Origin of the sequence: Paenibacillus amylolyticus (assembly GCF_001570725.1) — a bacterium.
Lineage (GTDB): Bacteria > Bacillota > Bacilli > Paenibacillales > Paenibacillaceae > Paenibacillus > Paenibacillus amylolyticus_A.
The window spans coordinates 3,977,767-4,035,437 of the sequence record NZ_BCNV01000001.1 but is presented as its reverse complement, the minus strand read 5'-3'; the positions used below and the strand labels follow the sequence as shown (position 1 = coordinate 4,035,437).

Below are 57,671 nucleotides of genomic sequence, written 5' to 3'. Positions count from 1 at the left end.
CAGCATGCTTCCGATCGATGCATCATTATACAGAACAAGACACATCGGTTCGGCAAGCACATACATAAACACGGAAAACGGAGCGCCTGTCACAAGTGCCAAGCGTAATGCCTGATGCATTCTTTTGTGAATCAGTGCGCGATCTCCCTGAGCAGAAGCTTCGGATAGTGAAGGCACAAGTGATGTCGCGAGCGATGAGGTTAGTGCTCCTGGTAGCAGTAGTAAAGGGATAATCATTCCTTGTAGTGCACCATACTGCGCTGTGGCAAGTCCCTTAGATATACCTGCCAGAGCCAGACTCTGGGCGGTAACAATAGTCTCAGCAAGATAGGATAAGGAGCCAACCAGTCTACCTGCTGTAACCGGAACAGAAATCGCAAGCAAACGCCGAATTAATCCGGGCTGTGGGTTACCTGTATCTTTCATAGCTGGGGTAACTGTGGTTATAGGCTTGGCTGAAAGATTGGACATGTTTTGTTGCGTGGCTAGCGGTAATTCTTTCTTCTGTCTGCTATACTTCCACAATAAAACAAGCATACCGCCGAATTCTCCAACAAGTGCGCCCAGCATGGCACCAGCAGCAGCCTGAGCAATACCGTGGGGGAGAAGAAGCCAGGCAAACCAGATGACACAGACGATACGAATGATGGTTTCAACAATGGATGAAATGGCAGTAGGCATCATATTTTGCTTGCCTTGGAAGTACCCTCTGTAGACGGCAGATACGGCGATAATGGCAATCATGGGGCTCATACTAACGAACGTATGGTACACCCGTTCATCTGTGAGCACGTACTTGGTAACCCATGGTGCAAATATGATACATAAAAACATGAAAACTACACCCAGCGTCAGCGTGAAGCTTAAGCTTATTTGCAGGATGCGCTGGGGGGAATAACGATTGGCACCAGTGTCAGCTTCGGCTACGAGCTTGGCTACTGCAAGCGGAATACCACCCGTAATTAATGTCACCAGTACGATAAAAAAGGGATAGCTCAATTGGTAGATGCCAACACCTTCTGCACCAATGACTCGTGGCAGCGCAATGCGCGGGATGAAACCAAGTATTCGATTAATTATGCCTGCCGCGAGCAGGATCATGGCCCCTTGGATAAATGTCTGTTTCTTCAAGACTACCCCTCTTTCCCGGTTGAAAGTACAGGTCATCAACATAAACGGGACAAAGCCGTTGTTCTTCATCCTATGCCAGTCCTTTATCTTCTCATGACAACTTGGACACGATTAACAAAAAGAACCATAATCAGCAAGAAGGAATATGATCAGGCGAAGTCGAATGATGTAATATTGATGCCGCATAAAGGCTTGGATGTACGAAGGGAGGCTCCCCGTTGGAAGAAATGAATGATGTGGAGTTGGAACAGTCAATAGAGATGCTCTGCCGTAGCAAGGCGGAGGAATTAAGGCTTGTCGGTTACGAATATGTCACCAGCAAAGATGTCTGGAATTGCGTCAGTCATAAATATGAAAAACAGGGCATTCCACCGCTTCACCAGCTGGTGAACGACATTTTGTCACTGAAAGCAACAAGCTTTATGAACTTTATGACCGTGTCTGCATACCGGGGGTCCTCTTTCTAGACGAAAGGGATCTTTTTTGTTGAAAATTGACTGCTTTTTACGGCATCGCTATAATAGGAATATTGAGAACGAAAGGGGATCTAGGAACGGCATGAAAAGAATTATCAGTTTCATTCTGGTCGTGCTTGTCACCACAGGTGTAATGGTGGGAACAAGCCCGGAGCTGCTCAAAAATATACGCTTGGGCCTTGATTTAAAGGGAGGCTACGAGATCTTATATGAAGCAGAGCCGCTCGAAGCAGGTCAACAAGTCACCAAAGCATCTTTGGTGCAAACGGCCAAGAGTCTTGAAAGCCGCGCCAATGCGCTCGGAACAAGCGAACCGGAGGTAACTACTGAAGGAAGCAACCGGATTCGATTGAAGTTGGCAGGGGTTACGGACGAGGCTGAAGTTAGAGCCAAAATGAAAGAACCAGCAGTTTTGACCTTCCGTAGTAAAGCTGAGAATGACAAGGAAGGCGAATACACCAAAATCGAACTTCGCGGAAACGAATTTGTTGAGAATGCAGCCAAAGTTGTGTTCACTCAATTGAATGAGCCTATGATTGACATTCAAGTGAAAGACAAAGCCAAATTTTCCGAGATTACCAAACGTTTGATCGGACAACCTCTCGCGATTTATTTGGACGATGAGTTGCTCTCTGCTCCAACCGTTAGACAACAGTTGACAGATGGTTCCGCTCAGATTTCGGGCGCCTACACACGTGACGAAGCAAACCAGCTTCGTGACACCATTAACTTGGGTGCATTGCCACTGAAACTTACAGAGAAGTATTCACAAAGTGTTGGTGCAACACTCGGTAAGCTTTCTCTGGATCAGACCATTAAAGCGGGATTGATTGGTTCCGTTATTATTCTGGTGTTCATGATTGGGCTTTATCGCATTCCTGGTATTATTGCGAGTTTTGCCTTGATCACACATACGTGGCTGGTACTTGCCATCTTCTATATGGGAGAATTCGTACTTACCCTTCCAGGTATTGCGGCGTTTATCCTGGGTATAGGTATGGCGGTCGATGCCAATATCATCACGTACGAACGGATTAAAGAAGAAATGCGCAGTGGTAAGTCGATCTTGTCATCCGTTAAAGCGGGAAGCAAGCATTCCTTCCGGACTATCATCGACTCCAACATCACAACCATTATTGCTGCGGCTGTTATGTTCTTCTTGGGTACAGGTGCGGTTAAAGGGTTTGCACTCGTGCTGATTTTTGATATTGTCACAAGTATTATCACGAATATTTTCTTCTCCCGCTTCCTGTTGACCCTGCTTGTACGGGGTAACGTGTTGAAGAAGCCTAAGTACTTCGGAGTGAAGGAGAGTGAAATTCGTGCGCTTTAATTGGAATTTTGATTATATTAAAGGCAGCAAGGTTGCCTATATCTTCTCGATTATTCTGACGATTACGGGGATCATCAGCATTCTGGCTTTGGGTTTGAATTACGCGGTTGATTTCCGTGCTGGATCGAATGTGGATATCACCGTATCCAAAGCAATTACAACGGAGCAGATTAATCCGATCGTAAATGACCTTGGTGTTAATGAAGGTGATGTCCAGATTACGACTGGGGCGGACCGGGTTAACGTTCGTTTCTCGAATGAACTGGATGAAAATCAAGAAAGTAAATTTAAGCAAGAGTTCACCAAACTGGATCCATCAGCTTCCTATGAAGTAAATACCGTTGATCCGGAGATGGCCAAAGAATTGGAACGCAACGCGATTTACGCGGTACTCATTGCGAGTATCGGGATCATGATCTATGTTGCGATCCGATTCGAGTGGCGCTTTGGTTTGGCTGCGGTTATCGCACTCTTCCATGACGCATTTGTCGTAATAAGTGTGTTCTCCATCTTCCGATTGGAAGTGGATCTGACCTTTATTACCGCAGTATTGACCATTGTCGGGTTCTCGATTAACGATACGATCGTTATCTTTGACCGGATTCGTGAGAATCTGCGTTTTGCCAAAAAGACAACCAAAGCCGACTTGCGTGAGGTAGTCAATCGCAGTTTGGCTCAAACAATGACACGTTCTTTGAATACAACGTTCACCGTGTTTGCAGCTTCAATCTGCTTGTTCATATTCGGTGGAGAATCCATTCGCATGTTCTCGCTTGCGATGGTTATCGGAACACTGTTCGGTGCATATTCTTCAATCTATATCGCTGCTCCACTATGGCTGATGCTCAAAGGTAAACAAGTGGATAAGCCAAAAACAGTAGCTAAAGAATCTAACTAAACATCTTATTGTGAAGCCGCGTCTGCCAGGCGCGGTTTTGCAACTTTATGTACAGAATTAAGGGGGAATATTCATGACCAGAGAACATATCCCATCAGCTCAGGCCGCCGCCACATGGAGTGGTATTGCTGGTAATATGGGACTTGCGGTGATCAAAGCGGGAGTCGGTTATATGGCAAACAGCAAATCATTGCTCGCTGACGGCTTGTATTCTGCTTCTGAAGCTGGTTCTGCCCTGGCTGGTCTCTTTCCCTCCAAGTCTGTATGCCATAAGAGCAAGGCTCGCAGGGAACGGTTCAAAGAACATTCACGTGTTGCCAGGCCGGGAATTTCAGTATTGTTATCTGTTTTGATCCTTATGGGTGGATTGCAGCTTGCCATCTCTGCATTGGGTAGCCTCTCCGGGAGTGAACCGGAAGCACCTGGCAAGTCAGTACTTTTGGTGGCTGTTGCGGCTCTGGCTGTGAAGGAAGCAATTTTTCAATTTCAGTACAGATTTTTCCGTAAACGAAACCAGTCTCAGGCGCTGGCCTATGCACAGCAACATCGTCGTGCGCTCTATTGCTCTCTCACCGTGTTAATCGGCATTATCGGATCGATGGCTGGTGAAGAGACGGGTCTGAGCATGCTGCTCTACCTGGACCCCACGGCTGCATTGATTGCTTCCTGTTTTGTACTTCACAAGGGTTACCGAATGATTGTGGACACGGTATATGGTTCACTTGTTCAGGAACTGGAGCAAGAAGAAGCATCCGATTTTAAAGAGACTGTACAGCGGGTGTATGGCATCATTACCATTGAACATTTGGTTGCACGTGAACAGGAACATGACGTTACGATTGAGTTGGTTATTAGTGTGAATCCGAGGATCTCAATACTGGAAGCACAGGAGATTGCGAATCGGGCCAAGACACTATTGCTAACTCGGTTCAGTCATGTGAAAGAAGTACAGATTCAAGCGATACCTTATGATCCAGGTTATCCTTATAAATCCAATCATGAACTGCCCGATCACGAAGCGACATTAATTCAGTAGTGAAGCGCGGGTCCAGTAGATCAGGAAAGGAGCGTTATCATTGCTTTATTCGCAATACCGGTGGAATACACCGAATATCGATTTGGAGGCGGCTGCGGGACTCTCGCAGGCGCTTTCCGTTTCACCCCTTGTTGGACGTTTGCTTGTGAGTCGAGGAGTGCACAATGAGAAGGAGGCAGAACGTTTTTTGCATCCTGATCTGAATCAGATGCATGATCCCTATCTGCTACTCGGCATGAATGAAGCAGTGCCTCGAATCAAGCTGGCTTTGGAGCGGGAAGAACACATTTTAATCTACGGTGATTATGACGCTGATGGCGTATCCAGCACATCGCTGATGATCCATTTGATGCGTCACCTTGGTGCCTCGTACGATATATATATTCCTCATCGCTCGAATGAAGGGTATGGGCTACATAACCATGCGTTGGATTGGGCCCATCAACAAGGCGTTTCATTGATTATTACCGTGGACACCGGAATAAGTGCTGTTGAACAGATTGCTTATGCGGCAACACTAGGCATCGAAGTCATTGTGACAGACCACCACGAGCCGCCTGAAGTTTTGCCCGAAGCCTATACACTTATCAATCCAAAACTTCCGGGATGTCCATATCCTTTTAAAGGTTTGGCAGGAGCGGGAGTAGCCTTGAAGCTGGTTCAGGCATTGATTGGGGAAGTACCTGGTGAATGGATGGAGATAGCCGCTATCGGCACCGTTGCCGATCTGATGCCTTTGGAAGGGGAGAATCGGGTTATCGTCAGTTATGGAATTGAATCCATGCGCGGTTCACGTCTTCCCGGTGTAAGTGCATTGCTCGAAATCAGTGGTGTGGATCAGAGTCAGGTGACTTCAATTAATATTGCCTTTGCCATGGCACCGCGTATTAATGCCAGTGGACGTTTGGATCACGCCGGCAGAGCAGTATCACTTCTCACCACCGAGAATCTGGATGAAGCTCATACGCTTGCCGGCCAGCTGGATCTATTGAATCGGGAGCGTCAGCAAGTCGTAGAGGGCATATTACAAGAAGCAACAGCACAGTTGGAACAAAAGATACAGCTTCGTTCAGGATCCGTTCCCGATGTAATCGTGTTGGCTGGTGAGGGCTGGAATGTTGGCGTGGTTGGTATTGTGGCTTCCAAATTGCTGGACCGCTATTACCGACCTACACTTATTCTTGGGATCGATCCAGAGAGCGGTGTCTGTAAGGGCTCTGCGCGCTCCATTGAGGGCCTTGATATCTATGAGGCGCTCACAGTCAATAAACACAACCTGGACCATTACGGTGGACATCCTGCTGCAGCAGGTATGACCCTGCATCGGGATCAACTGGAAGAACTTGAGGCTGGCTTGAATGAGTTTGCTGCAACCGTGTTGACCGAAGAGGACTTTGTACCTCAGCGTCTTGCAGATGATGAATGCAGAATCAGTGATGTTCCGCTGAAAGTGATCCAGGAGATTGACAGATTGCAGCCTTTCGGGATGAGCAATCCTTCGCCACGGTTTGTATTGAGAAGTGTGACAGTGAAGGAAACCAGAACGATGGGACGAGAGAAACGCCATCTGAAACTGGTTCTGGAGCAAGATGGTCAGCAACTGGAAACTGTCGCTTTTGGTAAAGGAGCGTTAGCAGAGTTCCTTCTCCCAGGCTCCGTTATTGATGTGATGGGAGAATTGTCCATTAATGAATGGAATGGGATGAGAAAACCTCAATTGATGCTTCAGGACATTCATGTTCCTCAGGTCCAAGTATTTGATTTGCGCGGTAATGTCGAGCCATTGAATGCGATGAAACATTTCTTGAGCTCACTTGAGGTGCATCTGCGATACAAATCAGGTTCTGTGGGTGCCATTGTTCGTAAAGAAACAGACGTTTCCGAGGGAAATTCATTGTATGAACCTTGCCTTTGGGTATATGATAGAAAGGTCGGGTTATTTCCGTGTAATGCTGCTGCACAGCATTATGGACAGGAACAGGTCCGGACGTTATTTGTGTTTGATACGCCGGAAACCCCGGAACAACTTGATGCCATGCTGGCTTTGTTCAGTGGAGCTGAGAATATCATCCTTCTGCACGGATCAGGCAACCGCCGAGATCGCCTTCAGATGCCTTCCAGAGATCTCTTTAAGCGTATTTATATGCAGGTGTTGAAATGGAAAGCTGAACCCGTGGAGGAACAAGAGATTACTCCTGTGCTCAGTCGTCAGTGTGGATGTTCGCCGCGCATGATTACGATGATGTTGGATGTATTCGAAGAGTTGTCCTTCATTACCCGTGATAACGGCAAAATTGCGTTTGTGGATAATCCACCTAAGCGTGAACTAACCGCCTCACGTCACTATCAGGCGCTCGAAAACATGGCTGAGATAGAACAGGTGATGCTGGATGCAGCCACACCGCAACTGACACAATGGATGATATCCCGGATGAAGGGCGTATCTTAGATGGAAGTTTGTGTATTTATTTTAGGAGGAGATTATTTTGGATTTTAAAGATTATATTCGTGTCATCCCTGACTTTCCACAACCGGGAATCAGCTTTAAGGACATTACAACATTGTTGAAAGATGGAGAAATGTACCGCAAGGCGATCAATGAACTGAAAGTGATGGTTTCTGATCTCAAAATTGACGTCATTGCTGGACCTGAAGCACGTGGTTTCGTTGTGGGCGCCCCTCTGGCATACGCTTTAGGTGTCGGTTTTGCTCCGATTCGTAAAAGTGGAAAACTGCCTGGAGAGACGATTGAAGTTGGTTATGATCTCGAGTATGGCAAGGATACACTCGCGATGCATACAGATGCGATTGAAAAAGGTCAAAATGTCCTGATCGCAGATGATCTGCTCGCAACGGGTGGAACGATTGCAACTTCCATCAACTTGATTGAACAATTGGGTGGGAACGTTGTCGGTGCTGCATTCCTGATCGAGCTGTCTGATCTGAATGGTCGTGCTAAATTGCCAGAGAAAATCGATGTATTCACATTGATGAACTACTAAGTTTAAAATCTCCACTTGGAGTGTTGTGATTAAAACCTGAATTGCTTTTCCCTTTTCCCGGGAAATAATATACAGCATTAATGATTGTGAAAAAGCCTGTTCTCTCCATCCGTTAGGGTTGGAAAGAACAGGCTTTTGATGTTTAAACATTGGAATTAATGGGGCGTCTTTTCAGTGATAGGCTGTTTTTTTGAATCATCATTCAACCAACCCAGCACTTCAAACAGTTTGAACAACAAGCTCATCAGGATTCCGACGAGAGTTGCCAGTGCCATCCCTTTCAAATGAATGCCGTAGAAGGTAACTTCTGTACCACTCAGTCCAATGACCAATACAAGTGTAGTAAGCAGTAGATTGGTCGGTTTGGCAAAATCGACTTTCTGTTCAACCAGAATACGCAGACCGGATGCTGCAATAACCCCGAACAGGAGCAGGGATACACCACCCATAACTGGCACAGGAATGTTGGCTACAAGCGCCGAGAATGTTCCTGAGAAGGAGAGTACGATTGCAATGACTGCTGCGCCACCAATGACATATGTGGAGTATACGCGAGTCAGGGCCATAACACCAATGTTCTCGCCATAGGTTGTATTGGGAGTTGATCCTACAAACCCGGACAGAATGGTGGATACGCCGTTACCAAGCAGGGAACGATGGAGCCCAGGGTCTTTCGACAGATCCTTGCCTACGATGCTGCTCGTTACAAGCAAATGTCCAATATGTTCAACGATAACCACTAGTGCTACAGGTAAAATGGTGAAAATAACGGACCAGTCAAATGTAGGCGTTGTTACCGTAGGAAGAGAGATAAAATCAGCAGTTCTAATAGCCGCTTTATCAACCAGACCCATAGAATATCCAAGGATATAACCCACTACAATACCGATAAGAATATGAATGATTTTGGGGAATCCACGGAACGTTACGGCTCCAATAACAGTGATACCTAGCGTGGCCATGGATAAAATAATGGGTTTGGCCTGAGGAACCCAGTTGGGGTTAGCTACAGGATCAGAATTAATCAATCCGGCCATTTGCGCTGCAACAGGTACAAGCTCCAGACCGATCAGAGCAACGATGGCACCCATAACCGCTGGTGGGAATACAACGTTGATCCATCCGGTACCCGCAAATTTAATAATGAGGGCCACGAGACAGAAAACAAGTCCTGTTATGATAAAAGCTCCAAGTGCCATGGAGTAGCCATTCTCTGGATGTTGTTTTAAAACCATTGTGACAGGTGCAATAAAGGCAAAGCTTGATCCGAGATATGCTGGAATCTTACCTTTACACATGAGTATGTACAACAGTGTCCCAATTCCGTTCATCAGCAGGATCATGCTTGGATCGACACCAAACAGGTTCGGCACAAGCACCGTGCTGCCAAACATGGCGAACAAATGCTGAAGGCTAAGCAGTGAACCTGAGCCAAGTGGCATCTTTTGATTAACCTGAATTTCGCGTTGCAATGAATTTCATCTCCTTTTCCGAAACACAAACTTTCAATAGATTACAGAGTTTCTCTTAATTAAGCAATAACATTTTTGACGCAGAAGAGCGATGGAATTTATATTTTCATGAATTTTCCTTCTATTTCAGCAAATAACGGCAATAATACATAAGAATTAAGCAATATATGCAATCACCTGTGAGTGATGGGGAATCAGCTTATAGGTAATGCGGATTACCAATATAAAAATTGGATAAGCGCTCTTATTCGTCAGCAGTTGACGGGAAACGGGCGAAGCGTCATAATTATAGGAAATTACTTTTACGGGGAACCTGTGTTGCAGCAATGTCACGGGTTCCATTTGGTATAGAAAGGACACGGAACAGATCAGAATGGGCATAGAGCAATTACTCGAGAAGGCCGGGGCATATATCAAAGAACCCGATCTGGTGCGCATACGAGAAGCTTACGAATTTGCTGATCAGGCCCACCATGGACAGACGCGAAAATCGGGAGAACCGTATATTCTGCATCCGCTTGCGGTTGCCGACATTGTTGTGAACATGCAGATGGACACCATCTCCATAATAGCAGCGCTTCTTCATGATGTAGTAGAGGATACTACGGTCTCACTTGAAGAGATCCGCAATCATTTCGGCAATACGTGTGCCATGCTTGTTGACGGCTTGACGAAGCTGGAACGTATTCAGTTTCGCTCCAAGGAAGAACAGCAGAACGAGAACTACCGCAAAATGTTCATCGCCATGGCGCAGGACATCCGTGTCATCGTGATTAAATTGGCTGACCGTCTGCATAATATGCGGACACTCAAGTTTCAGTCGGAAGAAAGCCAGCGCCGGATCTCATATGAGACGCTGGAAATTTTCTGTCCGATTGCGAACCGTTTGGGTATCTCTGCGATCAAATGGGAAATGGAGGACATCGCCCTCCGTTATTTGAATCCGCAGCAGTATTATCGAATTGCAAACCTGATGCACAAAAAGCGTGCGGAACGTGAGCAATATATTGATACGGTTATGGATGGGATTACGAACAAACTCGATGAGATGGGAATTCAGGCAGACCTTTCGGGCCGCCCAAAACATATCTACAGCGTGTTCAAGAAAATGACCACCAAAAACAAGCAGTTTAATGAAATTTACGATCTGCTTGCCATTCGTATTATTGTGGATAATATCAAGGATTGTTATGCTACCCTGGGAATTATACACACGCTATGGAAACCGATGCCTGGACGCTTTAAGGACTACATTGCGATGCCAAAGGCGAATATGTATCAATCGCTGCATACAACGGTAGTCGGTCCCAATGGTGAACCAACAGAAGTACAGATTCGGACATGGGATATGCACCGGACTGCTGAATTTGGTATCGCTGCACACTGGGCCTACAAAGAAGGCGCTGCGAACGGAAATCATTTTGAAGATAAGATTACGTTTTTCCGTGAAATTCTTGAACTTCAAAACGAAGCACAGGATGCTTCGGAATTCGTAGAATCACTCAAAATGGATTTCTTCTCGGATCTGGTATTTGTATTCACGCCAAAAGGAGAAGTTATCGAACTGCCGATCGGCTCTGTTCCTTTGGATTTTGCTTATCGAATCCATACGGAGGTTGGTAATCGGACCATTGGTGCCAAAGTGAACGGTCGAATTGTTCCGCTCGATTACCACCTGAAGACAGGCGATATCATCGAAATTTTGACGTCCAAACATTCTTACGGACCGAGCCAGGACTGGATAAAAATTGCGAAATCATCTCATGCACGAGCGAAGATCAAGCAATGGTTCAAGAAGGAACGCCGTGAAGAAAACGTTGAAAAAGGTCGGGATAGCTGTGAGCGCGAACTGAAACGCATGGGGCTTGATCCTTCTGCGTGGATGACCGATGACAAGTTGATGGAAGCTGCCAAAAAATATGCGTTTAACGATATTGATGACATGCTTGCAGCTGTTGGCTTCGGTGGGATTACTGCTGCACAGATTGTAACCAAAGCAACCGAAAAACTGCGTAAAGAGCAGGAAGAATCCAGTTTGCTGGAATTAAATTCCGAGATGCGCGAACTGAAACCTGCACCTGAGCGTAGGAATCGACCAACCAACGGTATTCGTGTCAAAGGCATTGATAATCTGCTTGTCCGATTCGCACGATGCTGTAATCCTGTACCTGGTGATGACATTATCGGATACGTTACACGCGGACGCGGCGTTTCTGTACACCGTAGTGACTGTCCGAATATTCCGACAAGTGCAGACGGAGAAGAAGCAGCACGCGTGATTGAGGTCGAGTGGGAAGAGAATATTGAAGCGAGTTACAGTGTGGATATTGAGATTACAGGCCATGATCGGAATGGCTTGCTCAATGAGGTACTTCAGGCTGTATCCGAAAGTAAAACCAATATATCTGCCGTTACAGGACGGACAGATAAAAATAAATTAGCATTGGTGCACGTCACAATTCTGATTCGTAATACGGATCATTTGCAATCCGTTGTAGAACGGATTAAACGGGTGAAAGATGTCTATTCGGTGCATCGGATTATGCAGTAAGGAGCCTGTAAGATGAGGGTGCTTGTACAACGTTGTAAAGAGGCTCAGGTGACCGTGGGAGACGAGCTGACAGGTAAGATCGAATTTGGATTAATGCTGCTCGTGGGCATTACCCATGAGGACACCGAGAAGGATGCCCAGTATCTGGCTGATAAAGTTAGTGGTTTACGGATTTTTGAGGATGATCAGGAGAAGATGAATCTCAGCCTGCTGGATGTAGGTGGAGCTGTATTATCAGTTTCCCAGTTCACCCTGTACGGGGATTGTCGCAAAGGAAAGCGCCCGAGCTTTGCGGCTGCGGCTCGACCTGAAGCGGCAGAACTGTTGTATGAAACGTTTAATCAGCTACTACGCGATAAAGGCATTCACGTTGAAACGGGTCGTTTCGGAGCGATGATGGATGTAACATTTACCAACTGGGGACCGGTGACTTTGATGCTTGAAAGTCCAGTTCGTCAGGAACCACGTGCATAATTTCATAAACTTCAGGCCATAATGAGGGATAATTCGTTGATAACTATTTCATGATCAAAGGAGTATCCAACCCATTATGCGCCAATCTGCGAAAGAAACACGTACTCGTACGGAACCTTTGGTATTCCCTGGAAACTTGAATGAATCATTGCATCTTGCCCGTGCAGCTGCTGAATGTGTTGCAACGATCTGGGCACTTCAGGATTCGGACAAAGGGAAGCAAACTTATCTTCCGCGATCTTGAATGTCTGCACAGGTATAAAAACATCCGAAATTTGGATTATACAGATTCTGAAAAGTCCTGGTTCGTAGTTATCGAATCAGGACTTTTTGTTGTGTGCTGTTATAAATTGCTCTGGTGAGGGTAATAACAAAACGAGGCACAACGAAGTGCCAATGTACTACAAGTCCCGATCTCTAAAGAAAGTTCGAACACGGAAAGGAGAACATACGTTATGAGTAAAGTTGCTTTTTTATTGGCGAATGACTTTGAAGATTCGGAGATGCAGGTTCCGTATGACGAAGTAAAAAAAGCTGGACATGAAGTGGAAATTATCGGATTAAAAGCGGGTGAAACCCTTAAAGGTAAAGGAGGAAAGGCCTCCTATACGGCAGATAAAGCGATCTCCGATGCATCCGCTTCAGATTATGATGCAGTCGTAATTCCTGGTGGATCATCCCCTGAGAATTTGCGAAGTGATGCGCACATCTTGAAGTTCGTCACCGAGATCAACAGTGCGAAGAAACCGATTGCAGCAATCTGTCATGGTCCACAGATTTTGGCAAGTGCCGGTCTGTTGAAAGGTCGCACGATTACATCCTATCCGCCACTTAAGGATGACATGGTAAACGCAGGGGCAGAGTTCAAGGATCATGAGGCTGTTGTGGATGGAAACTATATTACATCCCGCACGCCTGAAGATGAGCCAGCGTTTGTACGTGAACTGCTAAAAGTCATTTAACTTCACCCAGTTCCACTGACATACATGGATGTATCTTAACTACGTTACATCGTGAGGCTTACAACTTCACGTTGCATTTCATTCCGAAAAAGGAGGGTTTGACATGACAAAACATATTCAGGCGTATTTTCGAACCGAAGACGAGGCAGAGGGAGCAAGAACTTCGCTTCAGACGTTTCGTACAGAGCATTTGGAAGTAGGTCAACTGGACAGTGCGGTAGGTAGAGATACGCGTGTTATGGTGCCACTGGTGCCCTATAATACAGCAGGTGGCGTAGGCACCAACGGAGCAATGGGTGTAGGTGCAGCCCCAGGTGTTCCTGCCAGCGAAAATGTGATCCCTGTGGTAGCGAATGTGGACCGTGATGCAGAACGGGATTCTCGTGACAGAGTGAATGAGGATGGAGACTTGCTGAATGCAGCGGACGTGTCTTCGGCCGATTATGATGATCTGCATTATGTTCTGTCTGCCAAAGTGAGAGATGAGGATTATGACGAAATTGTTCATAAGCTTCGTTCCAACCATGCCTATGTGGAAGATTTGAATTAACGTGTAGATACCTCTTGGCCCTTGCACTGCTCGACCCACACAGTCGAGTGATGTGCAAGGGCTTTTTAATCATGAGTTATTAAAAAAACAAAATTATAAAGCGCTATCATTTTTGTAATATTACTGTAATATTAGTTACATAAGCCTTTAACATAGTGGGCTTATAATAACACACATGACCCCCTTTTTTTATATATCCTTTGAGCCTGCACACCGTGTGCAGGCTATTTTTTTTGAGCTGAGAATGTGTATGTTTTGGGCAAAGCTTACCCCTTTATTCAATTTTTGCTAGAATAGAGAGATGGGTTTATATATTCTACAGCGAATTGTAGGAATTCATCGCCAGAGTGATACGTCATATTCCAGATGAACATATACTCGCTGAAACGGCCCCGCCCTATTTATATAAGTGCGAGGCAGCCGTTTCTGCCCGATCGATGGAAATTGAAAGTTATATAGAATGCCTCGTTTGAGAATTAACACCTACAATGCTAAAGCAACAGAGTTCTCATGCGAACGGCTAGAGACAGATTTAAGGGGGAATTAGTTTTGAGTAAGGTTGGAAGAAATGATTTATGCCCATGCGGAAGTGGGAAAAAATATAAGAAATGTTGTCTGAACAAGGAGTCCTCTGCAGTAGAATCCATACTGGGGATGATATCAACGGAGCAACCGGTTCGGGAAGCCTCCATTCAGCCTGAGAGCAAGCTGACCTTGACCAAGCTGAAAAAAATGGTGGCAAGCGATTTGAAATGGGAGCATCCGGCTCATGAACAGCTGGCCCTGGAGACTATTGAGAACATGAGGAAACAATACGAGCCAGAGGTAATTTTGGAAGCTCTGGTGTTATGGAACGGCTACTCCCGTCAGACCCGCCCTACTGTGAAGAAGACAGGCTCGTTCTCTGCTGCAATTGAGTATTTGCTGTCCGAGGAATACGGCTTCAATGTCTCAAAGGCTGAGCTGGCTGATAAATATGAAGTAACGACAGGCACGATCTCCCGGAAGGTTAAGGAGATGAATAGTTACATCGAAGAATATGGCATGGGCGGCGAAACGGACGAGTTATTGATGCTGAACGGTCCAGGCACATCGAAAGACAAAGCACAGGCTCTGCTGTCTAAGGCGATGGAAGTGAGCTCTTCCAAACGTAGAGTACATCTGGCGGAAACAGCGCTGGAGATGTATCCTGACAGCTCTGATGCGTATCTTATTCTGGCTGAGGAATCGGACAATGAGCATGATGCACGATCTTACCTCAAGGAAGGAATCGCTGCTGGCAAACGTGAACTGGGCGAACTTTTCTTTGAGGAGAACAAAGGGGACTTCTGGGGGCTTCATGAGTCTCGTCCCTATATTCGGATATGCAAAAGCTATGCCGAATCCTGCTGGTTTGGTGGAGATGCCAAAGAAGCGTCACAAATCCTGGAGCATATTCTAGAGCTTAATACGGAAGATAATACCGGAGCACGTTACCTGCTCGCTGCTGTGTATTTGTACAGCAACCAATTGGAACAGGCAAAGCAATTGCTCGAGAAGTATGAAAAAGGTGACGCTGCAACTGCCTTTGCCTATGACAAGATTATTCTGGAGTATAAGAAAAACGGAATCACCTCCCAGCTCAAAATGCTGTACCGTGTAGCCCGGGGTGTGAACAAACATGTGCCTGATTACCTGTTGGGTTTGAAACGGCTGCCGCATAACCTCCCTGACTTTGTCCGAATGGGTGACTCCGACGAAGCGATTGAATATGTCATTATGCATTCCCGTTTATGGGCGAGCGCGCCGGATCTGTTGAAGTGGATGTTACAACAATAGCGTTATGTAGCGATAGAAGTTGGAATTCATTGGACGAATCCAGCTTCTATTATCCGTGATTTTTCTGGACGTCCCATCCCGTGCAGCGTGTGAGCAAAATTTTTTTAGAGCTATCTTTTCGTGTTAACCCTTGACTTTAGCACTGCGGTTCATTACAATCAGAAAATAATACGTTGACTATAGTCAATTTAGGTCGTTTCTTGAACTATATTATTGATTTGATGACGGGACCAAGTACTCCGTGCCCACATGACCAGAGAGGAATCCCCAGGCTGTAAGGATTCTCTTGATGAGCGGACGAATGACTTCCCCGAGAACAGACGGCGAACACAGCAGACATGATCTGTTGACCAGTAGCCGGCCTGCGCAGGACGTGCGTTACACGTAGAGCGGAATATCTGCTTGATCAGAATGCCTTGGGCAAACCTGAATCATCAGAGATCACCTGAACGGCTAAAGTGTCAGGTTTCCGGAATGTGGGTGGTACCACGGGTGAATGTATATTACACAATCTCTCGTCCCTTTGTTTGCTGTATAAACAGCGACAGGGCGAGGGATTTTTTTGTTATATAAGTTGATTTAAAAGAAATACACGAAAACGGAGAGGGCAGAAAAAACCTGTAAAAGCGAAGCGTTCGCCTTTATCACCGGATTTCAACATTATAAAATTAATTAAAAAAATCTGGGGATAACAGCGATTGTAAGGTTGTTCTGCCCGCGCAGTGATCACGTGTAGAATTTTTTTACTTTTAGAGAAAAAAATCAATGCTGGAGGGATCAAGATGGCTTTTCAAAAACCGACTGGAACGCAGGACTTACTGCCTGGAGTTGTCGAGAAATGGCAGTACGTAGAAGAAAAAGCACGAGATCTGTGTCGACGGTTTAATTACCGCGAGATTCGTACGCCGATCTTCGAACAGACTTCTTTATTTGTACGCGGTGTAGGAGAGACTACCGATATCGTTGAGAAAGAAATGTATACCTTTGATGACAAAGGCAATCGCAGCATGACTCTTCGTCCGGAGGGAACAGCGGGTGTTGTCCGTGCGTATGTAGAGAACAAAATCTATGGCGAACCGGATGTGAGCAAGCTCTATTATATCGGTCCGATGTTCCGGTATGAGCGTCCGCAGGCAGGGCGTCAGCGTCAGTTTCACCAGTTTGGTGTAGAAGCCATCGGTGCGCTGGACCCAGCAATTGATGCGGAAGTAATCGCACTGGGATACCAGTTGTGTGTAGAACTTGGCTTAAAGGATGTCAAAGTGGAGATCAACTCCGTTGGTAACTCGACCAGCCGCGCAGAATACCGCGAGACGTTACTTGGGTTCCTCAGACCGATGAAAGACAGCTTGTGCAAGGACTGTCAGTCCCGCATGGAGCGTAATCCGCTGCGTGTACTTGACTGCAAAGTCGATCAGGACAAATTCGTCGGGGCACCGTCCATACTGGATAGCCTGGATGAAGAGTCTTTGAATCACTTCGCCAAGTTGCAGGCATACCTGGATGATTTCGGTGTGGATTATGCTGTGAACAATCGTCTGGTGCGGGGCTTGGATTATTACACGCTGACTGCTTTTGAATTAAAAGCCCAAGGGATTGGAGCGATTGATACGGTTGGCGGCGGTGGTCGATACAATGGTCTCGTTGGAGATATCGGCGGACCTGATCAACCGGGTATTGGCTTCGGTATTGGTCTGGAGCGCATCCAACTGATACTGGAGCACCAAAATATTGAGGTTACTACGCTGGCTCCACTGGATGTGTACTTTGTTGCTCTGGGAGAGGCAGCTGATCGTGAAGTGAACCGTCTGTTGTTCAAACTTCGTCAGTCTGGACTGTCTGGGGAACGTGATTATCTGGGCCGCAAGATGAAAGCACAGATGAAATCAGCTGACCGTTTCAAATCCCGCTATACTGCCATCCTTGGTGATGACGAGCTGGAGCGTGGTGAGATCGCCCTCAAGTCGATGGATACGGGTGAGCAGCAAACTGTGAAGCTCGATGACCTGGTAGCGGCAATTCGGGAAGGTAAATAAGCACAAAGTGTTACATTAAGTCTTAAACATTCAAGTAAAACAATTGATCCGGCAAAATTACTGAGGTTCACCGACGATTCCAATTAACCGGAAGTTGGCGAGCCAGAGGTAATATGCCTTTTCGAATACATGGTCTACACGTAACCGGACTGTTGAAGAGCAGGCACTAACTGCCCATACAGAACGGAAATTCACATAATGAGGAGTTTGGTTATGAAAAGAAGTCATCATTGCGGCGCATTAACACCCGCACACATCGGTGAAACAGTAACATTGAACGGTTGGGTTCAGACCCGCCGTGACTTGGGAGGCGTACTCTTCATCGACCTGCGTGATCGCAGCGGGATTGTACAAGTTGTCTTTAACCCGGCTTACTCCGGTGAAGCTCTGCAAATCGCAGATCGCGTACGTAGCGAGTATGTTATCGCTGTAACGGGTAAAGTGGTTAAACGTGATGCAGAAACAGTTAACAAAAACCTGCCTACAGGCGAAATTGAAGTTCAAATCACAGAAATCGAAGTGCTCAATGCAGCAAAAACACCTCCATTCTTCATTGAAGATGGTGTCGAAGTTGATGAATCCCTTCGTTTGAAATATCGTTACCTGGACCTGCGTCGTCCGGAAATGTTCGAAACATTGAAACTGCGTTCCAAAGCATCCAAAGTGTTCCGTGACTACCTGGACGGAGAAGAGTTCGTTGAAGTGGAAACACCGATCCTGACCAAGAGCTCCCCGGAAGGTGCGCGTGATTATCTCGTACCAAGCCGTGTGCATGAAGGTGAATTCTTCGCCTTGCCACAATCCCCACAAATCTACAAACAATTGCTGATGGTGGGTGGCGTTGAGCGTTATTATCAGATTGCTCGCTGTTTCCGGGATGAGGATCTGCGTGCAGACCGTCAACCTGAATTCACTCAAGTCGACATCGAGACTTCCTTCCTGCAACAGGATGACCTGCTGCCAATGATGGAAGAACTGATGGCCAAATTGCTGCGTGAAACGAAAGGGATTGAGCTGGAACTGCCTTTCCAACGCATTACGTATGCAGATGCAATGGGTAAATACGGTTCAGACAAACCAGATCTGCGCTTTGGTATGGAACTGGTTGAAATGAACGATATCGTAGCGAACAGTGGTGTGAAAGTATTTGCTTCTGTCATCGAAAAAGGTGGAGAAGTGAAAGTGCTGAACGCTAAAGGCTGTGGCACATGGAGCCGTAAAGAGATCGATGATCTTGGACCATTTGCTGCACGTTACGGTGCGAAAGGTCTGGCTTGGATTCAAGTGAAAGACGGCGAGTTCAAAGGGCCAATCGTGAAGTTCTTCACGCCTGAAGAAATCGAAGCTGTCAAAGAACGTACAGGTGCTGAAGATGGCGACTTGCTGCTCTTCTCCGCAGACACCAAAAAAGTGGTTGCTGACGTTCTTGGCGCATTGCGTCTGAAAATCGGCCGTCAACTCGGACTGATCGATGACAGCAAATTCAAATTTGCTTGGGTTGTGGACTTCCCACTCCTCGGATATGATGAAGATGCAAAACGTTATGTGGCAGAACACCATCCGTTCACACGTCCAAAAGACGAAGATGTACATCTGTTCGACACTGATCCGGGTGCAATCCGTGCTCAAGCCTATGACCTTGTTCTCAATGGTTATGAAGTAGGTGGCGGTTCGATGCGTATCTACAAACGTGATGTTCAGGAGAAAATGTTTGCTGCCCTTGGACTCTCTACAGAAGTAGCGAATGAGAAATTCGGCTATCTGTTGGAAGCATTCGAATACGGAACTCCACCACATGGTGGTATTGCCTTTGGTCTGGACCGTCTCGTTATGTTGCTGGCAGGCCGCACGAATCTGCGTGAAACGATTGCCTTCCCGAAAACGGCAAGTGCAACGGATCTGCTCATGAATGCACCTTCCGAAGTGGATGACTCACAATTGGAACAACTTCACATCCGTGTAGCCCGTAAACCGGTAGCGGAAAAGAAATAAAGGAGGCATCGATTCTCAATGCTCCATCAATTTTCAAGAACAGAACTTGCGATCGGACCGGAAGGTCTGGACACATTGAAGAATAGTACAGTCGCTGTGCTCGGTATTGGCGGCGTAGGTGGAATTGCTGTAGAAGCTCTTGCCCGTAGCGGCGTTGGGCGCATCATTCTGATTGATAAAGACGTCGTGGATATCACCAACATTAACCGCCAGATTCATGCGCTGACCACAACAGTGGGACAGAAAAAAGCGGACCTGATGGTGGAACGTGTGAAGCTGATCAATCCGGAATGTGATGCGATTGCATTGAATATGTTTTACACGGAAGAAACGTACGAGGAATTGTTCAAATATGAACTGGATTATGTGTTGGATGCATCCGACACGATTATCTATAAAATCCATCTCATTAAAGAGTGCCTGAAACGTAAAATTCCGATGATCTCCAGCATGGGTGCGGCGAATAAAATGGACCCGACGAAATTCCAGGTTGCGGATATTTCGAAAACGACCATGGACCCGATTGCCCGTGTTGTGCGGACCACACTTCGTAAAGACGGCATTAAAAAAGGCGTGAAGGTAGTCTTCTCGACTGAAAAGCCGATGAAACCACGCGAAGACGTAACACAGAAAATCGTTCCCGAGAATGCTCCGGAAATTCGCAAGGCCAAACAGCCACCTGCGAGTAACGCATTCGTGCCTCCGGTAGCTGGACTGATTATGGTCAGTGTTGCGATTAAGGATTTGTTAGAGATTGCAGAGAACAAGCAGCAGTAACTTGCTACCAACTGAAGAAGCGTGGATGTCGATAAGACATCTGCGCTTTTTTGTGTAGATCATACGACCAAAGACGAAGCTACGGGACGTCAATCGTCTATGATAGCCGAACTGTATCTCTAGATAAATGTCAGAGTTACGTCATGTACTTCAAAGTCAAAACCGTGTATGATATTCACTGCTGCGCGAAATGATGATACATACATAATGAATTTGCGGCCATATAAGCTGAATAAGATTTACACAAGAACGAAGAGGACAGAAGAAACCTGAAGAAGCAGAGCGTTCGCCTTTATCACCAGATTCGTACATTTAAAAAATTTAAACAAAAAATCTGGGGATAACAGCGATCGGAAGGTTGTTCTGTCCGCGTAGTGGTAGAGTGTAAATACTCAGTTATTCAGCCTATATAGAGAGAGGGGAATAGAACGAAATGAAACACGGATGGATGACCAGAAGTCTTGGCATGGAGCCAGGAGACCAGTGGAAGAAGGAAGTTGTGGCGGGAGCCATTTCCTATTTTGCCGTGGTCTATATCGTTATGGTCAATGCTACAATTCTTTCCGATGCCGGAATGCCCTTGCAGGCAGCCATGGTTGGAACCCTGCTGACGTCCATTGCCGGCTGTCTGCTCATGGCATTTGGCGGAAAATCACCAATTATCGTTGTACCCGGAATGGGGATTAATGCATTTTTTACGTATACACTCGTACATTCCATGAAATTAAGCTGGCAAGAAGCGCTGGCTGTTGTTACCGTTACAGGTATACTGTTTGCCATTGTTGCGTTTACGTCACTATACAAAATGATCAGCGAAGCGATCCCGAAAAATCTGCAGCATGGCATTACGGTCGGGATTGGTTTGTTTCTGACATTTATCGGTTTGCAAAAAAGTGGAATTGTTATCGCACATCAAACTACGTTTGTCGCGATTGGGCATTTCAATGATCCGAATGTTATTACAGCCTGCGTTACGCTGGTGCTTGCCTTGATTTTATTTATACGAAATGTACAGGGTGGACTTCTCATCAGTATTCTGGTCGGCACAGGCCTTGCCTATGTACTTGGTGCAGTGAACCCGGGTGAATCCGTATCAGCGATGAATGCGCTGCGTCAATACGGCGGCTTGTTTGGCGAATTGTCTTTGATGAAGCTGGCTGATGTCGCGTTCTGGATCGCGGTATTTTTGCTACTGTTGATTGTGGTGTTCGAAAATATCGGATTAATTACGGCTCAGACACAGATGATTGGTCGTCCAGAGCGATTCAAAGGAAGTCTGCGTGCCCTATCTATTAGTACCGTGCTGGCAGGTGTATTCGGAAGCAGTCCTCCAGTTGCTGCAGCCGAGACTACAGCCGGAATTGCGGCAGGTGGACGCACAGGTTTGACTCCGCTCGTTACAGCCGTGTTATTCGGAGCTACGTTCTTTTTCATCCCGCTGCTCGGTTACATTCCGGACAGTGCGATTGCTCCCATTTTGATCATTATTGGTGGCCTGATGGTGCAAGGTGTGAAAGATATGGATTTTGGTGACTTCACAGAGGCATTCCCAGCATTTCTAATCATGGTCATGATTCCATTTACATATAGCATCGTGGACGGTATGGCGTTCGGATTTATTGCGTATCCTCTAGCGAAGCTGGCCGCAGGTCAAGGTAAACAGGTACCTGTAGTCATGTATGGCATCTCCATCCTCTTTTTAGCCAACTTTGTGTTGCATGGAGTTTTGTAATAACAAAAGGCAACGTCATGTAAGTTCATACGTATGATCTCTGGTGAGCAGATGGAGAACGGGAGGAACGGGAATGGAAGAGCAGCAACAAGCAGGGCAGAATGAACCGAAGGTAGGAAAAAAGGGATTTAAGGATTTCGTCAAGCTGATCGCTTCCACGAATCCGCCAAAGCTGATCCTGATTCTGGCCCTCATCTTAACCCTGATTCAAACAACAGCCGGACTGATCGTACCATTGATGACCAAAGGTCTGATTGATGGACTTACCACTTCGGCATTGAACAAATCTGTAATTTTATTGTTGCTGGGGGCATTTGTGATTCAGGCGATTGCCTCGGGCATTAGCATTTATATGTTAAATTACGCCGGACAACGCGTCGTAGCAACGCTTCGTACCAAGCTATGGAACAAGGTATTGTCGCTGCGAATGCCGTATTTCGATCGCAATCGGACAGGCGATACGATGAGTCGGATTACGAATGATACAAGCCAGATCATGACATTGATCGCAGATTATCTGGTTTCCTTTGTGTCGAACATCGTTGCCGTTGTGGGTGGCGTGGCATTACTATTTTATTTGGATTGGGTGATGTCGCTCATTATTCTGAGTCTGGTACCACTTACGCTGTTGATTCTATTGCCGGTAGGTAAGAAGATGTACAAGATATCCAAGAAGCAGCAGGATGAGATGGCAGGTCTTACGTCCGTACTTAGCCAGGTTATTGGCGAGATCCGCTTGGTCAAAGCCTACGGCACGGAGGAACAGGAAGTGGAAGCAGGGGATTCCCGGATTCGCAAAATGTTCGCTTTTGGCTTGCAGGAAGCACGCATCCTTGCTCTGATCGGTCCCTTGTTTACATTTGTCATGACTGCCGTGCTGGTCGTTATTCTGGGTGTGGGGGGGATGCGCGTAGCGTCTGGACTGTTGTCGCCTGGTGAACTGGTTGCGTTCATTTTGCTGTTGTTCCAGGTCATTATGCCTATGGGACAATTCACGACGTTATACTCCCGTTTGCAAAAAGTCGTAGGTGCAACAGAGCGCATACAAGCTATCCTTGCCGATGAGGAAGAGCCACATGACAGCACCAAGGTAGCTCCAAAAGGAAATGAGACGATTGAATTCCATGATGTACATTTTTCCTATGTTACAGGTGAAGAAGTGTTGCACGGTATCAATCTGACGGTACCTACACAAAAAGTGACAGCCATTGTCGGCCCAAGCGGTAGCGGGAAATCAACACTGTTTTCTTTGATGGAGCAGTTCTATATGCCCGATTCAGGCCACATTTCATATGGGGGACAAGCCATAACGGATTATTCGTTGGCCTCCTGGCGCAGCAAGATTGGGTATGTATCTCAGGAAAGTCCGCTTATGGCGGGCACGATCAAAGACAACATCACGTACGGATTGAACCGTGAGGTCACGATGGATGAGATAAGGCGAGCTGCTGAGATGGCCTATTCTGCCGATTTTATCGACAAGCTGCCACAGGGTTATGACACGGAAGTGGGTGAGAGGGGAATCAAGTTATCCGGGGGCCAACGTCAGCGGATTGCTATTGCTCGTGCCTTACTGCGCAGTCCGGATATTCTTATGTTGGATGAAGCGACATCCAGCCTGGACAGTACCTCGGAGTATGAAGTACAACAGGCTTTGTCCAACCTGATGGAAGGCAGAACCACGATCGTGATCGCGCACCGACTGTCCACAGTTGTGGATTCCGATCAAATTGTTGTACTGGAGCATGGACATGTTACCGGAACAGGAACCCATACAGAATTAATTAGCAATCATCAGGTATACCGTGAATTAGCGCAGAAGCAGTTTGTGGCACAGGAAGGACAAGATTGAAGTCAGAACCCAATTGATTACTATTTCAAAAGATAAGATTCAAATATAGTTCAACTTAAGACCGTTGTTCATTCGTTCAGTACGAGCGTGAGCAACGGTTTTCTTTTATGAGATCACCAGTTTGTTGTAGCTTTTTACACATCAATATGATATAGTGGGTATCCTTTTGCGTTGTAAGTGATTGGCGATGCAGAGCAAAACATATTCTTAGGAGGTAACTGAAACATGTCAGACAGCTTTCAAAGTGCCTATCAAGAAGAAGAGTACAGGTTAGAGCGAACGATGGAGGAAGTGGACAGTCAGCTGGAGCGACTGCAAAATATTCCGGTATACACCGGCCACGACTTCACAGAACAAGTGCTGGAAGTTGGACGCGAAGAGCGCCGCACCGCCTTGTCCAAGAGCGCGCAGCAACCCTATTTCGGACGCTTGGATTTCGAAGAACAGGGCAGTGGTGCACGGAAACCGCTGTATATTGGCAAAATCGGCGTAGACCGCGAAGAGGTGGGAGAGCATCCGCTCGTCATCGACTGGCGTGCTCCTGTCGCCAGCCTGTTTTACTCATTTACGGGAGGAGAAGCCTCCGCTACGTATGAAGCCCCGGAAGGGCTTATTGAAGGTCTGGTGTACCTGAAACGAAACGTTGTCATTCGGCAGCGGATATTGGAACGTGTGGCGGATACATACAACCGTGACAGCGACCAGCCAGCAGTATCGGATGAATTTCTCGTTTATCGTTTGGGAGAGAACAAGGATAACAAACTCCGTGATATCGTATCTACGATTCAGGCGGAGCAGGATCTGATCATTCGTGCGGCGCGAAATACCGCATTGATCATTCAGGGTGTAGCCGGATCCGGGAAAACAACGGTTGCCCTGCATCGGCTTGCCTTTTTGCTGTATCAGTACAAGGAGCAGGTATCTGCGGAGAAAATGGTGATTTTTGCACCCAACCATATGTTCCTGGATTACATCTCGGATGTGCTCCCGGAACTCGGAGTAGGGGACATTCAGCAGCGGACATTCCCGGACTGGGCGATGAACCTGCTGGGGTTGGAGATGCCTTTGGCGGATACGTCGGATACATTGAACACTTGGTTTGAAACACCAGATGCACGTCCTGAATTGAATGATGATGTACCTGGACGTTACAAAGGATCGATCCGCTTCATGGAGCTTATTCGAGAGTGGCTGTCGGGCATGGAAGAGGATTCTGTGCCGGATATGGACTTCAGTCCATGGGATGGTAAGGTGCTCAGCAAGACGGAGATTGAGAACTGGTTCGGTGAGGAGTACAAGCATTATCCGCTGGCCAAACGCAAAGAGCGGGTCATGGCGCGGGTTCACCGCTGGATTGAGATGGAACTCAAGAAACCGATGCCGGAAGCTGTGCGCAAAGAACGCAAGAAGAAAGCAGTAACTCGTGAGAAGGCCTATGCCAAAAAATGGCCTCAATATGAGCCGCTTACGCTATATAAACAGCTGTTCAAAGCTGCAAAGGGTGGCTCTGTGCCAGCCTCGCTCAGCGGGCTTATTCCAAAACTAGTCATGAAACAAACCGCAGCAGATCTGAAACAGGATATCGTACGTGAAGAGGATCTGCCTGCATTGGTATACATTCATACACTGGTCCATGATATTGAGGGTTCGGAGCGATTCGACCATATTGTGATCGATGAAGCGCAGGACTTTTCACCTTTCCATGTGGCGTTATTGGATCGTTTCGTCAAAGGGCATTCCTTCACCATACTGGGTGACTTGTCCCAAGGGATTCATGAGTACCGTGGTGTTCATGCGTGGGAAGAAATGAGTTCTCTGTTTCCTGAGGAACAGAATGCATACTTTGCATTGACCCGAAGTTATCGTTCGACGATGGAAATTATCGATTATGCCAATACGATTCTGGAACGTGGCGTCAAGAGCGGAATTACGGCGATTCCTGTTTTCCGTAGTGGTGATCCGGTTCGGACGTTGGCTTATGGAGGCGAAGGTCGGACGGAAAGTCTGGAGCAGGCATTGAAGGTGTTAACCGTCAAAGACTACCGAACGGTCTCTATCCTGACCCGTACCCTGCATGAAGCAGAGGTGCTTCACCGTGACCTACAGAGCGCAGGCTGGGATCTGAACCTGATCGATGGCGGCAAAAAGCAGTATACGGGTGGACACTCTGTTTTACCTGTCTATCTGTCCAAAGGGTTGGAGTTTGATGCCGTTATTGTGGCAGACGTAGATCAAAAGCATTATTTGCCGAATGCAGGTGATGCGAAGCTGTTGTACGTTGGTTGTACAAGGGCCTTGCACGAATTGTGGTTGTTCCACGAGGGTGTACTGCCGATCTATGCGGCTGCAACACATAATTCCGATGGCGAACCCGTAACCATTCAAGGTTGGCCTGAGCTCGGGTAAATAAATTTGCTTATACAACAAAAGGCATAGCGTTCATGGGAAAGTCCCATAAACGCATGCCTTTTTGCTTTTGTGCGAGAATCGCTTAATTTTTCGAGGAAGAACGATGAAGAAGTTCAGGGTTACGTTACGCTATTTCTCAATCTGGACGAGCGACGGTTCACCAGGAATATGCCGACACCAATAAATAAACCACCTGCCAATGCAAACCACTGGACTTGCTCTCCCAGCAAAAACCAACTCGACATTACACCAAAGAACGGTGCCAGGAACAAATAGGAACTGGTTTGGGCTGGGTCACTATTCTGTAGCAGATAAAACCAGAGTGAGAACTGGATGATGGAGCAAACAAGCGTTAACCAGAGCAGCACCATAACCGAGGTGGTATTCACTATAAAGTGAGGCTGTTCAGTCCATACGCTCAACAGCAGTAATGCAGCACCTCCCGCGAGCATCTGATAGGCAGTTAAGACAAAAGTATCGTAGCCATCGCCCCAGCGTTTGATAAGCAATGTGGACACGGCAAAGGAGACCGCACCGCCAAATCCAATCCAGGTTCCAGGGCTAAAACTCATCTGCCATCCAAAGGTTAACATAATCCCTACGAAGCCGAGCATTACACCGATCCACTGACTGAAGCGGTAGGTCACTCTATATAAGAGAGCACTGAGGATAATGACCAGTAGCGGATTGGTAAATGTAATAATGGCGGATTCGCCAGATGTAATCCAGTTCATGCTGTAGTAGGCGCAGCCCATCACTCCTGCCGATTGGAACAGGCCAATGAGGGTTATTTTCAACCATGACTGCCATCCAGTAGGCAAAGGACGTTTACGAAGGAACAAGGCCATCAAGCCACCTGCCAGTATATAACGTATGCCCATGAGCAGGAAAGGTGGAGCATATAGCATGCCGATCTTGCCGACTGGAAAAGAAGTTCCCATGATTAACGTTGTCAAAATGATCAAGATTGTATACTTCAAGGGTTTTATGGTGCGGGTACTTGTGATCAGAGCAACTCTATTTTTCCAGTATGTCATGTTGAACACTCCTTATCATCATCCAGTCAGATGACTGGTTTGGGATCTACATGAATTGTAGTCCGGTTTACATATGAAGTATAATGATTGGTAATGAAGTGGACATCATTTTGAATGATGTCAGAGTGGAGGGAACATGGAGAGCGGGGATCTAAGAATATTCCAGTGTGTCGCACAGGAAGGGAATCTGACCAGAGCTGCGTCTAAACTGGGGTATGTTCAATCCAACGTAACGGCACGCATCAGGCATCTGGAAGCAGAAGTGGGTACAACGCTGTTCATTCGTCATAACCGAGGCATGACGTTATCTCCAGCCGGAGAGGTGCTGCTGGCGTACGCGGATAAAATTATTGGTTTGCTGAATGATGCTTCCAAGGCGCTTCGAGCGACAAGTACACCATCCGGGGCGTTGCGAATAGGGTCTACACAGACTGCTGCAGCGGTTCGTTTACCTGAGCTTTTTGCAAAATACTATAGACAGTATCCCGAGGTGTCCTTGTCACTGGCTACTGGCAATTCGCAGATGCTTATTGATCAAGTCATTGGGTATGAATTAGAAGGAGCGTTTATTGGCTGTGCCTGTGATCATCCTGATATCGAGTCTATCAATGTATTTGATGAAGAGCTCTATGTGGTATCATCTGGTATGGGGCCGGAAGAAGAGCTTACCCGTAAACCGATCCTTGTCTACAGCATGGGATGCTCCTACCGACAAACGTTAGAGGAGTGGTTGCACTCAAGTGGGGTAAATCGTCCGGTGATTATGGAGTTTGGAACTCTGGAAGCGATTATTAGTGGAGTAACGTCCGGAATGGGGATTTCTCTGTTACCGGAGATTGTGATTCGGCAGCAAATCGAAAGTGGAAATCTTCGCAAACATTCGCTCCCTTCTGGCATAAGTCGAATGATGACTCGTTTTATTACACGAAAGGATGCGTTTGTCAGCAGTGCGCTTGGTGCATTTATGGCTATGTTACCGCGGGAGTATGATATGATAGAGAGTGGAGAACCATCAGAAGTGTAATTGTAATCAAGGCAAGGCAATCCGTTAAGGAAGTGATGAGCAATGGATTTATTTTCGTTTCAACAAGACTCAAAACCACAAGCCAGATTGCTCGCGGACCGCATGCGGCCAGAGCATCTGGATGAATATATTGGACAGGAACATATTATTGGACCGGGAAAATTACTTCGGCGCGCCATTGAGGCTGATCAGATTTCGTCAATCTTGTTATACGGCCCGCCGGGATGTGGCAAGACTACCTTGGCACATATTATTTCCCAGCAAACGCAAGGACAGTTCGTACGTCTGAATGCAGTGGAAGCTTCCGTCAAGGATGTGCGCGAAGTCATCGAACAGGCGCAAACGAACAAACAGCTGTATGGAACCAAAACCATTCTGTTCCTCGATGAGGTACACCGGTTTAACAGTTCACGTCAGGATGCGCTATTGCCGGCGGTAGAGAAGGGCACGATTATTTTTATCGGCGCGACAACAGAGAATCCTTTTCATTATGTCAATGGGGCCTTGATGAGTCGTTCCACCCTGTTCCAGCTGGAATCACTGAACAAGGAGCATTCTCTTATTGCAATGCGCAGAGCATTGAGTGATGCGGACAAAGGTTTGGGGTTCATGGAACTACAGGCGGACGATAAGGCGCTTGAACATATTGCTACGATGGCCAACGGGGATATTCGGCGTGCGCTTAACGCACTTGAACTGGCTGCCTTGACAACGCCACCGGAGAAGGATGGATCCATTCATATTACGCTTGGTGTAGCAGAAGAGTCTATTAGGCGCCCCATTGTGAAGGCAGATGAATCCACCCAGTATGATGTACTGTCTGCATTTCACAAGAGTATTCGGGGTTCCAGTGATGCGGCGTTGTTCTGGTTTCTATACGCGGTGGAGAAGCTCGGCATGGACCCGATGACCTTCATTCGGCGCTTGATCGCAGCGAGCAGTGAAGACATTGGACTTGCGAACCCGCAAGCCATGACACAGGCCATTGGAGCGCTTGATGCGTATCGGAATAACGGCTGGCCCGAAGCCAAGCTGAACATTGCACAAGCGATTCTGTTCGCGGTCGAAAGTCCAAAATCCAATGCGGTGTACACCGCCATTTCCAAAGCCATGAACGCGATTGATGAGGTGAAATCGGCAGAAGTTCCGCTTCACTTACGAGATACGCATTACTCAGGTGCCGTGAAGCTTGGACATGAGGGCTATCAATATCCACACAACTATCCGGGACATTACGTGAAACAAGAATATTTGCCAAAGCAGCTCTCACGGAGAGTATTTTATGAGGCCACGGAGCAAGGTAATGAATCGAAGATCAGGTTGAACCAACAGCGGCGTAGGGATTTGTAAGATCAGTCAGATCACTCGGGAGATGCACATAACATGAAAGAGCTTTTGTATATAGGAGTAGGTGGATTTCTCGGTACCTTGACCCGATATGCCATACAGTTAGGGATACCAGCTGCTCATATGGGTTTTCCTTGGGCAGTGCTGCTAATCAATGCGATTGGCAGCCTTTTTTTGGGTTGGTTCTTTACCATAGCTGTTCCAGGCAAAATAACACCACAACTCCGACTTGCAATTGGTACAGGTTTTACTGGAGCATTTACGACATTCTCCACGTTTACACTGGATATTGTTCGGTTATCCGAGGGTGGAGAATGGGTCAAAGCTGCGATTTATATGATCGTAAGTCTGTTGGCAGGGTTGTTGCTCTGTGCGCTGGGAATGAGCCTTGGACAGCGTATGTTGGGAGCACAAAGACAAGAGGGTGATGTCTCATGATCTTGTGGATTGGGTTTGCAGGTGTGCTGGGTGCGGTATTACGTTTCAGTCTGGGCAAATGGGTCTCTGGCTTGCTGGGGACGGCTTTTCCATGGGGAACATGGATCATCAATATCAGTGGTTCACTGCTGCTTGGATTGTTATATGGTTGGCACCAATCACAGATGATATCAGATGGAATCTGGCTGATGTGGGGAACCGGCTTTTGCGGTGCGTACACTACATTCTCCACCTTTGGCTATGAAACGTTAGGACTTATGGGTAGACAACGATACGCTAGAGCGGCGCTCTACGTCGGTAGTTCGGTTGTAGTTGGGGTGTTGGCCGCCTGGGCAGGAGTCTGGTTGACTGCATAACGAACTATTTTTAATTTTTTTGCAAAGAAAAGCAGGAAAAAAGCCATCCTTCATGGTATTACATGAAAGACGGCTTTTTTAATAGGGATACACGGTATTGTGTATAATCCGCATTGTAATGGACAAGCTCTATTATTGCATCGCGGGTACAGGTACTTTTTGCACCTGATCGATCGTACCCCCACCCAGGCAGACTTCCCCGTCGTAAAAAACAACGGCTTGTCCTGGCGTAATGGCTTTTTGCTGCTGGTCAAATTGTACATCCACACTTCCATCTTCCTGCCAGGTCAATGTTACACCTTGATCCGGCTGACGATAGCGGAACTTGGCAGTACAACGGTATGGCACATTAGGCATGTGCTCTGCACCAGCAATCCAGTTCACACCTGTTGCGGTTAGACCAGTGGAGTACAGGCTCGCATGGGCATCGCCCTGAACAACAAGCAGTTGATTCTTCTCCAGATTTTTGTCTGCAACGAACCAGGGTTCACCATTGCCGGAACCGCCAATGCCAAGACCTTGGCGCTGTCCAAGTGTGTAGTACATCAGACCGTCATGACGGCCTTTGACTTCACCAGTCGCGATATCAACCATGTCTCCGCCTTTGGCAGGCAGATAGTTACTCAGGAACTCTTTGAAATTGCGCTCGCCGATGAAGCATACACCTGTACTATCTTTTTTCTTCGCGGTATACAAGCCAGCCGCTTCTGCGATTTTGCGTACTTCCGGTTTGGGCAGGTGACCAATCGGGAACATGGCTTTGGACAGCTGGTTCTGATTGAGTGCATTAAGGAAATACGTCTGGTCCTTATTGTTATCCACACCACGCAGCAACTTTAACGTGCCATCTTCTTCAATCAGGCGAGCATAGTGTCCTGTAGCTACATAATCTGCGCCGAGATCCAGAGCTTTGTTCAGGAATTCACCAAATTTGATCTCACGATTACACATGACATCCGGATTTGGCGTGCGGCCCGACTTATATTCATCAAGGAAATAGGTAAATACTTTATCAAAATATTCTTTCTCGAAGTTGACAGTGTAATAAGGAATACCGATCTGTTCACATACGCGGCGTACATCCTCTGAATCTTCTTCAGCGGTACAGTGGCCGAACTCGTCGGTGTCATCCCAGTTTTTCATGAAAATGCCGATGACATCGTAACCTTGCTCTTTCAGCAGCAGCGCGGTAACGGAAGAATCGACACCTCCGGACATGCCAACGACGACCCGTGTATTTTCAATTGTTTTGGACATCGTTATCACCATTTCTATATATAAATGTGTTTCGCTTCTTATTCTAGCATAACCGGACTCAAGATACGATACACCCGGCCAATTTTGGATAGTGTCCACCACAGACGCACATTTTGGAATATCGTCAATCTTTCTTTTCCATAAAGCATGCAGATATGTTAACATTAGCTGAGGGTTATGATCGGAATACGGAGGATTAGAAGGTTTATGCTAATCTCAATGCATCTCCGCTGTGGACAGATCGTGGAACAGACGGTCATGGACTACAGGATAAAATATAAAGTTTCCAATCGTTTCTGAAAATTGAAAGAGGTGACTCCTTTGAAAATATCGACAAAAGGCCGTTACGGCCTCACAATCATGATGGAGCTGGCTGCCAGAACAGGCGAAGGCCCTACATCACTTAAAAGCATTGCCGAGCGTAACCAGCTCTCAGAACATTACCTGGAGCAACTGATTGCTCCACTGCGTAATGCAGGACTGGTGAAGAGTATTCGAGGTGCTTACGGCGGTTATATTCTTGCAGGTGATCCTGCAACCGTGACTGCAGGCGACGTGATTCGTGTACTGGAAGGACCAATCTCCCCAGTAGATTTCACGGAGGAAGATGATCCGGCGAAGCGTGATCTATGGTTGCGTATCCGTGACGGCATTGCGGAAGTGTTGGATTCCACGACACTGAAAGACCTGATTACCTTCCAGGATCAAGAGAAAAAAGACAGCTACATGTTCTATATTTAAGATCATTCATTCGCATCACAGAACACAATAAAGCCCCCAACTTGGGGGCTTTAGACATGCCAATGGGTACTTTGTTCTGTTCTTCAATTTCTACAGATTATTTTAATTGAGCAGGGCTATGTATTCAGCCGCGGGATTTACAAGATGGTCAGTGTGAACCTAACTGGATCACTTGTGAATCAGCGACTTTTTAAGGTTTCTATATCAGCTTCCATGCGTAACTGACGGCGATTCAAAATATCAATGCTGTGCTGATGGGTATTCAATTCAGTAGTTACTTTGCGTTCAGAGGCGGAGTGGGAAGATTCAAGCCGTTTCGTAACGGTCAATGTTTCCAGAACAGCTTGTTGAAGAAGCGGAATGTTTTTAGTTTGTTCCTCAATGGTGTCCAATCTGCTTTCCATGGTATTCAATCTGTCATCGACAGTGTCTAGTCTGCTCTCTACGGCACCGAGCCTCTCTTCCATAGCATCAAGCCGGTGGTCTATTTTTCCAAGATGTCCATCAATGCTGTCGAATCGTTTGTCCATTTGTTGAAGCTGATTCAGAATCTGCCCGAGAATGGGATCACTCATGTCTCTCTCTCCTTTTTGAAATGGATATATAACATTATACACGAAGATGTGACAATAGAGCATCCGTTTCAGTTTCCAATTTTGACAGTTTGCCATGAGATAGAAATTTAACATATAACGGGGTGAAGATAAATGAAACGAATTTATTTGGATCACGCCGCATCGACACCTATGCATCCACAAGTCGCAGAAGCGATGATGAACGTCATGACAAGACAATTTGGCAATGCATCAAGTATCCATGCCTTTGGACGCGAAGCCAAACGGACCGTCAGCGGAGCAAGGGATGTCATTGCGGCGTCTTTGGGCTGTTTCCCGGACGAATTGGTATTCACCGGAGGTGGCACGGAGAGTGACAATCTGGCAATCTTTGGAGCAGTCTCAACAAGACAAGATAAGGGGAAACACGTTATTACGACCGCAATTGAGCACCATGCTGTCTTGCATACGTGTCAGGAATTGGAGCGGCAAGGTTATGAAGTAACCTATCTATCTGTGGATCGTTATGGACGAATAAATTTGGATGAGTTGCAAGAGGCCATTCGACCGGATACGGTGCTGATTACCATGATGTATGCCAACAATGAAGTAGGCACCATTCAGCCGATACGCGAGGTCGGTGAGCTTGCCCGTCAACATAATATCCTTTTCCATACTGATGCGGTTCAGGCTCTGGGCAGCCAGAATATTTCCTGTAAGGATCTTCCTGTGGATCTGATCAGCTTCTCAGCGCATAAAATCAATGGACCTCAGGGCGTGGGTGCACTCTATGTACGGCGAGGAATTGTGCTGGAAGCAAGAGCACACGGTGGGCTGCAAGAGCGTCAACGACGCGCAGGTACTGAAAATATTGCGGGTATTGCTGGATTTGCAGAGGCCCTAAAGATTGCATCAGCACAAGCGGAGGCGCATCGTCAGCATGATTTGGAATTACGGAAGCTTTTGTTAGAACAGCTTGAGATTCATGTGGGGACGGAGCACTTTCATGTGAATGGGCACCAAGAGCATACGTTGCCAAACATTCTGAATATCAGCTTTCCGGAAGTGTCCACTGAGACGATGTTGATGAATCTGGATATGGAAGGAATCGCAGTGGCAAGCGGATCTGCCTGCACTTCCGGTTCGCTTGAAGTATCTCACGTGCTCAAAGCGATGGATCTGCCTGAGACTTTTTTACACTCTGCGATTCGATTTAGCTGGGGATTGGGTAATACTACGGAAGAAATCATGATAACCGCCGAAAAAATTGGAACCATTCTTGGGCGACTGCGTAATAGACCCTAAGGGGAACTTTACACATGGAACAGAAGGAGGGAAGAAGTTCCATTTCATCGGTTGGATAGAAGCGGTTTTGATGATCGGCGCCTGATTGCCACTCATCAACTTTGGGCATACCTAGCAATAGCGCCGCGCCTATTTAATGATAAGAAGATGAGGGGGACCCAACGATGAAGCTTCAGGAAATGATCGGACTTGCCGTTTTTGATGTTGAGGACGGGAAGCAGGTCGGCAAAATCCAGGATTTCATTGTGAATGATGATTGGGAGATCGAAGGCATTGAGCTTGAGAACAAAGGTCTGTTTACCAATCATGTCAAAATCGTGCAGTGGCAAGATATCGTTGCCTACGGCGAAGATGCCGTCATGATCCGTAATCAACAGGCTGTCCGCAAGACGGGAGCCGACGACATAAAATACACGTACCTCCTCGGTCGGTCTAAATTGAAGGAGATGTCCGTGCTCACCGAAGAAGGTTTGCTGCTTGGGCGTGTCTCCGATGTTTATTTTGACCAAGAGTTGGGAAATACAATAATAGGGATTGAAATTACGGACGGTTTTGTGTCCGATCTGATCGAGGGCCGTAAATGGCTGCCATGTACAAGCGATATGTCCATCGGGGAAAGTGCCATTATGGTGCCGTCTCTGAGTGAACAACGCTTGGAAAATGCCATTCATTCTGTTAATGGATAGGTGAATGAATATGAAATGTCCAAACTGTAGTTCCAAAGATATCGGGAAAATTGGTTCCCACCAGTTTTATTGCTGGGGATGCTTTATTGAATTAACGGTGAACGGTGAGAAAATGTCTGTATATCAGGTGGAAGAAGACGGTACGCTGAGCTCCCTGGATGATTTGTTCTTCGGGGACGAGCTGCCACAAGACTTCCCTCATCTTCACGCTTCTTCTTAAAAAGCAGGATAACTTCCTCTATATGCGGTTTCATGACAATGTCTGTCATGGGATGCTGTCGTTACTTGTAGGCAGATGTATATAGATGCGGTTACATAATGGTTCAGATGGGGCATGGTTGATTATATGCTCCCTTGGACTGCAAGATGCGCTTCCTTCTCTGATGAAGGAGGCGTTTTTTGGTTCAGGAAAAAATGTGAGATTCCGTTTCCACTTCTGCGCTGTGTTAATAAATATTACCTTTCCTACATATACTGACTCTCAGAGCCAGTCCAAAAGGAGAGATACAAGTGGAGCAATTAACCAAAAACAAGTTTTTCCGTTACGCGATCTGGCTGCTGCTCGGATTGATCATTTTGTATTTTATATGGCTGCTGCGGCCTTTACTGCTTCACATATATGCTTTCCTGAAAACAGTGCTGGCCCCTTTTATCGTAGCTCTTATCATATCCTATGTACTCAATCCGATTGTGAGCATGCTGGGAGGACGCAAGGTGCCGCGTACAATTGCAGTACTGCTCATATATGCCTTTTTCCTGACCTGTATCGGTGTCATTCTGATGAATGTCATTCCAGTTTTGATTGAACAGCTGGAGGAACTTAACGAGCATATGCCAGAGCTGTCCATGCGCGCCCAGAGCCTGATGAACAATATGGATCACAAATTAATGCCACCAAGTGTGCGAACAGGCATGAACAGCTGGTTCTTTCAGATGGAGGATCGACTAACTCAAGGGATTACTGTGCTAATGGACAATATCGGGGCGACCATCAATGTGTTGTTCAATGTGTTTATCGTGCCTTTCTTGATCTTCTATATGTTAAAAGACTTTGAGGTGTTCGAACGCACCATTGTGGCGTATCTTCCTCGTTCACGTCGCAAAGCGATTGTCTCGGTGATGAAAGAGATCGATACTGCGCTGGGAAACTACATACGAGGACAGTTTATTGTCTGTGTCATTGTTGGTATCTTTGCCTACATAGGTTATATCGTCATTGATATGCCGTATGCGCTGCTGCTTGCGAGCATTGTGGCGGTGTTTAACATTGTGCCCTACTTGGGGCCGTTCCTTGGTGCTGCCCCTGCTGTGGTCATGGCATCGACGGTTTCGTTTAAAATGGTGCTGCTTGTTGTCATTGTGAACACACTGTGCCAGGTGCTGGAAAGCAACGTTATCTCTCCTCAAGTGGTGGGGCGCACGCTTCATCTGCATCCACTGTCGATTATATTTGCACTGCTCGTCGGAGGTGAACTGGCAGGCATTGTAGGTCTTATTCTGGCGGTGCCCGTTTTTGCCGTCCTGAAGGTGATCGTTCAGCACTTTTTCGCCTATTACATCAAACGAAGGACTGACTAAATAGTAGGGTTAGACCTTCAAAGAAGCCGCGTTGACACCCGCTTATGCTACCGATATAATGAGTGTGTATGTTTAGAACATGAAATCGATGATGAAATAAAGTACGCCGAGGGTTCCTTTCCTCAGAGAATAGACTTCTTCAGATCAGGGTGAGCCTGAACTGATGGCTGGAAGAGTCTTGAAAGATGAAGCGGCGGAAAGCTAATTTCGGAGTGCAGGACAACCCTGCCGGGCGCGACCGTTATTTCGCATGAACGAGGAGATTGTTTGTTTGTCCGGGCAGCAAGGGATTAACAGCAATAACCAGGGTGGTACCGCGATAACATCGTCCCTGATTATTCAGGGGCGTTTTTTGTGTTTATTTTTACGAAAAAAATGTTGACCAACCGGAGCGAATACGCAACGGACTATTATAATTTAATGGGGGCATCCAGTATGAAAGCCAGTGAAATCCGGTCCAAATGGATAGAGTTTTTTGCAAGTAAAGGTCACAAAATCGAGCCGAGCGCATCGCTCGTACCTCACAACGATCCTTCTCTTCTGTGGATCAATGCGGGTATGGCACCGCTCAAACCTTATTTTGACGGACGTGAGAAGCCGGAGAACCCGCGCCTAGCGAACTCTCAAAAGTGTATCCGTACCAATGATATCGAGAATGTTGGTAAAACGCGTCGTCACCATACGTTCTTCGAAATGCTGGGCAATTTCTCCATTGGAGATTACTTTAAGGAAGAGACTGTTACCTGGGCATGGGAGTTCCTGACCAGCAAAGAGTGGATCGGTTTTGATCCGGAGCGTCTGTCCGTAACGGTATATCCGGAAGATGAAGAAGCATTCAAACTGTGGAACGAAAAAGTGGGACTGCCTGCGGAGCGTATCATCAAATTGGATGAAAACTTCTGGGATATCGGCGAAGGCCCATGTGGACCTTGTACCGAGATCTTCTATGACCGCGGCGAAGCTTACGGAAACGATATGAGTGATCCTGAAATGTATCCAGGTGGGGAAAACGAACGTTATTTGGAAGTATGGAACCTCGTATTCTCCCAGTTCAACCATAACAAAGATGGTAGCTACACACCGCTTCCTAACAAAAATATTGATACAGGTGCTGGTTTGGAGCGTTTTGCTTCCATTCTGCAAAATGTGGATTCCAACTTCGACACAGACCTGTTCCAACCGATGATTCAGAGAACAGCCGCTCTTGCGGGTGTGAAATATAACGACAGCGTAGAGATTGATGTTGCACTGAAAGTCATTGCCGATCATATTCGTACCGTTGCCTTTGCAGTAGGTGATGGCGTTCTGCCAAGTAATGAAGGACGTGGATATGTCATCCGTCGTTTGCTTCGCCGTGCAGTTCGTTATGGTAAAGTTCTTGGACTCGACCGTCCATTCCTGTATGAACTGACCACAACCGTTGGTGAAGTGATGGGCATGTACTACCCCGAGGTAGTGGACAAACAAGAGTTCATCGCCAAAGTGATCAAAACGGAGGAAGAGCGTTTCCACGAAACACTCACGGATGGTCTGGCTATTCTGGCTGATATCAGTGGCACTGCCAAATCTGAAGGACGCACCGTTATTAGCGGACCTGAAGCTTTCAAACTGTATGACACATACGGTTTCCCGTTTGACCTGACAGAAGATTATGCCGCAGAGCATGGTCTGACTGTGGATCGTGAAGGTTTTGATGCTTCCATGCAGAAACAACGTGAACTTGGACGTGCTGGCCGTCAAGAGAACGAGAGCATGAAAGTCCAAGGCGGACCACTTGCTGATCTGGAGGTTAAAAGCGAGTTTGTTGGTTATACTGACCTGTTGACGGAAGCAAAAGTGGTAGCCATCGTTGCCGGTGACGCCCTTGTTGATACTGTAGGCGAAGGACAAACGTGCCAGGTTGTTCTGGATAAGACTCCGTTCTACGCGGAAAGTGGCGGTCAAGTGAGTGATCAGGGCTTGTTGCGCGGTGCTAGTGTAACAGCGAAAGTACAAGGCTTGTTCAAAGCTCCGCTTGGACAACATGTACATCTGGTGACAGTGGAGTCCGGTGAACTGCGTGTAGGCGATGTGATCAATGCTCAAGTAGACGCTGCGAAACGCGGCGACATTATCAAAAACCATACGGCAACTCACTTGCTGCACAAAGCGCTCAAAGATGTGCTCGGCACACACGTAAACCAGGCGGGATCGCTCGTAGAGCCACAGCGTCTGCGGTTCGACTTCTCTCACTTCGGCAGCATCACCCCGGAAGAGTTGACAGAGATTGAGCGTCAGGTAAACGAACAGATCTGGAATCGTCTGAACGTGAACATCGAGCTGAAAGCTATTGATGAAGCTAAAGAAATGGGTGCGATGGCCCTGTTTGGCGAAAAATATGGAGATATTGTGCGTGTCGTTCAAGTTGGAGACTACAGTTTGGAACTTTGTGGCGGCTGTCACGTAAATAATACTTCAGAGATCGGAATCTTCAAACTGGTTAGCGAGAGCGGGATCGGCTCCGGCGTTCGTCGGATCGAAGCTGTAACTGGCCGTGGCGCATATCTGTATGTGGAAAGCCAGTTGGAATTGCTCAAGCAATCAGCAGCGTTGCTCAAAGCAAATGTGGCTGATGTGCCTAAACGGATTGAAGGTCTGAACCTTCAACTGAAAGAAGCAGCTAGAGAGACTGAATCCCTGCAAAGCAAGCTGAGTGCCATGGAAGCAGGTCATTTGACCGATCAAGTGGTACAAGCAGGAAATACACAATTACTCGCAGCACGTGTAGATGCTCCTAACATGGATGCACTTCGCACAGTGGCCGATGAGTTGAAAGTCAAATTGCCTAACGCTGTACTCGTATTGGGTGCCGCATCCGATGGCAAAGTGAATTTTGTAGTCGCTGTACCTGCTGAACAAGTAAAACAAGGATTACACGCAGGCAAAATCGTCAAAGAAGTCGCAGCAGTATGCGGCGGTGGCGGTGGTGGACGTCCAGATATGGCGCAAGCCGGAGGTAAGGATGCTACCAAGCTGGATGAAGCGCTGAAACTGGCGGTTTCGCTGGTTAGCGGGCATAATGCATAGATCGAACGAGGGGCTTTCAAAGGCCAAAATATAGTTCGAAAGGTTCTGTTCGTTTATACGAAGGTTGGATCGGGATACTTCTTCCCGCCCAACTTTTGTACCCGAGAGCGTGTGGAATCGAATGATGCATTATGCTGAAGCCAGTAAAGGACAAGCAAAAAACACAATTGCCTTATCCTTTGTTTACTTGTGGCAGTCAGAATATGTTATTATATAAACAGAAATCAATTCGGCAGGACATGGTCCCCATGTTCATGCAGGAGCGAGGTGTCATCAATGGACTCCATGGATAAGACGGTTAAATTTAATGTGAAAGGTGACGAACAGGAAGCATCATCCAAAGAGATTCTTCTCACGGTATATGATGCATTGGTCGATAAGGAGTATAATCCGATCAACCAAATTGTTGGGTATCTGATTTCCGGAGACCCGGCATACATTCCTCGTCACAACAACGCACGTAGTCTGGTCCGTAAAAAGGAGCGCGATGAGCTGATTGAAGAGCTTGTACGTTCCTATCTGGCCAATCACCGGTAATGTACGCCGCTTCCGCTGTGTTGCAGCCATGCAGGCAGCGGGAAATGAACCGACAGAAGACAGCCTGAAGCTTGAGAAGGCGATTATTAGTAATCGACCTGAGCCGGCTTGAGGATGGGAGAGCATGGATGAAAATATTAGGTTTGGACTATGGGGACCGAAGAATCGGAGTTGCCGCGAGTGACGCCTTCGGTTGGACTGCCCAGGGATTGGAAGTGCTAGAACGCCGCCGTGATGAAGGCGAGTTCGCTCGGATTGCCGAACTTGTGCGTGAGCATGAGATTAGTGAGATCGTAGTCGGACTTCCCAAAAACATGAACGGCACCGTAGGACCGCGCGGTGAGATATGTATTGCTTTTGCCGAACGCCTGCGGGATGAACTGAATTTACCTGTTCACCTTTGGGATGAACGGCTGACAACCATGGCAGCAGAACGTACGCTGATTGAAGCGGATGTCAGTCGGAAAAAACGCAAGCAGGTTGTGGACAAAATGGCCGCAAGCTTGATTTTGCAAAATTATTTGGATGCCAATAGTAGAAGGTGAGGGGGATCAACAATGGCTGAAGATCAACTGGGTATGGAAGAAGAAGCGGAAATTATTTACATTGCGGATGACGAGGGTAATGAAGAGGAATTTGAAGTCATCATGAAGTTTGAAGTAGATGGTTCGGAGGCCAAGTACATGATGGTTGCTCCGGTTGAACCTGAAGATGGCGAAACGGATGTATATGCATTCCGTTATGAAGAAGAGGGCGACGATATTAAACTTTTCGTCATCCAAGATGATGCCGAGTGGGATATCGTCGAGGAGACGTTTAATACATTTCTTGCTGAAGATGAAGAGGAAGCGAACTAAATGACGGAATATAGCCGCAAAGACCTGAAATGGACAGATTCACTGCGTCTGGCATTCGGTGCTCATGTTGAGCTCGAAGAAGAGAACGGTAAATCACAACCGTATGACTTGTTGGCTGAGTTCGAAGTCGGCGGTCAGCAATACGCGGTGCTCCGCAGTTCGTTGCGACCTTATGACGAGGTTGAACTTCTGCGGGTATCGCCTGGAAGTGAAGACCAGATCATGCCGGAGTTAGTTACGATTGACGATGATGATGAGTGGGAGAACATCTCGGAACTGTATGATGAATGTACACTCCCCATTGACGAAGATTAATCAGCTTCAAATTGAAGAAACCGGGAGGGCGGAGAAGTCCGCTCTTTTTGGTTGTGTAAAGGAGTTGTTTCTTTTTTGAAAGGGAAAGCAATAGTAGTCATACTGCTTATCATTGTAGTTCTTGCCGGAGGCGCAGGTGGATACGTATGGAGTATGATGCGTCCTGTGGAAGCTTCTACAGAACCGGTCGTATTCGAGATTAAGAGTGGATCGGGAACTTCGAAAATCGCGGATCAGCTTCAAGAAGAAGGGCTCATTCGAAGCGGGTTAACCTTCAAAGGGTATTTGAAGTGGAAAAAACTAGGTTCTAATTTCATGGCGGGTACATATTCTATGAATCCTGGCGTGACATATGACGAGATTGTTAGCAAGCTGAGTAGTGGTGAAGTTGTACCAGAAGAAATGGTGAAGTTTACAATTCCGGAGGGTTATACCGTGCTGCAAATGGCGGGTAAGCTTTCTTATGAGCATGTTGTTGATCGGGATGAATTCATCAAGCTGGCCAATGATCCTTCGGCCTTTGATGTGGATTTCGTCAAAGATATTCCAGTGGATGAAGAACTTCGGTACGTACTGGAAGGATATCTGTTCCCGGAGACGTATGAACTGAAAAAGGGAAGTTCCACGCATGATGTGATGCAACGGATGCTGGAAGAATTCCAGACCAAGATCAATTCCATTCCTGATCTGGAAGCCAAGCTCCAGGAAAAGAATCTTTCTCTGCATGAGCTGCTGACGATTGCGTCACTGGTGGAGAAAGAAGTTGTGGTGGATGAGGAACGTGCTCTGGTTGCAGGTGTAATCTACAATCGGATCAATCAGGATATGAAGCTGGAGATTGATGCTACCGTGCAATATCTGCTGGACAAGCCGAAGGAGCGATTGTTTTTCAAGGATCTGAAGGTGCAAAGTCCCTACAATACGTATCTGAACAAAGGCTTGCCACCAGGTCCAATTGCCAGTCCAAGTCTTCCGTCCATCGAGGCAGCGCTAAATCCGGAAGCTTCGGAGTATCTGTTCTATGTGACGAAAAAGGATGGTTCGTCCGGACATTTGTTTGCCAAAACGTATAAGGAACATCAGCAAAATATAGCCAAAAGTAAGGCTGCGCAATAAGCGGAGGGGATTATATGAGTAAGAAACATGAACTGCTCGTTACAGCAGCGAATGTGAAAGAGGCAGAAGTGTTGCTTCAGGCTGGAGCAGATGCTTTGGTTATCGGAGATGATCGATTCGGCATGCGTCTCCCAGGTAGCTTCAGTGTGGAAGAGACAGCAGAGGTGGTTGCCATTGCAGCCAAACATCAGGCGCGCGTGTATGTATCCATGACTAATCTGATGTCCAACGATCTGCTGAAAGAATTGCCTGAATATGTTCAGGCTTTGGGTAGAATCGGTGTGGATGGTGTGGAGTTTAATGATCCATCCGTGCTGGCTACCATGAAGGAATACGCGCCTCATGTTAAGCTACACTGGAATGCAGAGATGACTTCAACGAACTATGCAACGGCCAACTATTGGGGGACCAAGGGAGCTAGTCGTGTTGTGCTTGCCCGTGAGTTGAATATGGATGAGCTGACGGAAATGGTTCCTTTTTTGAAGGTGGAAGCTCAGGTTCAGGTGCATGGTATGACGAATATTTATCATTCCAAGCGCAGTCTGGTGCAAAGTTATATGGCTCATCAAGGACGGCCGGTTGAGGGACATCTGGGTAAAGAACGGGGATTGTTCCTGATTGAGGCTGAACGCCGCGATGAGAAATTCCCGATCTATGAGGATATGAACGGCACGCACATTATGAGCTCTGAGGATATATGTATCCTCGAAGATCTTCATCTGTTGATGGAGGCGGGTGTACACAGTTTCAAAGTTGAAGGTATGTTAAAATCACTTACCTACAATGAAGCTGTTGTACGTGCATATCGGACAGCGATTGACAGTTATGTAGCCGATGCTGATGCATATGCGTTCTCTGAAGATTGGCTCGCTGAGGTGCGGCAATTACAGGACCCTGAACGTGAATTGTCGTTTGGATTTTTCTATAAAGAACAAGTGTATTAATAGACGAGGTGAACAGAATGGAAACAGTGGCGGTACAGCGGAAGTTCTCGGGTAAACGTAACCGTCTGGACAAACCGGAGCTGCTAGCTCCGGCGGGGAATCTGGAAAAATTGAAATTTGCGATCCATTACGGTGCAGATGCCGTATATATCGGTGGACAGGCCTATGGACTGCGTTCCAACGCGGATAACTTTAGCTTTGAAGAGATGCGTGAAGGTGTGGAGTTTGCGAAAAAGTATGGAGCCAAAGTGTTCGTAGCGACGAACATCTATGCACATAATGAGGATGTTGAGGGTATCGAAACATACCTGCAAAACCTCTACAATGCGGGTATCTCTGCGATCATCGTAGCCGATCCAGCTATCATTGAAGTAGCCCTTCGTGCTGTGCCGGGTCTTGAGGTACATCTGAGTACCCAACAATCTACACTTAACTGGCAAGCCGTGAAGTTCTGGAAAGATGAAGGACTCCCGCGTGTTGTTCTCGGACGTGAGACCAGCTTTGAAGAGATTGAAGAAATCAAAGCGAATGTGGATATTGAAATTGAAGCCTTTATTCACGGGGCGATGTGTTCATCGTATTCCGGCCGTTGTGTGCTCTCCAATCACTTTACGGATCGGGACTCCAACCGGGGCGGCTGTTGCCAGTCTTGCCGCTGGAAGTATGATCTATTCGAGGATGCGAGAGAAGATACAGTGTGGGTCAGCGAAGAGGACATGCAGATGCAGACACCTGCGCCATTCAAACTGGGTGAGAACCAACTTCCCCTCTTCCAGGAACAGGACAATTCGTTCTCCATGGGATCGAAGGATCTGTGCATGATTGGTCATATCCCCGAGTTGATTGATGTGGGTGTAGACAGTTTCAAGATCGAAGGACGCATGAAATCAATTCACTATGTGGCGACCGTAGTTAACGTATACCGTCAAGCGATTGATGCTTATATGGCTGACCCGGAAAATTATGTTCTGAAACCTGAATGGGTTGAAGAAATGAACAAAGCAGCGAACCGTCCGCTCAATACCGGATTTTTCTATGATACACCAGATCATGAAGACCATATCTATGAACCGGAAGAAAAGGCCGTACCTTTTGACTTCGCTGGATTGGTCATGGGGTATGATGCTGAAACGGGAATGGCAACTATTCAACAGCGCAATCACTTCAAACCGGGACAGGAAATTGAATTTTTCGGTCCGGGAGGTCACTTTTTCAAACAGGTGGTCGGTGAAATACAGGACGAGGAAGGCAATGTTCTCGATGCTGCTCGTCACCCGTTGCAACTGATTAAAATGAAGGTAGATCAGCCGGTTTCGTACTTCGATATGATGAGAAAAAAGAAGTAGGCTCAAATACCTAAAATGTGTCAATATTGTATTATAATTTAACAAAATAGTGTTATGAAATTTACATTTGGGACCTCCGTTTATCGGCATATGGGGGTCTTTTTTTTATAGAAAAATAGGAATAAAGTTGTAAAATATTTCTGGGATGTGAAAGGGGAAAGAAGAAAGCTGTCGAATACTACATATTTATAGGGGAGAGAAAGAAAAATCCAACAAGTAAATTACTGGCAGGTGAATGGGATTGGTTCAAAAGAAGCAGAAAGACAGTGGGGAACAAGTGACAAAAGCCGAGCAGGTTAAGCCTGAGAAGGTTCAGAAAGTGAAGAAAGAAAAAGTAGTCAAAAGCAAAACGACAGGTAGTGGCAAAAGATTGTTCAAGATTGATCGTAGTAAACTCAAGTTGGGCTGGATCAAGACCGATTGGGTGAAGAAACAATTAAAAAACCGGGATTGGAAAAATCTTGGGGGGTCTTCTTTCAAACAGATTAGGAAGGCGAATCCGGTTAAATCCGTAGGGGTTAAACTGTTCTTGATCTTCTTTGCGGGGATTATGATTTTTGTAGTGAGTTTGGGTCTATTATCCTATTCGAAAGCCAAGGGTACCATAGAGACGAATGCATCACGTGCCAATCAGGAGACGATTGATCAAACCAAACAAAAAATGGACATCATTTTGGAGAGATTTGTGGATACATCCACACAGATTTTCTTTGATCCGGAAATGCAGTCCTTGCTACAAAAAATGTCAGATCAAAATCTGACTGCGTATGATACATTCATAAACTCAAGTTCAATCAACAAGCAACTGTCCAATGTTGCATTTACAAATAAATCTATGGAAGCGATTTATTTGGTACCTACGGACGATACAAAATCCATTATGGGTACAGGTAGCAACAGTTCATCCATGGGCAGCATTCGCCAGGAAGCATGGTACAGTGAGTTGATTGAGGCGGGCGGTTACCGCTGGCTTCCAACAGAGGTCAAGGAGGATGGCTCAACCCCAACGTTTAAAATTGCACGTTCGATGAAGAACCTGCAGGGAACAACCCAGTCGTATGTTTTGGTGATTGAACTGAAACTGGAGGTTCTGGAAGAACAATTGAAATCGCTTGATCTGGGACCAGGAGCTGTTCTGCAATTGATCGCTCCGGATAATAAAGTGGTTGCATCCTCCATCCCGGATCGTACGGGACAAGATACAGAGCTTGCATTTGTTAAAGATTTGACCGAACCAGCAGGTAGCACGAATACGGAGTATACGGTGGATGACAAACCTACTGAAATGCTGGCTGTATACAGCACGATGGAGACATCCAATTGGAAATTGGTTGGTATGATACCTACCTCTGTTTTGGTTCAGGATGCAAAAGGTATTCTGACTCTTACACTGTGGATGGCGCTGATTGATGCGGGTATTGCAGTGTTGATCGGGATATGGATGGTACGCATGATCGCTCGTCCACTTGGCAAATTGAAAGATCTGATGCAGGAAGGTGCGAAAGGTAATCTTAAAGTTCGTACCCCATATAACTCCAAAGATGAAATTGGCCAGCTCTCATCCGCATTTAATCTGATGATGGAGCAGATCACGAAGCTGGTTGAACAAACCAATCGTTCTGCACAGGAAGTACTGGATACCGCATCCGAGCTAAGCAGTGCATCCAAGAAAACGGCTGTGTCTGCTTCTGAGATCGCCGTAGCTACAGAAGAAATTGCAGGTGGTGCAGGCAGTCTGGCAACGGAAGCGGAACGTGGCAATGAATTGACGGATAATATCTCTCGTCAGATGGAGAGCGTGATCGCTGCCAACGAACAGATGGGCGATTCTGCTCGTCATGTAGAGAAATCCAGTCACACCGGCTCACAACATCTGAATCAGTTGATGACCAAAACCCAGAAGACAGAAGAAATGATCGGTGCACTGGTGAATAAGGTTGATTCGCTGAAAGAGAGTACGTCTTCTGTTCTGAAAGTGCTTGAAGTGCTGCAAAACATAACAAAACAGACGAATATCCTTTCCCTGAATGCAACCATTGAAGCAGCACGTGCCGGTGCAGCCGGACGCGGATTCATGGTGGTGGCGGATGAGGTTCGTCAGCTAGCGGCTCAATCCAGACAATCCATTGAGATGGTTGGAGAGATCACAGACAAAATCATGACCGAAATGAATGAGACAGTGGATGCTTTGTCTGCAGCCTATCCGTTATTTAAGGAACAGATGGATGCGGTTAAAGATACCAACGTCATCTTCGCTTCCGTACAGGAACAGATGGGTGCATTTGTAGAACGTCTGGGCATGGTGACAGGTTCTATTGGAGATTTGAACAAATCTCAAAGTACATTGTCTGAAGCGATGAGTAATGTCAGCGCCGTAGCTGAAGAATCTTCTGCAACGTCTCAAGAAGTAGCTTCCTTGAGCAGTGAACAGCAAAATATCAGTAACCAGTTGGTCAATCTGTCTGGCAAACTGGAGAACGTGTCCACTGAACTGAAAGAAACATTGTCACGCTTTACGGTGTAACAAGCCAAGGTTGAAATGAGGAGAACCTGTCCCGCACATGGGACAGGTTTTCTTTATGTTTACCGGATAATTCCAAGCCTTATCAGCAATAATATGTCAAAACGACAAAAGGTGAGATTGGGATGCATCTCCTTGCGAAACGGCGGATCTATATAGTTTGTATTCTGCTAACAATTGTCTTTGGGTTACTTATATTGAGATTGGGATGGATTCAGATCGTTCAGGTCAATCAGACCATGCCTGGGTTTCACCGAACCGTACGAGAAATGTCTGTATTGCAGCGTGAACGCGGCGTGATGCTTGATCCAGGGCGGGGACAATTTACGGATTACAAAGGCGAAGCTTTAACGGGGAAGCTGCAATGGGGCCTGGTTCTTTTCCCACAGGCAGATCTATCAGAGAAATTACGCAAGTATGGAGCGTTGGAAGGCTCCGAGATGACACAGTTGGCGGCGATATTACATACGGATCTGCATCAATTGAAGAAGGAATGGAATCAGGAGAGTACCCCTCATTTTTGGACAGCAGGTGCACATCAGCCTGTTCATTTGACCGATGCTCAGATAGAGCGTCTCCGTAATCTGCACCTGCAAGGAGTTGGCATATATCCGATGATGACTAGGTATCTTCAGGGATACACGGGAATGCAGTGGATGGGTTATCTGGCTGAACAGCCGGGATCTTCCAAAGGACAACCTGGGCATCAGGATGAAGTAAAACAGCCATTTTCCATGAAATCCGGCGCAGCTGGACTGGAGAGAACGCTTGAACCTCTGTTGATGGGCATAGGTCCTACGCTGGTATCACGTATGGTCTCGGGCGGTGGAGAGATTATCCCCGAGATACAGCCGCACGTCATCGCACCAGCCAATAGTCATTATCCTTTACGTGTGGAAACCACGGTGGATGCTGACTTACAGCGTGGATTGGAGCAGCTGACAGAAGAATCTGAATTAGAAGAGGGGGCCGTTGTTGTGCTTGATGCCGCTAACGCAGATGTTCGTGCCATGATATCACGTCCTTTCTATCAGCCACAACACGTGGACCCCAAACAATCGGCTTGGGGGAATCGAGCAGTACAGGGAGCCGTTCCAGGCTCTATTTTCAAAATCGTCACTGCGGCGGCTGCGCTGGAGTACCATGCGGTTTCTAACGGAGAAGAATTCCATTGTGGGGGTGAGTACGGAAAGTATGGGTTATCCTGCTGGAAGGAGCATGGGCATGGGAACCTGAATCTGGCGCAAGGGTTTGCCGAGTCTTGCAACATCGTTTTTGCGGAAACGGCGCGCAGGCTTAGCATGGAACAACTTGAGCAGACGGCAGATCGTCTGGGACTGGCACGTCCTGTTGGTTGGGAGGGGAAACAGATGGCTGGGATGCCTGTCTTACGGCACTTTGATCATGAAGATCACGGGCGTGTGAGAACAGAGGCAGTTTCGTCTGACGATGAAGGGGCGAAAATCCAGACAGCGATTGGTCAGCGAGATGTCTTGGTCACACCGCTGCAAGCTGCTAATCTGATCGTTACACTGTTACATGATGGAAAGGTTAGTGCCCCACGTCTCGTTAAGCGCATCCGATATGCGGATGGTGGCACCATGCTGGAGATGCCCTTGCATGATTCACCTTCAGCATCAGGACAGATTGCTCCCGCAACAGCGCATAAATTGCTATCTTGGATGAATAAGGTCGTCCGTGAGGGAACAGGAAAATCCCTGCAGCATGCACGATGGCATGTTGCAGGGAAATCAGGTACAGCTCAGGTACAAAAAAATGGGGAGAAGCTCAATCATCAATGGTTCATTGGTTATGGACCGATAGAGCATCCCAAGTACGCTGTAGCTGTTCTTGTCCAGAATGTCTCTCCTGATAGCCGTCATCAGGCGACGGCTATCTTCGGGAAAGTCATGGACTATTTGGCTGAGTCCTCGTGATCCTTCCCAGGAACGGGACGTTGTCCCGTAGACTCGGCAGATTTTGCTGAGGCCTTGTTAACGGGTGGGTCCATCACCAATGGAGAGGACTCAAATTCATCTTTTGGCAGGTGAATCCACTTTTGCAGGTACCCTTGTTGTAACAGTTCTTTCAAAAGGATCAGGAGCACTGGAGATAACACTACACCCGCAAGGCCGAAGATCGAAAGGGAAATCAGCATAAACGAAAGCATCAAGTACGCCGAGGACACACCAATCGAGTTACCCGAAATTTTCGGTTCCAGCAATTGTCGTGTCAGCATCGTTACTGCCAGAATGACAATCAGGCCGATCGCCAGGCTGCTGTTGCCTATAATAAACAAGTAGACAATCCATGGAATGAATACAACAGGAACACCGAGCAAAGGTACCAGATCAAAGACCGCACAGATGGCTGCAATGGTAAAAGCGTTAGAGGTTCCCAAAATCAACAAACCTGCATAAATCAATACGAACGTAATAAGCATCATGATCATCTGTGCCTTCAAATACGAGCGGATCGTCTTGAACACATGATTACGCATGAATTCAATAGCTAATTTCAAGGTTTTAGGCGTTTTCGCACGGGCGAACTTGCGCCAGGATTCGATCTCGATACTGAGAAAGAATGCCAGAATAATCGCAATGCCGAAGTTCGTAATAAACGAAGAGAATGAACTGAGGAAACCGACGACGAACTGTGCTCCGCTCGTTACCCATTTGGACAGGAAACCGGTCAGTGTTGCAAAATATTCGTTCGCTTTTTCCATAATACCATCAGGTATAGCATCCGACTTGTCCTGCATAAATAGAACCAGATTGGTGAATTCACGCTGTATCATTTCAATGTATACGGGAAAATTATCTTGAAGATTGGAAATTTGTGAAATGATAATTAAACCTACACCAAAAAAGGCAGCGACAATTAATGCAAGAAACAACAAGACGGAGATGGCTGCTCCAAGCGTCTTGGGCAATCCTTTGCGGTGTAAAAATTTGGCCAGCGGTTCAATCATCCAATACACGATGAATGATAAAAAGACGGGTGCAGCCACTTGGTATAATTGACTGAAACCGTACATGATCACATACACGGTTAATACGAGCAATGCGATGTCAAAGACGGTTCGCCCGTATTTTTTGTAAAGCGGTAGCATGGACATGGCTCCTTTAATGGCAATAATTAGATTGTATTTATTGTACACGATAGCTATCTTTTTGGGAAAACAGGATTCAAGAAAAGTCTGAACTATGATAAAATTAAAGGCGGTTTATTTTAGATAGTGCCATGGCGCACCGTAATTCAGCAGGAGAAGTGGGGAGCTTGCAACATGACAACGATACTTCAGAGTATTCTACTGTGGTTATTGTATCTTTCATCTTTTTACGCCTTTATTCCGAGTTTGATTAGCAGGCTTTTCGGTTTTCGTGTATTCCGACGGGGAAGAAGTGATACACAATTTGCCCTAACGTTTGACGATGGGCCAGATCCACACTATACGCCGAGACTGCTTGATCTGCTTCGTCAGCATCAAGCCAAAGCAACATTTTTTGTCGTTGGAGAACATGCTGCGAGACATCCAGAACTCATTCAGCGCATACATGAGGAAGGCCATCTTATTGGTATTCATAACTATATTCACAAAACGAACTGGCTCATGCGGCCACGTACCGTTCGTAACCAGATCCAGCGAACCGGTCAGATTATTCATGAAGTAACCGGAGAGAAGACTTGTTATTATCGTCCACCTTGGGGGATTATGAATCTGTTTGATTTTTTCAGCAAGAAAGAACGCAAGATCGTACTGTGGTCTTCCATGTTTGAAGACTGGAGAAGCCGAGTAGGTGCCCAGAGATTGACCGAACGGATGCTGAAGGAACTAAGAGGTGGAGAGGTCATGCTGCTGCATGATCGAGGAACCACTCTCGGTGCTGATGCACACGCGCCGGAGCAGATGCTTCAGGCGCTGGAAGTCGTCTTGCAGGAAGCTGAACGGCTTGGGCTGCAAAGTGTACGCGTAGATACGTTAATGGGAGGTATGACAGTGAGCGAATCTCAGAGCAGGACTCAATCACAGGCACCGTTGAAGCTGTGGAAAAGAATCGTTGTGGCCTTATGGTTGGGCTGGGAAAAGCTGTTCCACTGGGTATATCATCTGCGGACGGCTTCGCCAGAGGACCCAATGCTGCACTTCAGATCCCGTGTATATCACGGAGCGCGGGTGGAGATGAAGGACGGCCATGTCATTCAAAACGGAGATCCGGTGATTGAACTGCATTTTGACAATCAGAAATTGTTCGAGCTTGGGGTGACTTCACGGTCCAGTATGCATTTGGCTATTCGCATGATTCGGACCATGGAGCAGCAATTACCGGACTTGGCACGCATGGTAGCACTCGAACCTGATTTACGCTCTGCCAAGGCCGTATACGGTGTGAGTATGATTAATAGAGGTCCGGAAAAGTTCGGCTTTACCATACAAGATTTGCCCCCTGGACCGTTCAGTGCTGCATCCAAAGTGTACCTGAAGCTGTTGTTGAGTGTGATTCATCCGGCAGGAACCAAACGTCTGAAACAGCGCACAGAACAATTGGTGCCCAAGATGATTGCCATGCCGCTGGATCTGCTGCTGGAACGTTATGGTCAACATACAACGCAGGTGGCAGCAACAGCAGATGAGACTAGAGTTGGGTCGCTAGTAATCGAGCAAGAGATACTTCCAGAGCGGAACTAGGGCGTGTCTGAAAACTCCTAAGAGGCAGATTTTGCCGAATTTTCGTTCCAAGCCAGGAAGTTTCCCTTGACGTGCCGGGGCACGTCAAGGGAAACTGACGCAGCAGGGGGCGAAAAGGCGGTAAAAGATGCACTTCAGCGAGTTTTGAGACACGTCCTAATTAGCGTGAAAGAAAAAGGGTTGCCCTTCGCCAGATATGGCAGAAGAGCAACCCTTTATTTATTAGCTTGTTTCCGTTAGGTTAGATAACGAATTTCATGCATTAGATACTCAGTACGCCGCCATTGCTTGCATTCGTAACCAGTTTGGAATACCGAGCCAGGTAACCGGTTTTTACTTTCGGTTCAAAGCCTTTCCAACCTGCGCGACGACGTTCAAACTCTTCGTCACTGATGTGCAATTCAATGATACGGTTGTTCAGATCCAGTTCGATGATGTCCCCTTCTTCAACAAAGGCGATTGGACCACCCTCAGCTGCTTCCGGAGAGATATGTCCGATACTGATTCCGCGGGATGCGCCAGAGAAGCGTCCATCGGTGATCAGACCGACTTTAGCACCAAGACCCATACCTACGATCTGGGAAGTTGGAGCCAGCATCTCAGGCATACCTGGTCCGCCTTTTGGTCCTTCATAACGGATAACGACAACATGACCTTCTTTAACTTTGCCGTTAGCAATACCTTCGAGCGCTTGCTCTTGGGAGTCAAAGCAGATGGCAGGACCTTTATGGTATCCGCCAACCGAAGCATCAACCGCACCAACTTTGATGATCGCTCCTTGTGGTGCAAGGTTACCAAACAATACAGCCAGGCCGCCTTTTTCGGAATGCGGGTTATCCAGATGGTGGATGACATTTGTATCCTGAATTTCTTGTCCTTCAACGTTCTCACGGATTGTTTTACCTGTTACCGTAATGCAGTCTCCATGAATTGCGCCTGGTTTCTTGAGCAATTCGTTCAGCACTGCGCTTACGCCGCCTGCATTGTGAACGTCTTCGATGTGAAGATCGGAAGCAGGTGCAAGTTTCGCCAGATGCGGAACGCGGTTAGCTACTTCATTGATGCGTTCAATTGGATACTCGATGCCTGCTTCATGAGCCAGTGCCAGTGTGTGCAGTACTGTATTCGTAGAACCACCCATCGCCATATCCAGTGCAAACGCGTTATCGATCGCTTCTACAGTTACGATATCACGTGGTTTCAGATCCATTTTAATAAGTTCCATCAATTGTTTAGCGGATTGTTTAACAAACTCACGACGCTCAGGAGCAACGGCAAGGATGGTTCCGTTACCTGGCATAGCCAGTCCCATTGCTTCAGCCAGACAGTTCATGGAGTTTGCAGTAAACATACCGGAGCATGATCCACATGTCGGACAGCCGAACTGTTCAAGTTCGAGCAAGCTCTTATCATCGATTTTACCTGCTTGGTAAGCACCCACGCCTTCAAATACGGAAGTCAGGGAAAGAGCTTTACCATTGCTGTCACGACCGGCTTTCATCGGTCCACCGCTGACAAACACGGTAGGGATATTACAGCGGAGTGCACCCATCATCATGCCGGGTGTAATTTTATCGCAGTTCGGGATACATACCATGCCGTCGAACCAGTGTGCAGATACAACGGTTTCCACGGAATCCGCAATAATGTCACGGCTTGGCAGCGAGTAACGCATACCAATGTGTCCCATGGCAATACCATCATCTACTCCGATGGTGTTGAATTCGAATGGAACGCCACCGGCTTCACGAATAGCATCCTTTACAATTTTACCGAATTCCTGAAGGTGGACATGGCCGGGCACGATATCGATGTATGAGTTACATACGGCAATAAACGGCTTGCCGAAATCCTCTTCTTTAACGCCCGCTGCGCGGAGCAAACTCCGGTGTGGTGCGCGGTCAAAACCTTTTTTGATCATATCGGAACGCATCTTCTTGGCTGACATGGTGTATTCCCCCCAAATATATAATATTGAGCAACATGAATGGAAAAGTAAATGGCAGTGCATCTGTCGTTTAATTTCATCCGTACTCTAAAAAAAAGGACCGGCATGCCGGTGTCGAGCTCCCCGTAGTTTGTGAAATTCTTTGCTGCTTTAAACCCGTGAACACCCGGTTTTTCTATTGAGTCTATCACAACCGTCGTCATATTTCTACAATCAATAGAAAGAAGCCTCAAACCATTTTCATGGAATTAGACTTCTTGATTTGCGGGAAAGCTATGATCATGTTTCGATGTGGCGTGCGGGATTCATCAGTTGCTTCCGCCTTTGCGTCCAATCTCACGATAGAATTCCTTATTATGGGTTTCGGAAGTTGCCTCGCCGCCCTTGCGGCCAATCTGCTTGTAAAAGTCAGTGTCATGGGCATCTGAAGTCGCCTCTCCACCTTTTTTTCCAATCATTTGATAGAAGCTTCGATCATGGTTCTTGGAAGTGGCTTTGCCACCTAATCTGCCGGCTTCTTCACGACTCATCTTGCGATCTGACGTCGGTTGACGTGCCATTACAAATCACTCCTTACAACGATAAGTTGTTTTTTGTAGCGCGTATCCCTAATTTACCACCTTATTTCCAGCCTGAAACAAACACCAGGATAGAATTGATAGCCAAGAGATTCGTCAGAGCATTAAGCCGACCGTTTAAACACCTCATGTCGATTGAAAGAAAAGCGTGATATATCCGGTTCAATTAAGGGTTTGAACGTGTGACGTACAGCCGGTAGAGCCAGTGTGACTGCGAACAGTACGGCAATAACAAGTATGACTGGAATATATGCCGAGCTTCCCATATAACTGTAGACTCCGGACCAGATCGCGAGACGAACGAGAAATCCATGCAATAGGAAAACATAGAGTGTGCGTCGTCCAAGGTCCGTCAGTCTGGAGGTCAAGGAAGGTACCCATGCCAAGAACAGCGCTGCCGATGCAATTTCCAGCAAGTAGACACCCAGTCGGAAGATTCCGGCATACCATTCGTGGTGGCCCAGTTCGGCGTACGTCATGCTGCCGAGTAACCATCCTGATGAAATATTTAAACCGCCATACCCAATCCATACCAACAGTGCAGCAGAGAGGATGGCTGCGGTTTTTCGCCCCCAACCGGATAATAAACGAGAACGGATGGATGCTCCATAGTCATAACCGATGACAAAGAACGGCAAGAATACAAACGTACGGCTGAAGCTGAGCCAGAACCCGTCGATGGGCAAATACCCGGCAATTACACCGAGCGCAATTGATCCAATCAGCCGATATATCGGTTTCCACGAGATGGTAAGACGCAGCAACAATCGCCAACAGAAATGACTCGCGAGAAACCATAATAGCAAGTAAGGTGCAAAGAAGGATAGCCGCATATGGGGGGTGTGGAACACGGTAAAGTCCATTAATGCGTACAAGGACTGGAACAGTACATATTGTAGAGCGATCTGCTTCAGGACGTTTCTCCCAGGTGCACCTTGGAGTGAGTGTGTCGCAAAATACCCGGTTACCCATACAAAGAGTGGCATGTGAAACGTATATATCCACAGGAACAGAGCTTCCGCTCCTGCAAAGCGTGTGATGAGTGGTTCAAGTGCATTACCTGCAAGGACACAGACGATAAGCATAAAGCGCAGATTGTAAAAGAAAGATTCCTGATCATCCCGGATCAGTGTCTGATTTTTCATGGTGCAGCCCCCTTATAGACCCTTTTTGCAAGGTCATTTGCATCTGTAATAAGGGTAATATGGAAGTGCATTGTCTATTGTGATTTAATTCACATTAGTAAGCGTTATCTTTTCTCAAAGCTGTGACAAAAAATGAACACTCCGGGATTGACAACGGTTGCATAGAGGATGACAATAGTAACAGAAGATGAGGAAATGTAAATATAAGGAGGGAAGAAATCATGTCAACGAGTCCCTATCCAAGCCCGGAAATTATTACATTTGGGGAAAGTATGGGTTTGCTGACTGCGAAGGATACAAGAGGTCTGGAATATGCGGCCACGCTGGACAAGTCTTTCGGGGGTGCCGAGAGCAATCTGGCCATTGGCGTATCGCGGCTGGGTCATACCAGCGGTTGGTTTGGACGTTTGGGCAATGATCCGATCGGCAGCATGATTCTGAAAGCCATTCGCGGTGAAGGCGTAGATGTCTCCCGAGTACGGTTAAGTGATCTCGAGCCCACAGGTTTGATGATTCGTGAGAACGCTTCCGGGAAAGCCTCGGTACATTATTATAGGAAGTTATCCGCTGCAAGTGCGATCACACCTGATGATCTGGATCCCGATTATATTGCCGGGGCGAAGATATTGCATGTTACAGGTATTACCGCAGCGATAAGCCCATCCGGACTTGCTACGGTAGAAGCAGCCATACATATTGCCAAGGAGGCAGGTGTGAAAGTAAGCTTTGATCCGAATCTGCGTCTCAAACTATGGTCAGCGGATGAGGCCCGTCCAGTTATACTGCGTCTGGCTGAACTTGCGGACTACTTTTTACCGGGTCTGGACGAGATGAAACTTCTATATAACGAAGAAAATGATCAAAAAGTACTTGAGCGTCTATCTGCCATGAAGGCCGTGTGCATCGTGAAGGGTGGCCCTGATTTGACCTACGTATTGGCGAATGGTACCCTAACGGAAGTTCCGTACTTTAAGGCGGATCATGTTCTGGATACGGTAGGAGCAGGAGATGGATTCTGCGCGGGATTTTTATCGGGATTATTAAAAGGATACTCCCCGCAGGAAGCAACCCGTCTCGGTAATTTGACCGGTTCCATGGTTATACAGGCTGTTGGCGATTGGGAGGCGCTCCCGACGTGGGGGCAGGTCGAGGCCAAGCTGAACAATGTTGCCCATGTTGAGCGCTAGTCGCTGCTGAAATCATATATGTCTCATCTTCGTTCTTAAATGTAAGGCTTGTATACACAACCACCACATTGACAAGGGAGAGAATGAAATGAAGAAGCTTCAGCTGTTGCAAAAGATTACGGATAATGGTGTTGTGGCGGTTCTGCGTGCAGATTCTGCGGATCAAGTCATTGCCATGGCCGAGCAAGCGATTGCGGGTGGCATTAAAGTTATCGAGATTACGATGACGGTACCTAGTGCCCTCAAAGCCATTGAAAAATTAAGCCGTGTATACCATTGGAACACACAAGATCCAGAGAAATTTGCCATTATTGGTGCGGGAACGGTGCTTGAACCGCAGACGGCGAGAGCGGCTATCATGTCGGGTGCCGAGTTTGTAGTCGGACCTTCACTGAACCCGGATACCGTGCAGATCTGTAACCTATATCGAATTCCGATTCTGCCTGGTGTAATGACCATTGCTGATGTTCAGCGCGCATTAGAGCTCGGGGTGGACATTGTGAAGTTGTTCCCGGGCAATCTGTATGATCCTTCCATTATCAAAACGATGAAGGGCCCTATGCCGCAGGCGAATTTTATGCCAACTGGTGGTGTATC

48 protein-coding genes and 1 pseudogene (2 of these 49 only partly in view) are annotated in these 57,671 nt (G+C 46.9%); 40 read left to right on the top strand and 9 right to left on the bottom strand.

Features of this window, described 5'->3' with window-relative positions:
* Positions 1 to 1,131, bottom strand: partial view of a stage V sporulation protein B gene (gene spoVB, locus PAHA3_RS17835; RefSeq protein WP_062835896.1) — the 5' portion only. 492 nt of this gene lie to the left of the window's left edge; only the first 1,131 of its 1,623 coding nucleotides appear in the window; it begins with the start codon at positions 1,129 to 1,131; its stop codon lies beyond the left edge, outside the window.
* A gap of 227 nt (positions 1,132 to 1,358) precedes the next feature.
* Between spoVB and PAHA3_RS17825 the strand changes: the two genes are divergently transcribed.
* The 6 genes from PAHA3_RS17825 to PAHA3_RS17800 all read left to right on the top strand — a co-directional run bounded on the left by PAHA3_RS17825 (position 1,359) and on the right by PAHA3_RS17800 (position 7,876).
* Positions 1,359 to 1,598, top strand: coding sequence for a post-transcriptional regulator (locus tag PAHA3_RS17825; RefSeq protein ID WP_036617497.1), 240 nt, complete (start codon positions 1,359 to 1,361; stop codon positions 1,596 to 1,598).
* A gap of 91 nt (positions 1,599 to 1,689) precedes the next feature.
* On the top strand, positions 1,690 to 2,940 hold the full coding sequence (gene secD / locus PAHA3_RS17820) for a protein translocase subunit SecD (RefSeq protein WP_062835894.1): 1,251 nt from the start codon (positions 1,690 to 1,692) through the stop codon (positions 2,938 to 2,940).
* Complete coding sequence (gene secF / locus PAHA3_RS17815; RefSeq protein WP_062835893.1) at positions 2,930 to 3,838, top strand: protein translocase subunit SecF; 909 nt, start codon at positions 2,930 to 2,932, stop codon at positions 3,836 to 3,838. Before secD ends, secF begins: the two co-directional genes overlap by 11 nt.
* Before the next feature lie 73 nt (positions 3,839 to 3,911).
* On the top strand, positions 3,912 to 4,874 hold the full coding sequence (locus PAHA3_RS17810) for a cation diffusion facilitator family transporter (protein WP_062835892.1): 963 nt from the start codon (positions 3,912 to 3,914) through the stop codon (positions 4,872 to 4,874).
* 40 nt (positions 4,875 to 4,914) lie between these two features.
* Complete coding sequence (gene recJ, locus PAHA3_RS17805) at positions 4,915 to 7,323, top strand: single-stranded-DNA-specific exonuclease RecJ (RefSeq protein WP_062835891.1); 2,409 nt, start codon at positions 4,915 to 4,917, stop codon at positions 7,321 to 7,323.
* 37 nt (positions 7,324 to 7,360) lie between these two features.
* Positions 7,361 to 7,876, top strand: coding sequence for an adenine phosphoribosyltransferase (locus PAHA3_RS17800; RefSeq protein WP_047844084.1), 516 nt, complete (start codon positions 7,361 to 7,363; stop codon positions 7,874 to 7,876).
* Positions 7,877 to 8,031: 155 nt separating this feature from the next.
* On the opposite strand, the gene uraA is transcribed toward PAHA3_RS17800, so the two are convergent.
* A complete protein-coding gene (uraA, locus tag PAHA3_RS17795) occupies positions 8,032 to 9,348 on the bottom strand; it encodes a uracil permease (RefSeq protein WP_062835890.1) in 1,317 nt (438 codons plus the stop codon).
* Between the two features lie 373 nt (positions 9,349 to 9,721).
* Between uraA and PAHA3_RS17790 the strand changes: the two genes are divergently transcribed.
* From PAHA3_RS17790 to PAHA3_RS17740, 12 genes are all read left to right on the top strand, one after another.
* The gene (locus tag PAHA3_RS17790; protein WP_062835889.1) at positions 9,722 to 11,899 is read left to right on the top strand and encodes a RelA/SpoT family protein; all 2,178 of its coding nucleotides are present in this window, start codon (positions 9,722 to 9,724) and stop codon (positions 11,897 to 11,899) included.
* Between the two features lie 12 nt (positions 11,900 to 11,911).
* A complete protein-coding gene (dtd, locus tag PAHA3_RS17785) occupies positions 11,912 to 12,373 on the top strand; it encodes a D-aminoacyl-tRNA deacylase (RefSeq protein WP_062835888.1) in 462 nt (153 codons plus the stop codon).
* 76 nt (positions 12,374 to 12,449) lie between these two features.
* A complete protein-coding gene (locus tag PAHA3_RS30510) occupies positions 12,450 to 12,617 on the top strand; it encodes a hypothetical protein (protein ID WP_167350899.1) in 168 nt (55 codons plus the stop codon).
* A gap of 211 nt (positions 12,618 to 12,828) precedes the next feature.
* Positions 12,829 to 13,335, top strand: a complete 507-nt coding sequence (locus PAHA3_RS17780; RefSeq protein WP_062835887.1) for a type 1 glutamine amidotransferase domain-containing protein — start codon at positions 12,829 to 12,831, stop codon at positions 13,333 to 13,335.
* A gap of 103 nt (positions 13,336 to 13,438) precedes the next feature.
* Positions 13,439 to 13,885, top strand: a complete 447-nt coding sequence (locus PAHA3_RS17775) for a hypothetical protein (RefSeq protein WP_062835886.1) — start codon at positions 13,439 to 13,441, stop codon at positions 13,883 to 13,885.
* 549 nt (positions 13,886 to 14,434) lie between these two features.
* The gene (locus PAHA3_RS17770) at positions 14,435 to 15,703 is read left to right on the top strand and encodes an SEC-C metal-binding domain-containing protein (protein WP_062835885.1); all 1,269 of its coding nucleotides are present in this window, start codon (positions 14,435 to 14,437) and stop codon (positions 15,701 to 15,703) included.
* Between the two features lie 782 nt (positions 15,704 to 16,485).
* Positions 16,486 to 17,739 carry a histidine--tRNA ligase gene (gene hisS / locus PAHA3_RS17765; RefSeq protein ID WP_017686789.1) on the top strand — a complete coding sequence of 418 codons (1,254 nt, stop codon included), beginning with the start codon at positions 16,486 to 16,488 and terminating at the stop codon, positions 17,737 to 17,739.
* A gap of 213 nt (positions 17,740 to 17,952) precedes the next feature.
* Positions 17,953 to 19,731, top strand: coding sequence for an aspartate--tRNA ligase (gene aspS / locus PAHA3_RS17760; RefSeq protein ID WP_036616911.1), 1,779 nt, complete (start codon positions 17,953 to 17,955; stop codon positions 19,729 to 19,731).
* 18 nt (positions 19,732 to 19,749) lie between these two features.
* Positions 19,750 to 20,508 carry a tRNA threonylcarbamoyladenosine dehydratase gene (locus tag PAHA3_RS17755; RefSeq protein WP_062835884.1) on the top strand — a complete coding sequence of 253 codons (759 nt, stop codon included), beginning with the start codon at positions 19,750 to 19,752 and terminating at the stop codon, positions 20,506 to 20,508.
* 433 nt (positions 20,509 to 20,941) lie between these two features.
* A complete protein-coding gene (locus PAHA3_RS17750) occupies positions 20,942 to 22,240 on the top strand; it encodes an NCS2 family permease (protein WP_062835883.1) in 1,299 nt (432 codons plus the stop codon).
* Positions 22,241 to 22,313: 73 nt separating this feature from the next.
* Positions 22,314 to 24,092 (top strand): ABC transporter ATP-binding protein, encoded by a 1,779-nt coding sequence (locus PAHA3_RS17745; RefSeq protein WP_062835882.1) that lies wholly within the window; start codon positions 22,314 to 22,316, stop codon positions 24,090 to 24,092.
* A 225-nt stretch (positions 24,093 to 24,317) separates the two neighbouring features.
* A complete protein-coding gene (locus PAHA3_RS17740; protein ID WP_062835881.1) occupies positions 24,318 to 26,498 on the top strand; it encodes a HelD family protein in 2,181 nt (726 codons plus the stop codon).
* 122 nt (positions 26,499 to 26,620) lie between these two features.
* Here PAHA3_RS17740 and PAHA3_RS17735 read toward each other — a convergent pair whose 3' ends face one another.
* Positions 26,621 to 27,538, bottom strand: a complete 918-nt coding sequence (locus PAHA3_RS17735) for a DMT family transporter (protein ID WP_082762843.1) — start codon at positions 27,536 to 27,538, stop codon at positions 26,621 to 26,623.
* 136 nt (positions 27,539 to 27,674) lie between these two features.
* Here PAHA3_RS17735 and PAHA3_RS17730 point away from each other — a divergent pair, with 136 nt between their 5' ends.
* Genes PAHA3_RS17730 through crcB (PAHA3_RS17715) form a run of 4 tightly spaced genes read left to right on the top strand, consistent with a single transcriptional unit; the run spans position 27,675 to position 30,703 of the window.
* Positions 27,675 to 28,562 carry a LysR family transcriptional regulator gene (locus PAHA3_RS17730; RefSeq protein WP_062835880.1) on the top strand — a complete coding sequence of 296 codons (888 nt, stop codon included), beginning with the start codon at positions 27,675 to 27,677 and terminating at the stop codon, positions 28,560 to 28,562.
* 42 nt (positions 28,563 to 28,604) lie between these two features.
* On the top strand, positions 28,605 to 29,912 hold the full coding sequence (locus PAHA3_RS17725) for a replication-associated recombination protein A (protein WP_062835879.1): 1,308 nt from the start codon (positions 28,605 to 28,607) through the stop codon (positions 29,910 to 29,912).
* 33 nt (positions 29,913 to 29,945) lie between these two features.
* Complete coding sequence (gene crcB, locus PAHA3_RS17720) at positions 29,946 to 30,347, top strand: fluoride efflux transporter CrcB (RefSeq protein ID WP_062835878.1); 402 nt, start codon at positions 29,946 to 29,948, stop codon at positions 30,345 to 30,347.
* On the top strand, positions 30,344 to 30,703 hold the full coding sequence (crcB, locus tag PAHA3_RS17715) for a fluoride efflux transporter CrcB (RefSeq protein ID WP_062835877.1): 360 nt from the start codon (positions 30,344 to 30,346) through the stop codon (positions 30,701 to 30,703). Before crcB (PAHA3_RS17720) ends, crcB (PAHA3_RS17715) begins: the two co-directional genes overlap by 4 nt.
* Positions 30,704 to 30,835: 132 nt before the next feature.
* Here the strand turns inward: crcB (PAHA3_RS17715) and mnmA are convergent, their stop codons facing one another.
* On the bottom strand, positions 30,836 to 31,960 hold the full coding sequence (mnmA, locus tag PAHA3_RS17710) for a tRNA 2-thiouridine(34) synthase MnmA (RefSeq protein WP_036616942.1): 1,125 nt from the start codon (positions 31,958 to 31,960) through the stop codon (positions 30,836 to 30,838).
* A 321-nt stretch (positions 31,961 to 32,281) separates the two neighbouring features.
* Here mnmA and cymR point away from each other — a divergent pair, with 321 nt between their 5' ends.
* Complete coding sequence (cymR, locus tag PAHA3_RS17705; protein ID WP_062835876.1) at positions 32,282 to 32,701, top strand: cysteine metabolism transcriptional regulator CymR; 420 nt, start codon at positions 32,282 to 32,284, stop codon at positions 32,699 to 32,701.
* Positions 32,702 to 32,880: 179 nt separating this feature from the next.
* Here cymR and PAHA3_RS17700 read toward each other — a convergent pair whose 3' ends face one another.
* Positions 32,881 to 33,276: a hypothetical protein gene (locus PAHA3_RS17700; protein WP_062835875.1), complete on the bottom strand. Its 396-nt coding sequence runs from the start codon at positions 33,274 to 33,276 to the stop codon at positions 32,881 to 32,883.
* A gap of 132 nt (positions 33,277 to 33,408) precedes the next feature.
* Between PAHA3_RS17700 and PAHA3_RS17695 the strand changes: the two genes are divergently transcribed.
* From PAHA3_RS17695 to PAHA3_RS17630, 14 genes are all read left to right on the top strand, one after another.
* Entirely contained in the window at positions 33,409 to 34,560 is a 1,152-nt protein-coding gene (locus PAHA3_RS17695; protein ID WP_062835874.1) for a cysteine desulfurase family protein, read from the top strand.
* Positions 34,561 to 34,724: 164 nt separating this feature from the next.
* Complete coding sequence (locus tag PAHA3_RS17690) at positions 34,725 to 35,246, top strand: PRC-barrel domain-containing protein (RefSeq protein ID WP_017686814.1); 522 nt, start codon at positions 34,725 to 34,727, stop codon at positions 35,244 to 35,246.
* Between the two features lie 10 nt (positions 35,247 to 35,256).
* Positions 35,257 to 35,466: a hypothetical protein gene (locus tag PAHA3_RS17685; RefSeq protein WP_017686815.1), complete on the top strand. Its 210-nt coding sequence runs from the start codon at positions 35,257 to 35,259 to the stop codon at positions 35,464 to 35,466.
* Between the two features lie 290 nt (positions 35,467 to 35,756).
* Positions 35,757 to 36,824: an AI-2E family transporter gene (locus tag PAHA3_RS17680; protein ID WP_062835873.1), complete on the top strand. Its 1,068-nt coding sequence runs from the start codon at positions 35,757 to 35,759 to the stop codon at positions 36,822 to 36,824.
* A gap of 435 nt (positions 36,825 to 37,259) precedes the next feature.
* Positions 37,260 to 39,890, top strand: a complete 2,631-nt coding sequence (gene alaS / locus PAHA3_RS17675; protein WP_062835872.1) for an alanine--tRNA ligase — start codon at positions 37,260 to 37,262, stop codon at positions 39,888 to 39,890.
* A gap of 276 nt (positions 39,891 to 40,166) precedes the next feature.
* Complete coding sequence (locus tag PAHA3_RS17670; protein ID WP_036616950.1) at positions 40,167 to 40,427, top strand: IreB family regulatory phosphoprotein; 261 nt, start codon at positions 40,167 to 40,169, stop codon at positions 40,425 to 40,427.
* Positions 40,428 to 40,555: 128 nt separating this feature from the next.
* Entirely contained in the window at positions 40,556 to 40,972 is a 417-nt protein-coding gene (gene ruvX, locus PAHA3_RS17665) for a Holliday junction resolvase RuvX (protein WP_062835871.1), read from the top strand.
* Between the two features lie 12 nt (positions 40,973 to 40,984).
* Positions 40,985 to 41,284, top strand: coding sequence for a DUF1292 domain-containing protein (locus tag PAHA3_RS17660; protein ID WP_017686820.1), 300 nt, complete (start codon positions 40,985 to 40,987; stop codon positions 41,282 to 41,284).
* Positions 41,285 to 41,599, top strand: coding sequence for a DUF1292 domain-containing protein (locus PAHA3_RS17655; RefSeq protein WP_062835870.1), 315 nt, complete (start codon positions 41,285 to 41,287; stop codon positions 41,597 to 41,599).
* A 75-nt stretch (positions 41,600 to 41,674) separates the two neighbouring features.
* Complete coding sequence (mltG, locus tag PAHA3_RS17650) at positions 41,675 to 42,715, top strand: endolytic transglycosylase MltG (protein WP_235599461.1); 1,041 nt, start codon at positions 41,675 to 41,677, stop codon at positions 42,713 to 42,715.
* A 14-nt stretch (positions 42,716 to 42,729) separates the two neighbouring features.
* The gene (locus PAHA3_RS17645) at positions 42,730 to 43,659 is read left to right on the top strand and encodes a peptidase U32 family protein (protein WP_062835869.1); all 930 of its coding nucleotides are present in this window, start codon (positions 42,730 to 42,732) and stop codon (positions 43,657 to 43,659) included.
* Between the two features lie 17 nt (positions 43,660 to 43,676).
* Entirely contained in the window at positions 43,677 to 45,005 is a 1,329-nt protein-coding gene (locus tag PAHA3_RS17640) for a peptidase U32 family protein (RefSeq protein WP_062835868.1), read from the top strand.
* 235 nt (positions 45,006 to 45,240) lie between these two features.
* Complete coding sequence (locus PAHA3_RS17635) at positions 45,241 to 47,529, top strand: methyl-accepting chemotaxis protein (RefSeq protein ID WP_062835867.1); 2,289 nt, start codon at positions 45,241 to 45,243, stop codon at positions 47,527 to 47,529.
* 194 nt (positions 47,530 to 47,723) lie between these two features.
* Positions 47,724 to 49,463 carry a peptidoglycan D,D-transpeptidase FtsI family protein gene (locus PAHA3_RS17630; RefSeq protein ID WP_371327921.1) on the top strand — a complete coding sequence of 580 codons (1,740 nt, stop codon included), beginning with the start codon at positions 47,724 to 47,726 and terminating at the stop codon, positions 49,461 to 49,463.
* On the opposite strand, the gene PAHA3_RS17625 is transcribed toward PAHA3_RS17630, so the two are convergent.
* The gene (locus PAHA3_RS17625; RefSeq protein WP_062835865.1) at positions 49,442 to 50,638 is read right to left on the bottom strand and encodes an AI-2E family transporter; all 1,197 of its coding nucleotides are present in this window, start codon (positions 50,636 to 50,638) and stop codon (positions 49,442 to 49,444) included. The two genes, PAHA3_RS17630 and PAHA3_RS17625, sit on opposite strands and share 22 nt — an antisense overlap.
* Positions 50,639 to 50,812: 174 nt before the next feature.
* Here PAHA3_RS17625 and PAHA3_RS17620 point away from each other — a divergent pair, with 174 nt between their 5' ends.
* Positions 50,813 to 52,216: a polysaccharide deacetylase family protein gene (locus PAHA3_RS17620; RefSeq protein ID WP_062835864.1), complete on the top strand. Its 1,404-nt coding sequence runs from the start codon at positions 50,813 to 50,815 to the stop codon at positions 52,214 to 52,216.
* A gap of 262 nt (positions 52,217 to 52,478) precedes the next feature.
* Here PAHA3_RS17620 and ilvD read toward each other — a convergent pair whose 3' ends face one another.
* From ilvD to PAHA3_RS17605, 3 genes and pseudogenes are all read right to left on the bottom strand, one after another.
* Positions 52,479 to 54,164: a dihydroxy-acid dehydratase gene (gene ilvD, locus PAHA3_RS17615; protein ID WP_024633084.1), complete on the bottom strand. Its 1,686-nt coding sequence runs from the start codon at positions 54,162 to 54,164 to the stop codon at positions 52,479 to 52,481.
* A gap of 317 nt (positions 54,165 to 54,481) precedes the next feature.
* Positions 54,482 to 54,724 (bottom strand): annotated as a pseudogene (locus PAHA3_RS17610) (KGG domain-containing protein); the annotation flags it as partial.
* A gap of 122 nt (positions 54,725 to 54,846) precedes the next feature.
* Complete coding sequence (locus PAHA3_RS17605) at positions 54,847 to 55,887, bottom strand: acyltransferase family protein (protein WP_062835862.1); 1,041 nt, start codon at positions 55,885 to 55,887, stop codon at positions 54,847 to 54,849.
* 221 nt (positions 55,888 to 56,108) lie between these two features.
* Here PAHA3_RS17605 and PAHA3_RS17600 point away from each other — a divergent pair, with 221 nt between their 5' ends.
* On the top strand, positions 56,109 to 57,074 hold the full coding sequence (locus PAHA3_RS17600) for a sugar kinase (RefSeq protein ID WP_062835861.1): 966 nt from the start codon (positions 56,109 to 56,111) through the stop codon (positions 57,072 to 57,074).
* An 88-nt stretch (positions 57,075 to 57,162) separates the two neighbouring features.
* On the top strand, positions 57,163 to 57,671 hold the 5' portion of the coding sequence (locus PAHA3_RS17595) for a bifunctional 2-keto-4-hydroxyglutarate aldolase/2-keto-3-deoxy-6-phosphogluconate aldolase (protein WP_017686833.1). 157 nt of this gene lie beyond the right edge of the window; 509 of the gene's 666 nt are visible here — the first part of the coding sequence; it begins with the start codon at positions 57,163 to 57,165; the stop codon falls past the right edge of the window.

Coding starts and splice junctions, on each gene's coding strand:
- mnmA (WP_036616942.1), bottom strand. CDS start 31,960: ATGTCCAAAACAATTGAAAATACACGGGTCGTCGTTGGCATGTCCGGA.
- PAHA3_RS30510 (WP_167350899.1), top strand. CDS start 12,450: ATGCGCCAATCTGCGAAAGAAACACGTACTCGTACGGAACCTTTGGTA.
- dtd (WP_062835888.1), top strand. CDS start 11,912: ATGAGGGTGCTTGTACAACGTTGTAAAGAGGCTCAGGTGACCGTGGGA.
- PAHA3_RS17825 (WP_036617497.1), top strand. CDS start 1,359: ATGAATGATGTGGAGTTGGAACAGTCAATAGAGATGCTCTGCCGTAGC.
- PAHA3_RS17685 (WP_017686815.1), top strand. CDS start 35,257: ATGAAATGTCCAAACTGTAGTTCCAAAGATATCGGGAAAATTGGTTCC.
- PAHA3_RS17645 (WP_062835869.1), top strand. CDS start 42,730: ATGAGTAAGAAACATGAACTGCTCGTTACAGCAGCGAATGTGAAAGAG.
- PAHA3_RS17780 (WP_062835887.1), top strand. CDS start 12,829: ATGAGTAAAGTTGCTTTTTTATTGGCGAATGACTTTGAAGATTCGGAG.
- PAHA3_RS17670 (WP_036616950.1), top strand. CDS start 40,167: ATGGACTCCATGGATAAGACGGTTAAATTTAATGTGAAAGGTGACGAA.
- PAHA3_RS17695 (WP_062835874.1), top strand. CDS start 33,409: ATGAAACGAATTTATTTGGATCACGCCGCATCGACACCTATGCATCCA.
- PAHA3_RS17750 (WP_062835883.1), top strand. CDS start 20,942: ATGAAACACGGATGGATGACCAGAAGTCTTGGCATGGAGCCAGGAGAC.
- PAHA3_RS17635 (WP_062835867.1), top strand. CDS start 45,241: ATGGGATTGGTTCAAAAGAAGCAGAAAGACAGTGGGGAACAAGTGACA.
- PAHA3_RS17790 (WP_062835889.1), top strand. CDS start 9,722: ATGGGCATAGAGCAATTACTCGAGAAGGCCGGGGCATATATCAAAGAA.
- crcB (WP_062835877.1), top strand. CDS start 30,344: ATGATCTTGTGGATTGGGTTTGCAGGTGTGCTGGGTGCGGTATTACGT.
- PAHA3_RS17620 (WP_062835864.1), top strand. CDS start 50,813: ATGACAACGATACTTCAGAGTATTCTACTGTGGTTATTGTATCTTTCA.
- PAHA3_RS17730 (WP_062835880.1), top strand. CDS start 27,675: ATGGAGAGCGGGGATCTAAGAATATTCCAGTGTGTCGCACAGGAAGGG.
- alaS (WP_062835872.1), top strand. CDS start 37,260: ATGAAAGCCAGTGAAATCCGGTCCAAATGGATAGAGTTTTTTGCAAGT.
- ilvD (WP_024633084.1), bottom strand. CDS start 54,164: ATGTCAGCCAAGAAGATGCGTTCCGATATGATCAAAAAAGGTTTTGAC.
- PAHA3_RS17775 (WP_062835886.1), top strand. CDS start 13,439: ATGACAAAACATATTCAGGCGTATTTTCGAACCGAAGACGAGGCAGAG.
- PAHA3_RS17660 (WP_017686820.1), top strand. CDS start 40,985: ATGGCTGAAGATCAACTGGGTATGGAAGAAGAAGCGGAAATTATTTAC.
- PAHA3_RS17725 (WP_062835879.1), top strand. CDS start 28,605: ATGGATTTATTTTCGTTTCAACAAGACTCAAAACCACAAGCCAGATTG.
- PAHA3_RS17810 (WP_062835892.1), top strand. CDS start 3,912: ATGACCAGAGAACATATCCCATCAGCTCAGGCCGCCGCCACATGGAGT.
- PAHA3_RS17755 (WP_062835884.1), top strand. CDS start 19,750: ATGCTCCATCAATTTTCAAGAACAGAACTTGCGATCGGACCGGAAGGT.
- PAHA3_RS17655 (WP_062835870.1), top strand. CDS start 41,285: ATGACGGAATATAGCCGCAAAGACCTGAAATGGACAGATTCACTGCGT.
- PAHA3_RS17745 (WP_062835882.1), top strand. CDS start 22,314: ATGGAAGAGCAGCAACAAGCAGGGCAGAATGAACCGAAGGTAGGAAAA.
- PAHA3_RS17700 (WP_062835875.1), bottom strand. CDS start 33,276: ATGAGTGATCCCATTCTCGGGCAGATTCTGAATCAGCTTCAACAAATG.
- hisS (WP_017686789.1), top strand. CDS start 16,486: ATGGCTTTTCAAAAACCGACTGGAACGCAGGACTTACTGCCTGGAGTT.
- PAHA3_RS17625 (WP_062835865.1), bottom strand. CDS start 50,638: ATGCTACCGCTTTACAAAAAATACGGGCGAACCGTCTTTGACATCGCA.
- PAHA3_RS17600 (WP_062835861.1), top strand. CDS start 56,109: ATGTCAACGAGTCCCTATCCAAGCCCGGAAATTATTACATTTGGGGAA.
- secD (WP_062835894.1), top strand. CDS start 1,690: ATGAAAAGAATTATCAGTTTCATTCTGGTCGTGCTTGTCACCACAGGT.
- PAHA3_RS17690 (WP_017686814.1), top strand. CDS start 34,725: ATGAAGCTTCAGGAAATGATCGGACTTGCCGTTTTTGATGTTGAGGAC.
- PAHA3_RS17605 (WP_062835862.1), bottom strand. CDS start 55,887: ATGAAAAATCAGACACTGATCCGGGATGATCAGGAATCTTTCTTTTAC.
- aspS (WP_036616911.1), top strand. CDS start 17,953: ATGAAAAGAAGTCATCATTGCGGCGCATTAACACCCGCACACATCGGT.
- PAHA3_RS17735 (WP_082762843.1), bottom strand. CDS start 27,538: ATGACATACTGGAAAAATAGAGTTGCTCTGATCACAAGTACCCGCACC.
- PAHA3_RS17640 (WP_062835868.1), top strand. CDS start 43,677: ATGGAAACAGTGGCGGTACAGCGGAAGTTCTCGGGTAAACGTAACCGT.
- PAHA3_RS17740 (WP_062835881.1), top strand. CDS start 24,318: ATGTCAGACAGCTTTCAAAGTGCCTATCAAGAAGAAGAGTACAGGTTA.
- ruvX (WP_062835871.1), top strand. CDS start 40,556: ATGAAAATATTAGGTTTGGACTATGGGGACCGAAGAATCGGAGTTGCC.
- crcB (WP_062835878.1), top strand. CDS start 29,946: ATGAAAGAGCTTTTGTATATAGGAGTAGGTGGATTTCTCGGTACCTTG.